The following is a 57,671-nucleotide window of genomic DNA, read 5'->3' as shown; positions in this document are numbered from 1 at the left end:
CCTGCAGCATGTTGTGGGTCACCATGATCACCGTGTAGCGCTCCTTCAGCTGGCCGATGAGCTCCTCGATCTTCGCCGTGGAAATGGGATCGAGGGCGCTTGTGGACTCGTCGAGCAGCAGCACCTCGGGCTGCACGGCCAGGGCACGAGCGATGCACAGGCGCTGCTGCTGGCCGCCGGACAGGCCGAGCGCGTTCTTCTTCAGACGATCCTTCAGCTCGTCCCAGATGGCGGCCGCGCGCAGCGATTCCTCTACGATGACGTCCAGGTCGGCCTTGGCACGCACCCCATGGCTGCGGGGGCCGAAGGCGACGTTGTCGTAGATGCTCATTGGAAACGGGTTGGGCTGCTGGAACACCATACCCACGCGACGGCGCAGGTCGGTGGCATCCAGGGTGCGGTAGGCGTCGGCGCCATCGAGGAGCACCGAGCCTTCCACGCGGCAGCCTTCCACCAAATCGTTCATGCGGTTCAGCGTCTTCAGCAGCGTGGATTTGCCGCAACCGGAGGGGCCGATGAGCGCCGTCACCTGGTTCTCCGGGAAGGTGAGGTTAACATCGCGCAGACCTTGGAAATCGCCGTAGAACAGGTTCAGATGCTCGACGGCCATCTTCGCAGGAGCGGGTGCGGCTCCTGGAACCTCAGCCACCGCGGTAACGCTCATCTCATTCGCGAGTTCCTTCAAAAAGCTCGTCATTTCTTGCTCACTTCCATCTTTGTCGCCACCAACCTCATGGCGGCGTTCAGTAAAAGAACGAGGACCAGCAGCACCACCGAGGTGGCGTAGGCCTCGTTCACATGCAGGCCCTCGCAGGCCAGGGTGTACATGTGCACGGCCAGGGTGCGGCAGGAGTCGAAGAGGGCGAAAATGCCCTGGCCGGCGAAGTCGGGGATTTGGGCCACGGTGCCGGCGGTGAACAACAGGGCCGCCACCTCGCCCACGCAGCGGCCGAGAGCCAAAATGACGCCGCCCAAAATGCCGGGCACCGCCGAGGGCAGCACGCAGCGGGCCACCGTGCGCAGCCGCCCGGCGCCGAGTCCGAAGCCGCCCTCGCGGTAGGAATCGGGCACCGCCATGAGTGCCTCCTCGGTGGTGCGCATGATGACCGGCAGCACCATGATGGCCAGGGTGCAGGCGCCGGACAGAAGCGAGAGGCCCCAGCCGCAGGCCGTCACGAAGAACAGCATGCCGAACAAGCCGTAGATGATGGAGGGAATGCCCTGCAGCGTCTCGGCGGTCACGCGCACCAGGCGCACGAAGCGGCTGCCGCGGCGGGCGTACTCCACCAGATAGATAGCCGCACCAACGCCCACGGGCACCGCCATCGCCAAAGCCAGCAGCGCCATGATGACCGTCGAGGCGAGCGCCGGCAGAAGCGACACGTTCTCGGAGGTGTATTCCCACTGGAACAGATCGGGGGTAAGCGCGGGCACGCCTCGCACCAGGATGTAGCCCACCACGAACAGCAGCACGGCGGCGGTTACCGCTGCGGCGGCATAGGTGAGCCAGCGCAGCAAGGCCGACACCGCCCGCCGGTGCCGCGCCGTGCGGGCGATGCACACCTCAAGGGCATCCTCTTCGGCGAACCAGGAGGGCGCAAGATCGACGGCGCCCAGGGCGCCCAGCACCGGCGAGCAGGCGACCGGCGAGAACCGCGGACGGCGGGGGCGCGGGTTGAAGGCGATGCTCATCGCGCTTCACCTCTCTTCCGAATAACGCTGAGCAGCATCGTGGTCAGCAGGACGAACACGAACAGGACGACGCCGGTGGCGATAAGGGCCTCGCGATGCAAGTCGGCGGCATAGCCCATCTCCAGCACGATGTTGGCCGTCATGGTGCGCACGCCGGACAGCAGCGAGTCGGGGATGATGGGCATGTTCCCAGCCACCATGACCACGGCCATGGTCTCGCCGATGGCGCGGCCCAGCCCCAGCACGATGGCGGCCATGATGCCGGAGGCGGCCGCCGGGACCACCACCTTGAACACCGCGTGCTCGTGGTCGACGCCGAGGGCCAGGGCACCCTCGTAGTAGCGAGCAGGTACGGCATCTAAGGCGCTTTGGGCCACGGTGATGATGGTGGGCAGAATCATGATGCCCAGAATAAGACTGGCCGCCAGCACCGAAAGCCCCGTACCCGGGCCGAGCAGGCGCACGAAGGGCACGATAATGACCAGGCCGAAGAAGCCGTAGACCACCGACGGAATACCGGCCAGAAGCTCCACGCCGCTGCGCAGGAAGGAGCCCACACGGCCCCGGGCGAACCGCGAGAGGTACACCGCCGTGAGCAGGCCGCCCGGCACGCCTACGACGATGGCGCCGGCCGTGACGTACAGGCTGCCCACGATCATGGGGAAGATGCCGAACAGATCGTTGGCCGGACGCCAGGTCATTCCGAAGAGGAATTCCGGCAGACCGATTTTCGCCATGGCCGGCACACCGTTGACCAGCAGGAACAGGCAGATCAGCGCCACGGCGGCGATGGAGAGGGCCGCCGCTGTGGCGAACAGGACCCGGGCGACGCCCTCGCGAAGGGCATGCGGGCGCTTGGGGGCGCGGACAGGTGCGGGGGTGCCGGAGGCCGCGCCGCCGGGGGCTCCGGCCGCAGGGGCGCCGGGGGCGCCGGGACCGCCAGCGGCACCCGCCGACAGCTCGCTCAACAGAGAGAACAACATGGTCAGACTCGCTTGGGCGCTAAGCGACGTCGGCCCAGTTGGTGACCGCGCCGGTGTAGATGTCGCACACCTGCTGAGATGTCAGCTTGTCGACGCTCGACTGCGGGGCCACAATGACCGCGATGCCGTCCAGGGCGATGGCCGTGCTTTGAACGCCCGCGCCCGTCTCGGAATCCTTCAGCTCACGGGAGGCCATGCCGATGTCGCAGGTGCCATCGACGGCCATGTTCACGCCCGTGGTGGAGTCGGACTGCTGCACCTCTACCGTCACCTGAGGGTTAGCCGCCTGGAAGGCCTCGGCCAGCTTCTCCATGACCGGCGTGACCGACGAAGATCCAGCCACGACCACTTTCCCACTGGCGCCGTTGGAAGCGAAGGGGGCGGCCGCATCGTCGATGGCGATGTAGTTGTTGTCGCTCACCACGGCCTGACCGTCGGCGCTCATGATGAACGCGAAGAAATCGGCGGCCGGGGCGGACAGATCCCCCTTGGTCACCACGTTGAAGGGCCGGGCGATGGCGTAGGAACCGTCCTTCACAGCCGCAGCCGAAGGCGCAACGCCGTCGATGGACACCGCCTTCACCGTATCGTCCAGCGAGCCAAGCGAGATGTAGCCGATGGCATTGGGGTCGCCGGCCACCGACGTCATCATGACGGCCGTGGAGTTGGTGATGGCGGCCGTGGATGTGGTCATGTCCACCTTGTCGCCGTTGGCGTCTGCCTGCTCGATGCCGAGCAGCTCCACGAAGGCGCCGCGGGTGCCGGAGCCGTCCTCGCGGGAGTACACCGAGATGGGGCCGCTGGCAGATGCGCCGCTGTCGCCAGCGTCGGTGCCGCCCAAGCCGCCCGCCCCCGTCGCGCCGCCGGCCGAGCCGCCCGCGCAACCCGCAAGCGCCAGCGCCAGCGCGCCGCACAGGGCCGCTGCTCCAACAAGCGCCGCCATCCGCCGCAACCGCCGCGGCAAACGAGAAGATACCGAAGATGCTTTCATGACGTCGTTCCTTTCACGTGCGCGGGCCGGTGCCGAACCTTCGCGCATCCGCTCCCCGTAGGGGTGACCTCAGTCGCCCCTGGATTCCGACAAAACCGGCACCGGGGTTCGAATGGGCTACAGGTTCACAAACCACCGCCCGCAAGGGCCATTCAACTCGCGGAAGCGACCCACAAGGGAACAGCCGCTTCCGTGCATCCATGATGGCCCCGCTTCGTAAAAGAACCGAGCAGCACTCGTAAAGAGTCCCCGCCAGTTTCGAAAAGATTGGGTAAAACCTCAGTACCAGGCGCCGCGCATTCCCCTATCTCCCCGAGCAAATGCCAGTTGGAGGCCGAAATGGTCGACAAGCCCGCGGCGCCTCTGCCATTACGGGCCTGAAGTGGCAGAAAAATGCCAGTTGAGGGCAGAAATGCGCACTAGGCGAAAAGCGGATCGACCATTTCGGGGTGGAAGTGGCATTCACTCACGATTTTTCGACAACGGGCGACGCGGATGCGGTCGGCGCGGGGAACAAAACGGGGCTTTCTCGCGTCATTTTTGTGGTTCGGAGAGAGTAGGCTTTTCTCGCCAGATGTCGCCTTTGAGGTTCATCGGGTTTTATAATACAATTTAGTATTACATAAGGAAGACGCCTATGGACGAGATACGCATCCACCCCCATGCCCTCAGGCACGGCTTGTCGAGGGAAGAAGTCACGTACGCTTGGCTCAACTTCGCTCGAAAGCGGCCAAGAGGCGACGATTGCTGGGTTGCAATCGGCTTTACCGGCGCTGGACGCGAGATCGAGATGGTTGGCATGGTCCTGGCTGACGGGGCAACGTTGGTCATCCACGCGCTCTCGCCGGCAACAAAACGAATGAAGCGCGAGCTCAGGCTGGAAAGGAAGTAAACGATGGAGTACACCCTCAGAAGCGGCAAGGTAGTCACCGACGAGCAGATAGAGGCCATGGCCGAGGCCATCGAGGCGGGCTCGCTGCCCGGGCAATGGTCGGGCGAGGTGGTGGTCGGCCGGCCGCGGCTGGCCGATGAGCCCCTGGACGTAATCAGCTTCAAAGTGCCTCACTCGGCCGCTCTCGCCATCAAGCGCGCAGCCGAGCAGGAGGGCGAGTCGCGCTCGGCCTTCTTGCGCAAGGCGGCGCTGGACAGAGCCGAAAGCGTCCTGGCCGCCAGCTAGAGCTGGGGAGTACGGAGGCGGCGCCGACCGGATTGCCGCGATTGCCGCCGATCCAGTTCCGCTCGGCACGAACGACGCCTCCCCTATCTGCGAGGCGCGTTCCAACTAAAAGCACGCGGTTGAGCTCGCACACATGCTCGTAACCTTTCTTTTTTAAGAGAGGCCAGAAGATAGTGCAGCTTCCTACCTTTTCTCCGAAAGGACGTCGAGCAGGGCGGCGGGGACTTCGGGAGCGAGGCAGTGCAGGAAGGTCTCTACGGGGTAGGCGAAACCCGTTTCGGCGCGGTAGGCCATAAGGGCCAGAAGGCCGCCCGTCGCATATTCGAAGACGATACGGGATGTCGGGTCATCGGTATTTGAGGAAAGGCTTACGCCCAGATCGGGCAGCACGTCTTCCAAAAGACGGCGCTTCACCCGCTTTTGCGCGAGCGCCGCATTGGGGCCGTTCAGCACCGCGCACAGCGTATCGATGCCCTGAGCGTTGCGTTGCACCAGATCGGGAATGTTTGGAGTGGCGGGACTAAGGGAGAAAGCACCCTGTCGGATGAGCGAGAGCAGCGCCCGGGGAATCTCCACGGGCACCACCGCATCAAGGGCCGCCTCGGCCAACTGCTCGGTATCGGCAAAATAGTAGTAGAACGTGCTGCGATTGCACCCCACCTCCTTGATGAGGGACGTAACCGTCACGGCGCTCGCAGGCTCGCGGATCAGTCGATCGGCCATGGCGACAATCAAGCGTTCGCGCACATCTTGGGTTGTTGCGTCTTTCCGAGGGCGTCCCATCACGGCCTCCTTCTTGCGAGCGGTAATCCGACAGAGCGCCGCTCTTTACTGGTTTTTCCCGACAGACTGTTGGATTACTATCATAGCTGAAATCTCATGCGCGAAAGGAGTTCAGCAGTGAACGCATGCACCCCAGCCATCGCCATCGACCGCGTCCAATTCTGCTACGGGCGCCCCGGGCCGCGACGACGCGATACTCTCCTCGCGCTGAAAGACATCTCGCTTTCCGTGGCGGCGGGCGATATCCTCTGCCTTTTAGGGCCTTCGGGCTGCGGCAAGACGACGCTCGTGAACCTCATCATGGGCGTGGATGTACCCACCTCCGGCACCGTGCGCGTACTAGGCGAAGGGGCCCCTTCCGCACGGCGCGAGCACGCATCGGGTTTATGCCCCAGGACGACGCGCTCTACGAGGACGTGACCGCCGAGGAAAACCTTCGCTTCTTCGCGGCGCTCTACGGCGTGAAGGGCGAGCACCTCGCCCGCCGCATGGACGAGCTGTTCGCCTTCGTGCGTCTTCAGAGACATCGCAAGAAGCTCGTTCATGACTACTCCGGCGGCATGAAGCGGCGGCTCTCGCTGGCGGTGGCCCTAGTGCACGAACCTGCCGTGCTCGTGCTGGACGAGCCCACCGTGGGGCTCGATCCGGAGCATCGCCGCTACATTTGGAATCATCTGGAAGCGCTGGCCGCCCAAGGGTGCGCCATCGTAGTGACCACTCATGTCATGGACGAAGCCGAGCGCTGCGCCCGCATTGCCATGATTCGCGAGGGACGGCTGATCGCCGATGCCTCGCCGGCGGATATCCTGGCCCGCACGGGCACGAACACCTTGGAAGACGCCTTCCTGGCATTAGAAGAGTCGGAGTCGCCGGATACGGCAGCGGAGCCGAACGTCTCGCCGTCTCTTGGCGAAAAGGAGGCGTGCCATGACTAGCGTGTTCGCCATTGTTCGCCGCATTCTCACGCAGTTCGCACTGGATAAACGCACGCTGGCGCTGCTGTTTGTAGCGCCTCTCGTGGTGTTGTGGTTGCTGTCGGTTATTCTTGGCGCCGACACGGTAGGCCCTAAAATCGCCACCGTGGACTTACCTGCTGAGTTTCAAACGCAGTTCGGGCAGACCGATGCGCGCATAACCGAGGCCAATGCCGACGAGGCAAGCGCGCTGCTCGCCGCCAACGACGTGGCAGCCGTGCTTTCCATGGAAGGCGAGCACATGCTGAAGGTAGAGCTGGAAGGCACCGATTCTACGAAGTCGGCGGCCGTGCTCGCCGCGTGCGCCGAAGCCTTGGGCGAGTTGCGCGGCAAGGCGGCTGAGGAAATGGAAGCAGCCGTTGTCGACAAACGAGCAGAAGTAGAAGACACCATCGAAGAGGCGAGCCAGCAACGCGAAGAGGCCCGAACGGCACTCACGGGCGTGATGGTCTCGATGCCTGCCGAAGCCCGCTCCGGCCTAGCCGAGGCGTTGGGAGGCCTCTTCGACGACGATGCGGCTGAAGCGCTTTCCGCCGAAGACTTCTCGATGAATGTGAGCGACTACCTGCCCATAGAGGACATGGAAACCGTTTATCTCCACGGCAATGAGGACTGGCGGATGTTCGACTTCTACGGACCGGTGTTCATCGGCATCTTCCTGTTCGTGTTCACCTTCATTACCAGCGGCATGTCGCTCGTCACCGAGCGCATGGGTGGCACCATGACGCGCTTTCTCGCCACGCCGGTGAACGCAGGGCAGATTCTCGGCGGCTACACGCTGGCCTTCGGGCTTCTGGCCTGCGTGCAATCGGCCATCATCTTGTGGGTGGCGCTCACGTTCATCGGATTTCCCAACGAAGGCAATCTGGGACTCGTGGTATTCACCTGCGTCTCCATGGCTATGGTATCGGTAGCGCTCGGTCTTCTGGTATCGGGGCTGGCCGCTACGCCGTTCCAGGTTATCCAGCTCATTTTGCTGTTCGTCGTGCCGCAAATTCTGCTGTGCGGGCTATTCGACCTTTCCGGTGCGCCCGACTGGCTCGCAGCCTTGAGCGCCTTCATGCCCGTGACCTATGGCGTGGATGCCCTGCGAGCCGTCATGCTGCGCGGCGCCGACCTTGCCGCCGTAGGGTTCGACCTGGCCGTGCTGTGGGGATTCCTCGCCCTGTTCTTCGCCCTAGCCGCCGCCAGCTTCCGCAAGAAACGTGTCCGAACAACATGCTGAAGATCCTTCCGTTGTGCCATCTTCGCAAATGCCATTTTCCGATTTTCCCGAGACAATGCCAGTTGAGGGCAGAAATGGTCGACAGGCGCGGGACGCCTCTGCCATTGCGGGCCTGAAGTGGCAGAAAAATGCCAGTTGAGGGCAGAAATGCGCAGTGACCCCCAAACGGGTCGACCATTTCGGGGTGGAAGTGGCATTTACTATGCGAAAAGACAAAAAGAGGGCCGTCGTTGGGACGGCCCTCGGGGCGTTCGAATACTTAGAAGCTCGGGCGCTTGAGTGCTCGGGTGCTTGGGACGCGACGCTCTACTCGGACGGCGTTCTACTCGGCTGCCGGCACGTCGTGCTTTACGCGGTCGTGCTCTTCGGCGCGCTTGGCGTCGTTGAAGCGATCGAGCGTGCCTACCAGGTAGCCGGTGATGCGGCGGATGCGCTCGAAGGGCTGGTTGTGAGCGTCCTCGGTGCGACCGCACTTGGGGCAGACGTCCTCGATAATGCCGTTGTAGCCGCACACCGGGTCGCGGTCGACCGGGTGGTTCACCGAGCCGTAGCCCATGCCGCAGTCCTTCATGTAGCGGATGACGCTTTCGAAGGCCTCCAGGTTGTCGGACGGGTCGCCGTCGAGCTCGATGTAGCTGATGTGGCCGCCGTTGGTGAGCGCGTGGTAGGGCGCTTCCAGGGCAATCTTGTCGAAGGCGGAGATGTCGAAGTACACCGGCACGTGGAAGCCGTTGGTGTAGTAGTCGCGATCGGTCACGCCGGGGATGACGCCGTAGCGCTCGCGGTCGATGCGCACGAAGCGGCCGGACAGGCCCTCGGCCGGCGTGGCGATGAGCGTGTAGTTCATGCCGCGCTCCTTCGAGATGCGGTCGCAGTAGCTGCGCATGTGGCCCACGATCTCCAGGCCCAGGCGCTGGGCCTCGGCGGACTGGCCGTGATGCTGGCCGGTGAGGGCCACCAGGCACTCGGCCAGACCGATGAAGCCGGTGGTCAGCGTGCCGTGCTTGAGCACCTCGCGCTGCTCGTCGGTGGGCGAGAGCTTTTCGGAATCGATCCACACGCCCTGGCCCATGAGGAACGGCGCGTTGTACACGTGCTTGCGAGCCTGAATCTCGAAGCGCTCGTCCAGCTGACCGGTCACGAGCTGCAGCTTGGAGTCGAGCAGGTCGAAGAACAGGTCGATGTCGCCCTTGGCGCGGATGGCCAGACGGGGCAGGTTGATGGACGTGAACGACAGGTTGCCGCGGCCGGGCGTCACCTCGCGATCGGGGTCGTACACGTTGCCCATGACGCGGGTGCGGCAGCCCATGTAGGCGATCTCGGTTTCCGGCGTGCCCTTGTAGTACTGGGCGTTGAACGGGGCATCCAGGAAGGAGAAGTTCGGGAACAGGCGCTTGGCCGAGCAGTGCATGGCCAGCTTGAACAGATCGTAGTTCGGATCCTCCGGATTGTAGTTCACGCCTTCCTTCACGCGGAAGATCTGCACGGGGAAGATGGGCGTCTCGCCGGAGCCCAGGCCCTCTTCCGTGGCCAGCAGCATGTTCTTGATGACCATGCGGCCCTCGGGAGACGTGTCCATGCCGTAGTTCACCGAGCTGAACGGCGTCTGCGCGCCGGCGCGGGAATGCATGGTGTTCAAGTTGTGCACCAGCGCCTCCATGGCCTGGAAGGTCTGGCGGTCGGTGTCGCGGGAGGCGTTCTTCTCGGCGTAGGCCACCACGCGCTCGGCCGTAGCGGCATCCACGCCGCCCTCAACGAGCCCGGCCACCACGGCGGCGCGGAACTCCGGATCCATCTCGAGGCTGGCAACCGTGCCGGTCTCGCTTTCCACACGGGCAAGCAGGCTCTCGGCAAAGGTGCGGTCGTCGGCGATGTCGGTCAGCAGGTCGACGGCCTCGGCCACGTGCTTCTTGAACAGGCGGCGGTACGTCTTGCCCACGCCCACGGCCAGGCCGTAATCGAAGTCGCACACCGACTGACCGCCATGCTGATCGTTCTGGTTCGACTGAATGGCGATGCAGGCAAGCGCGGCGTAGCTGGAGATGTCGTTGGGCTCGCGCAGCACGCCGTGACCGGTGGAGAAGCCGCCCTTGAAGAGCTTCCGCAGCTCAATCTGGCAGCAGGTGGTGGTCAGGGTGTAGAAGTCCATGTCGTGAATGTGGATATCGCCCTCGCGGTGTGCCTTGGCGTAGCGCGGGTCGATGACGCACATCTCGTAGAACTGCTTGGCAGATTCAGAGCCGTACTTCAGCATGGTACCCATGGCGGTATCGGCGTCGATGTTAGCGTTCTCGCGCTTCATGTCGGAATCGGCGGCCTTGGAGAAGGTGATGTCCTTCAGCGTTTGGATGAGGCGGGAGTTCACGTCGCGCACGCGGCTGCGCTCGGCGCGATAGAGGATGTAGGCCTTGGCGGTCTGCACGAAGCCGGACTCGATGAGGGTCTCCTCGACCAAGTCCTGCACGCCTTCCACGGTGGGCGTGCCCTCGATGGCGCCGCTCTCAAGCTTCTCGACGACGGTGGCGGCGATCTTCTCGGCGGTGTCGCGCCCCTGCATGGCCGCACAAGCCTGGAACGATTTCTCCACCGCATCAGCGATCTTTTCCGGATGGAATTCCGCCGTGCGCCCGTCGCGCTTGATGATGGTCTTGACCATAACTTCCTACATCCTTTCTTCGACGCGGCTGTCGCGTCGTATTCGCACCGCTTCTCGCGGCCTTGCCAACCACAACATGCAGAAGCGCGGCAATGTTTTCCCTACCGCTGCCCTTCGCGATTACCAAGGGGGTAGACCCTCTTTTCGCTTTTGTTTTCCAACAGGCTTTCCACAGGTTATTCACCATCGGAACCACAATATATTGTGTTTTGCAGTTCCAAGGGCGGATACATATAGTACTCGCGAAAGTGTTCGGGTGCAATCGAACAAGATGTGTTTTTCGGCACCAGAAAAGAACAGAATTAATTTCGATGTGTGGTCGATGAGCCGCTTGAAAGTTGTCAACGATGTAGGCTCGCGCGAGAACCGACTACGGCTGAAACGCGACTTGCAGGCGGTTGGGGCGCGACTTATGGGCAGTTGGGGCGCGACCGATCGAGTAAACCGTACTTCACGCGGACGCGGGCGAGTTGGTCGAGCAGGGGGTTCGCCACGACCAGCAGCGTGAGAGCCGTGGCCGCCCCATGAATGGCGTTCACCGGCAGGCCGGCGAGGTACACCACCGCGGCCAGCTCCGGCGTGGGGGCTGTGGAAAGATAGAAGAACGTGGACGTATCCAGAATGGGACCCACGAGCCCCACAATAAGCACGAACCCCACGGTTGCCAGCGCAATACGACGCGGCCAGGAAAGGTTCGCTCGCGGGAACACACGGGCGTCGGCAAGCAGCCCTGCCACGAGCCCCGCCACTCCAAAGGCGAGCATCTGCCAGGGCGTCCAGGGCCCCTGGCCGAAGATGAAGTTGCTGGCAAGCGCCGCCACCGAACCCACGAGGAACCCGGTTTGGGGGCCGGCGGCGAGCCCTGCGATCATAATGACGGCGGCCATGGGCTTGAAATGCGGCACCCAGATGAACGCCGCGCGGGCCGCCACGGCGAGCGCCGTCAGCACGGCCACCACGGCAATTTCGCGCGCCGTGGGACGTCGCCCTTCGAAGGAGACGAAGAAGGGCACGATAGCGTACAGCACGATGAGCGTGCCGGAGAGGTAGTAGCCGTTGCCGGGGACGGCCATACCCGCGACTGCGGTCAGCGGCGCGAGCACCAACGCCGCAAGAATCGTCAGGATCGTCTTGACTCGGGCGCGACGGCGCTCGCGGAAGGCCTCGGCGGAGCGGGCTCCTTCGGTCAGCTTCGGCATAGCTCCACCACCTCCTCCACGGTAACCACATTTTCGAAGAAGCCCCGGCTTATGCGATTGGCTGCTGTGGTATAGAAGCTGTTCGAAGCGAAGAACTGCCGGGGCGGATTGGTCGTCACCACGTTTCCGTCGAAGAACAGGGCGCACCAATCAGCATAGCTGGCGCAGAATTCCACATCGTGGGATACCATAAGCACCGTCGTTCCCCGGGCGGTCAGACTTCGCAGCAACCTGGCGAGTTTGTCTTTGAAGAAGGCGTCGAGCCCCTTGGTCGGCTCATCGAGTAGCAGCAGCCGCGGCTCGCAGAGCAGCACCTTGGCCAGCGCCGCCCGCTGCACCTCGCCGCCGGACAGGTCGAAAGGATGGGCGTCGAGCAGCGGCGCAATGTCCGTCAGTGTCGCCACTTCCCCCACCGCCGCCGCGCGCTGCTCCGCCGCGAGACCGCGCCCGTCCAGCATCTCTTCCAAATCTCCCCGGACAGTCTTCTTCACCATAAGGCTCAGCGGATCTTGCGGAAGCAGAGCCACTCCGCCGCGGAACAGCTCGGCCTTCTTCCACTCCTTCAGCCGTCGCCCGAGCACGGTGATCTTCCCGCGATAGGGCCGCGCAACGCCGCAGATAGCGCGCAGCATCGTCGACTTCCCCGTGCCGTTGCCGCCCACTACCGCGAACAACGACCCTTCCGGCACAGTCAACGTCGTCCCCCGCAGCACATCGGCGCCATCGCGCTCGTAGCGAAACCAAACATCCCGCAGCTCCACCGCCACCCGCGCAGACGCCGAGTCGCAAGCCTCCCCCGCCGGAAGCGCCCACCGACGAGGCGGATGGACGGCTACCTCACGAGCCAACCAAGCCCGCCCCTCCCGCACCGTAAGAGGAACTTCAACCTGCAAAGCCACTCCCTCTTCAACTATGGAAGAGTAGAGCCGCCGCAGTGGGGAGGGGGTCCGCGCGCAGTTCATTGAAGTGCATACGGAAACGTCAGCGACCCTCGAAGAGCCCTGCACTTCAATGCTGTCTGAGCACGGCGCCCCCTCCCCACTGCGGCGGCCCGGCCGATCGCACGGCGCCCCCTCCCCGTCGGCGCAACCCGGTCGATCGCACGGCGCCCCTTCCCCACTGCGACGACCCAGCCGACCTTCCACACCCCAAGCGATCCGCGCCGCCGCCGGCAGCGCCAATGCCATGGGGCTGACCGCCCGATGCAGCTGGCCCGCAACAGCCCGCGGCTCCCCGTCGGCGACGACGCGCCCCTCCTCCAGCACCACCACGCGGTCGGCCAGCCCATACACCTCTTCCAGCCGATGCTCGCTCATAACCACCGTCGTCCCTAGCTCGCGATTGATCCGGTGTACCGTAGCCAGAAAGTCGCTGGCGGCAATGGGATCCAGCTGACTCGTGGGCTCGTCCAGCACCAGTACATCGGGCCGGGCCGCCATGACCGACGCTAGGTTCAGCAGCTGCTTCTGGCCGCCCGAAAGCTCGCCCACGTTCTTATGGAACCAGTGCTGGATGCCGAAGTAGCTGGCCATCTCCGCCACGCGCAAGCGCATGGTGCGCTCGTCGCAGCCGAGGCTTTCCAAGACGAAGGCCAGCTCGTGCCACACTTTGTCGGTCACGATCTGCGCATCGGGGTCTTGCATGACGAATCCGATGCGGGCCACTTGCTCGCGCTCGGGCACGTCGGCGAGAGGCACGCCATCGAACAGCACCTGTCCGCTTTGGTGCCCATGGGGAGCGAGCGCCGACTTGAACTGGCGCAAGAGCGTTGTCTTCCCGCAGCCGCTCTGACCGCATACCAGCACAAACTGGCCCGGCTCGATGGCCACAGAAACATCGCGAAGGGCATCGCGGGGCGCCTCCGGGTAGCGAAACGTCAGCTCTTCGAAAGCGAATAACGCCACAACGCCCTCCCTCCGCAATTGATAACCGCAGGAATAGCCAGAAAAGCGCCATAGCAAACGGCCCCCATAAGCACGGCCACTCCCGCAGAGGGCCATACGATTGTCGGGAAGTACGTGACCGCGAACCCTCCCTGCACGAGCGCAACCACCGCCCCAGCGACAAGCGCGCCCATCGCCACGACCAGCACCGTATCGCGCGCCTCCCAGCGGAAGAGCGCGAAGTGAGTGCGCCCCGACAGCCCGAAGCCACGAGCCGTCATGGAATCGGCGGCCACCACGGCACTTTCTAAAGCGTCGGCCGACAGCGACAAGAGGACACTGCCCCCGTCGCGCACGCGCGCCGCCACGGAGGCGCCTTCCGCCGGGCCTTTCCCAATGCAAGCCCGTGCCGTCATGAGGGCGTCGGCTTTGCGGCGGTAACTTGGCACGAGGCGCAGCACCATGGTGAGCACCAGCGACAGCGCCGGAATAGCGCGGCCGAACAGGTAAGTAAACTTGTCCGAAGTCATGACCAGGTGAAAGGAGGCGAACCACAGCATCATGGCCACGAGCATAAGCCCCGTGGAGGCGCCCAAAGCCAGCGCTTCTAACGTGTAAGGACGGCCACCCCACCAGCGGAGGAGCACCGTGGCGCCCTGCGTGTTGAACAGCGGCGCCGACAGCGTCACCACAAGCAGCACCGCCGTGAGTCCCGCGATGAAGCGCCAAGCCTCACGGCCACGAAACGTCAGATAACAGGCCGCCGCAAGAAGAACGGACATCACCTGACAAATGGGGTTCGCAAGCACCATGGAAAGCACGATAGCCCCCGCGAAGAAGCCGAGCGTCACCGCGGGATGCAGAGACGCAAAGGCGCAACGGCCTTGGTATGGCAGGGTGCTCATGGGCAACGCGGCTTCTCGGCGAGAACGTTACAGGACCGGCGCCACATCGAGGCCCGCAACGGTGGCGGCCAGCACCCCGGTGTAAGCCGGGGTCGCCTGACCGGCGGCGCGCAGGAACTGGACGCCAGCCGCGCGCAGCTCAAGGGCCGCGGGCATCATGGTGTCGGGGCTGTAGTAGGGGTTCTCGGTCGTGGGGCCCTGTTGCTTGGCGTCGCGTTGGAACACCTGCAGCGTGGCCATGAGACATAAATCCGCTCCGCGCGCCTCCAGTGTCTCGCGGGCCGCATCGGCCAAACCGCGCGCCTGATCAGGGGTGGCCAGCGTGGAGAAGCCGGCCACCGCCGCGCCGTATTCCGCCATCACTTCCACGGCCTCGCGCCAGGTGCCCCGGCCGCTCGCCAAGCCGCCGTCACCCTGCACATCCACCGAAGCAATGATGGGGGCATCAGTCACCTTGCGCAGGCCCATGAGCGCACACTTCAGATCATCGGCCGTCGTGAACCCGTTCAAAAAGAACGCATCAAAGGTGCGGCCATCGAAGAATTGCGCCGCACGAGCGTACTGGTCGCGATTTTCCACAAGCGACGCCTTGGAGTCGGGATCCAGCGGCAAACCGCAGGGGGCGATTTCCACAAGCGTGTGCTGAGGCTTGAACTCCGCCATGACCGCAAGAGCCGCCTCAGCCAGCGCTTCGCCTTTGCCCTCGGCACCAACGGCCACCAAGCGAGCCGACGTGAAATCGGCCACGGGGGTGACCATACACTGCGGGCCGGCCACCGTTTCCATGCGGTAAGCTTCTTCGATGGTTTCCGGCTCCACCAAAAGCGCGAGCGCCTGATCGCACACCGACTCGATGCCGGCCCGACGCAGGGCCTCCTGAATCGGCGACGAAACGACGAGCATGTCCTTGCCAAAGCGCAGCGCGAGATCGGCCATGAGGAGTTCCTTTCCACGAATTTGCTGCCTTCCATGATACAAGATTGCTTGAGGGATAAACCTTTTTCGACATGAACCCCTTCCAAATGATCTTTTGCGACCGCCGTGCATCCTGCGTCCTAGAGGGTGACAAAATCAAACAACCAGGGGGGTGACATTCTTATTCGTCCATAACACCGCCGTGCATCCTGCGCATCGTTTCGTACATCCAGAAGGCGTTTTCCGATGCCGAGGGCCCTGCATCAACGAAGGAAGATAAAAGGTTCGGAAAGGAGGGAGACGGGCAATCTGAAACTTTCTTATTGAATGTGAAGAAAATTCTCAGAGGGCGAACGGGCTTCTGACGCAGGTAAACGGGCTCTGACAAGGGGTTATATGCTACTCACCGCCGAAATGATGCCGTTCTTCGTGGAAAATGAAGCACATTATGGTGACCAAAACAAGTCTTGACCTATAATTCGTTTCAGCGATTTGGAAGTTCCCCTGCTTCCATCGCTCTGCTTCAATCCCCTTGAAAGCAGAATGCGGCACTCGATGCCGCTACCCCCTCCTCCGAGGCGGCGAGGCACCCCCCCTTGCCGCCTCACTTCTTTTTTGGCGCTGCCCTTGAAACAAGCGCCGTGCTCGCGACGATGAGCAACCTGCCAACCCTGTTGGCACAAGCCGGTGGAACTGGATCGGAGTTCCGCCGGCTTTTTTTGTAGGCATCAGTTTTCTGCGTCTGCTGAATTCTGGAAATAGATGCGAGTTTCGAGCAGCCGAACCGGGCAAATCTCACAGTGACCGCCCAAATCCGGAAGTAGATGAGAGTTTCGAGCATCATTTCGCACCGCACGCGCTGATTTTGTCCAAATCGCGCCCGAAACTCGCATCTATTTCCGAAGCCTTCCCTCGTTACGCCCGAAACTCGCATCTATTTCCGAAATTCTCCTTCGCTATGCTCGAAACTCACATCTATTTCTATCGAGAGGCAAAATCCGGCAAACATATCCTAAGCCGCAAACAAAATACGCCAGCTCTGCCACAAAGACATGAGCTGGCGCTCGGTTCAAACCTATCGACTCAGGCAGAGCCGCGGTCAAACTATTCCGTAGCATCCTCCGCATCAACCACGGCCACAGCCTCTTCAGCAGCCTCGGCGAGGTCGGCGGCCTCGGCAACTTCGGCACCCTCTTCGGCGTCATCTTCGTCGCGGTAGCGCTCGTCGATCTCGTCGTCGGTGTAGGCGACCGGCTCTTTCAGGGCCGCCATGAAGTTCGGGGCCTCGCCGATGTAGGCGGCCTCGGATTCGAAGGTATAAGCGCCCTCGTCATCGACCTCATACAGGTAGGCGATGGCGTAACCCTCATCGGCACCCGGCACGCCGCCCTCAGCAATGAGCGCATCCTTCACGCCATCGTCGGTTTCAATGTAGCCGTCGTAGCAGAAGGCGTAGCAGTCGGCCCCGCGAGCGCCACGCACGTTCTTCTCGGCCGCCTCGAAGCACTCCTCGGCGGAATCGCCCGGGTGCGACTCGATGAACAGATTGTCCTTCACGACGAGCGTGGTGAAGGGGATGACGTCCTCGCCGCCCTCGATCTTCTCTTTGGCCTCGTCCAGGGCGAAGACGAGCACGCGTTCCAGCTCGTCGGGAATCTCCGGCACCTCGGTGCTCGCGTTCTCAATGTTGCGATCGGCCACGGAGGGCCTCCTTTCCTTCAGGTTCACAGGCGGCGCAACCTCCTGCGCGTCGGCCTGCATCACGGGGCGCCTCCTTCGACGCTTCGTTGCTTGCCCGTAGTGTAAAGCAACGGCATCGCAACTCAAGCCACAACACGGCGACAAACGGGCAGCGCGGGCAACCGCTTCGGTGAGGCTTCGCCCCTTGCCGCAGAGCAAGAACGAAGTTCGGCGGGGGCAAGCGGCGACCGGAGCGCGTCACTTTATCGTCAGACGCAGCACCCGTTTCAGCATAGCGACAATCCCCCGCTGTCCGTGGCGCAGAGAACTTGATGTGGGAAACTTTTCTCATTACAAGCAAGGTCAGCAAACGGGCAGAGAAAGGCGCAAGCGGGCGCATATGCTGAAGCGAATGCGGACATACCTGGGAGTGATCTTCGCCATCTTCGCGCGGGATGTGAAACGGGTGCTGCGCAACCCCGTGGCGCTCGTCATCGCCTTGGGCATGATCGTCATGCCGTCGGCTTACGCCTGGTACGTGGTAGCGGCCAACTGGGACCCCTACAGCAACACGGCCGATGTGCTGGTGGCCGTGGCCAACGAGGATGCGGGGGCCGACAGCCCTGAGACGGGGCATTTGGACGTGGGCGCACAGGTGGTGGCCCAGTTGCACGACAACCACGAGATGGGCTGGGAATTCACCGACGCCGAGGCGGCCATAAATGGCGTCTACGAGGGACGCTACTGGGCGGCACTCGTCATCCCGAAGGATTTCAGCGAAGACTTCGCCAGCGTGTTCACCGGCGACTTCACCCAGCCGACCATCGACTACTACGTGAACGAGAAGCCCTCCTCCATCGCGCCCAAGGTGACCGACGCGGCGGCCAACGCCGTCGAGGCGGCCGTCAACGAGAACTTCGTGAAGACGGTGTCGGAGAAGGTGGTGGAAACGACCCAGAAGGTGGGGGCCGAGGCGGAAGAGAAGGCCGACGCCGCCGAGGGCAGCCTCACCGCCGGCGTTCGCAGCGCCAAGGAGACCGTGGGCGAAACCCGCGCGACCCTGGAAGGACTCGTCGGCACCGTGGACGACACGCGGACGTCCGTCGCTCGCGCCGACGATACTCTGGCGGGGCTTCAAGACGATGTGCCACATCTGCTGGAGGCCATCGGGCAATCGAAGGAACTGCTCGCGAAGGCGCGGAGCACCGTGAACGAGTACGGAACGGCGCTTTCCAAGAACGCCACCGACGGAGCGTTGCAATTGTCGAGCGCCGCTGCGCAGGCCCAGCGCGCCTTGGGCACTGTGAGCGGCGATGTCGCAGCGGCCGAGGCGGCCACCAATACGGCCCTCGCCACGGCCGAGGGGCTGCTGGCCGACAACAAGACGCTCGTGAGCGACCTCACCGCCCAGGCCGGAGCGGCCGGCGCTGATCCGGCCATCGCGCAAGCTCTCTCCGAAGCCCGGGCCGCCAACGAGCGGCTGACGACCACCACCGACGCCCTGCGCACGGCCTCAGACGACCTGGCTTCCACGGCCGACTCCCTGGAAACCGAGGCGAGCGCGCTGGATACGGCGGCGCAATCAGCCTCTGAAACTATTCGCGCCACCGCGGCCACCTTCCAGGACAGCGTGCTGCCAGACATCACGACCAGCCTGGATTCCCTGGTGGAAGCCTGCGGCACCTTGGAAGGGGCCCTGCGCGGGCTCACTCCCTCGCTCGCCGAGGCGCGGGCCATTTTGGGGCAGCTCAGCGACACGCTGACCTCTTCCGAGACCTCGCTTTCCACCACGTCCGATTCCCTGGGCACCATGGAGACGAACCTGGAGCAGTCGCTCACCGGCCTGACCGCGCTGCAGAACTCCGCCACCGTGAAGGACTTGGCGGAATACCTGAAGGCCGACCCGGGAAAGATCGGCGCCTTCATGGCCGCGCCCGTGGCCCTGGACACGCAACTGGTGTATCCCGTGAAGAACTACGGCAGCGGTGTTGCCCCCTTCTTCACGAACCTGGCCCTGTGGGTGGCCGGCTTCATCCTCATGGCCATGGTGAAGCTGCGCGTCGATCCGGAGGGGCTGCCGAAGTTCACCGCCGTGCAGGCCTACTTCGGACGCTGGCTGTTCTACGTGGTGTGCGGGCTGGCCATGGGGCTCGTCTGCTGCGTGGGCGATTTGGCCCTCGGGATTCAGTGCGAAAGTCCGGCGGCCTTCATCGGCGCGGGGCTGCTCACGGTGTTCGTGGACGTGAACCTCATGTTCGCGCTGGCCTACGCATTTAGGCACATCGGGAAGGCCATCGCGGTCATTCTGCTCATCGTGCAGATTCCCGGCTCCTCGGGCATGTTCCCCATCGAGATGATGCCGGACTTTTTCCAGGTCATTCACCCGCTTCTGCCCTTCACCTATTCCATCGACGCCATGCGCGAGGCCATCGGCGGCTTTTACGCGATGGATTACCTGCACGACATGTTGCTGCTGGGACTTTTGTTCGTGCCCCTGGGGTTCGCCATCGGGCTGGGCATCGGGCGCTGCGATTTCAATTTGAACCTCATGTTCGACGAGAAGCTGGGAGCAACCGACCTGCTTCTGGCCGAGCCGGTCACGGCCAGCGCCAAAGCCGCGGGGCAGACGCCCGCCCGATACCGCACGCGCACGCTCGTCCGCGCGCTGCTGAACATCGACGCCTTCCGCCAGGCTCTCATCGCCCGAGCCGAGCGTTTCCACCGCGCCTACCCGGTGCTGCGGCGCATCGGCTGGGTGGCGCTTGTCGCGCAGCCGCTTGTCACCTTCGCCATTATGGTGCTGGTGCATGCCGACGTGGATGCGCGCGTCATGATGCTCATGGCCATGGTGGTGGGGGTCATCGTGGTGGACACGTATCTCATCGTGATTTCATACCTGGACACCAACCTCGCGCACCAGCTCGCCCTGGCGAACCTGAGCACCGAGGAACTGCAGAAGCGCGCCAGCGGGCAAATCGGTGGTGATTCGGCGTGAGGGTGATTTGGGACATTTTCATCGGTGATGTGCGGAGCCTCTTCCGGAACGTCATTGCTGCCATCGTGGTGATGGGGCTCGCGCTCGTGCCGCCCATGTACGCCTGGTTCACGACGCTCGGCTTCTGGGATCCCTACAGCAACACCGGCAGCATCAAGGTGGCCGTGGCCTCGGAAGATGCCGGCTATACCTCCAACCTCATCCCGACGCCCATCAATGCCGGCGAGCAGATCATCGGCAAACTGCGGGCCAACGATCAGTTCGCGTGGCAGTTCGTCAGCGCTGACGAGGCCGCGCGCGGCGTGCGCTCTGGCGAGTATTACGCGACGCTCGTCATCCCGAAGGAGTTCTCGCGCGACCTCATGACCGTGTTTACCGACGACATCACCGAGCCGAAGATCATCTACTACGACAACGAGAAGGAGAACGCCATCGCCCAGCGTGTGACGGCGACAGGCGCGAGCACCCTGCAGGAGACCATCGACGAGACGTTCACGGAAACCGTGGCATCGGTGGCCCTGGGCACCACGAGCAGCCTCACCTCGTTCATGAGCGGGGAGGGCATTCTCACCTACGCGCAGACGCTGGGGTCGCGCCTTGGCGAGGCCGTGGGCGAAGTGGGTGCGGCGGCTGACCAGGCCCAGGCCTACGCCGACCTCATGAGCTCCACCACCTCGCTCGTAGATGCGACGGCAAGCATTCTAAAGGAGGCAGGGAAGGCACCGGATGCCACGGCGCCTTTGGTGAGCGAAACGCGCGACGGGCTGACGAGCGCCCAGGACGGGCTTTCCGCCGCGAGCACCGCAGCCGAGAAGGCGCTCACAACTGCCGACGCCAGCTACGACGCTGTGGCCCGCGCCGCCGATGAGGCCTTCGCCGCCATGAAAGACGACCCAGCTGCGGCCCAGGACGTCCTGGCCGCCTGCCGCTCGGACGTGCAGGGGCTCGCCCAGGCCTACCAGACCATGCGCGACACCCTGGCCGGACCCGACCCGGACAGCCCGGCCGTCGGCGCCCTTGACCGCATCATCACCCAACTGGGCACGCTAGAGGTGAACCTCGCCACCGCCGAGAGCGCCATCGGAAGCGACGCAGCATCCATCGATGAGGCGCACACCAAGGTGACCGACAGCATCAACCAGGCGCGGGCCGGCTTGAACGATTCGGAAAGCACCTACAACGACCAGCTGAAGGGCGAGCTGGCGTCGCTGTCCGACAGCCTGCAGAAGGTGGGCGCCGACACCGAAACCCTGGCCAACTCGCTGAAGGACACGGCGGACAGCCTGGGCGACGCCACCGATTCCTTGGCCGCGAACCTCGCCGGCGCCGAGGCGTCGCTGCGCAAGACCGCCGAAACGCTGCGCACGGCGGAAAGCCAGCTCGCCCAGGCCCGCGACGACCTGCGGCACGCCCTGGACACCGGCGATATCGACGAGGTGCGCCGCATCATCGGCGACAACCCGGCCGCCATCGCCCAATTCCTCGCCGCGCCGACGCACCTCGAGCGCCACGCGGTGTACCCCATGGCCGACAACGGCAGCGCCATGAGCCCCTTCTACACCTCCCTCGCCCTGTGGATCGGCGCCATCTTCATGGTGGCTCTCATGAGCGTGTCCGTCTCCCCCGCGCGCCAGGCCGCCCTGACACGAAAGTTCGGGCGCGCGCCGCGGGCGGCCGAGCTGTACCTCGGTCGCTACGGGGTGTTCTGCCTGCTGGGACTCGCCCAAGCGCTCATCGTGGGACTCGGCAACGTGTTCTTCCTCGGCGTGGAATGCGAGCACTTCTGGCTGTATCTGGCGGCGTGCTGTTTGGCATCGGTGGTGTTCACGAACCTGGTATACACGCTGACGGTGTCCTTCGGCAACATCGGGAAGGCGCTCGCCATCATCGGTCTCGTGCTGCAGCTGGCCGGCGCCGGCGGCCTCATGCCGGTGCAGATGCTGTCGGCTCCGCTGTTCCAGGAGATTTACCCGTGGCTGCCCTTCGCCCATTCCATGCCGGCGCTGGAAGGAGCCATGGCCGGCATCTACGGCGACCAGTACCTTGTGCAGATGGGCCTGCTCGCGGCCATCCTGGTGCCGAGCCTCATTCTCGGCCTCGTCCTGCGGCGCCCCGTCATCCGGCTGAACCGGTGGGTGCTCGCCAAGCTGGACGAGACGAAGTTCCTCTAGCGCCTCGCCGCGTACAGGCACCTGTCGATGGTCTTAAGCTCGCCAAGCTAGATGAGACGAGCCTCGCCGCGCTTTCGTCAAATGGCCAAAAAATACGCGCTGACTGCTTTTCGGAGGGCTCTTTTTCTCCTTTCGCTTTCCTCCGCGCTCGCACGTTCGCTACAACGGGATTCTGACCTGGTAAAACTTGACACGCGGGAAGCGACGCCTTCAAAATCGCGGACCGATACTGCAGCTGTCGCGGGTTTTTTGGCCAAAAAGCGTCAGGCACGCCCCTTTATATACAGTTCACGCATGGTTTTTGGCCAACAGCGGCTTAATCATGAGACGCTTGTGCAGTTTGCAGACGCTTGTGCAGTTTGCGCGCCGTTTTTGGCCAGTAACGACCTAGCGAGGGGCACCCGTGCAGTCTGCACACGGTTTTTGACCGCTTTTCCTCTCGCGTAGCAGCTTCATTCCAGCGGGACGAGGGCGCGGGGGAGGATGTTGTGGGCACAGGCGATGGTCATGCCGTAGTTGGTGAAGGGGGCCTGCTGGGCGCGGGCGCGCTGGAGGCGCGAGGCCATGTCGCGGGCGTTCAAGGTGCAGCCGCCGCAGTGGACGATGGCGGCATAGGGGGAAAGATCGTCGGGGAAGTCGCGGCCGGAGGTGAAGGCGAACTGCGGGTCTGCGCCGCTGATGACGCGGATGAGCCGGGGCAGCTTCACCGTGCCGATGTCCTCGCAGGTACGGTGGTGGGTGCAGCCCTCGGCGATGAGCACGGTGTCCTCGTCGGTGAGGCTTTCCAGGGCGCGTACCGCTTCTAGTTGAGCGGCCAAGTCGCCCTTGTAGCGGGCCATGAGGATGGAAAACGATGTGAGCGGCACATCCGCCGGCAAAAGGGCGTCCACCTCGCCGAAGGCCTGGGAGTCGGTCACCACCAGGCGCGGCGGTCGGGCGAGGGCGGCCAGCAGGTCGGGCAGGCCTTCCACGCCGGTGGCGCAGGGGAAGGCGCCGGCGTCCAGCGCGTCGCGCATGACCTGTTGCTGGGGCAGAATGATGCGACCCTTGGGCGCGGCAGAATCCAGCGGGATGACAAGCACCACCACGTCACCGGGCGTAAGCAGGTCGCCCACGAGCCGCCGCTCCTCCACTGCACCAGTGGCCAGGGTGGCAAGCGCGCGCTTCAGGTCGCTCAGCCCCTCCCCCGTCAGCGCCGACACGCGCACGCGGGCGGCCCGTGCGGAAGCGCCATCGTTTTCGGCGGAGGCCGTGGCGTTGTGGTCAGCGCCTTCCGAGAGGGGCTCGCTATCCGAAGCGTCCGTCCCCGGGCGCGGCGAAGGCAGCGACGACTCCGCAGCGCCGGCTCGCCCGCTTTCCGCAAGCAAATCGGCCTTATTCTCCGCAATCACATAGGGAATGCGGCGCGTTTGGAAGGCGGCGAGGAGTTTCTCGTCGAAAGGGGTGAGGCTGCGTGTGGCATCTACCACGAGCACAGCCACGTCGGCCTCGTTCAGGGCGGCCTCGGCCCGCTGGACGCGCAGGTCGCCTACGTCGCCGGCGTCGTCGATACCTGGAGTGTCAACAATGAGCACGGGACCGGCCGGCGCCAGTTCCATGGCTTTGCGCACCGGGTCGGTGGTGGTGCCGGCCACATCGGACACTACGGAGACGGTCTGGTTCGTCAGCGCGTTCACCAGGCTGGACTTGCCGGCGTTGCGCACGCCGAAAAAGACGATGTGGGCGCGCTCGCCGGAAGGGGTATCGTTCAGAGACATGCGGACTCCTCCTAGAACCGGAAGTCGCGCTCGCCGGTGCGGACGCGGGCGAGGTAGTCGGCGGCCAGGGCGCGGCGGCGGTCGTCGGGAACGCGGGCGAGCTCGGTGTCGATCATCTTCCACCCCTTCTCCGCCACCGCGGGGCTGGCGTAGTCGCACAGGTACTCTCCCAGCGTGAGCAGGGCGTTCGGCTGGCAGAAGTCCTGGATCTGGCCGCTCTTGCAGAACTCCATAAAGCGGTCGCCGGTGCGGCCGGCGCGGTAGCAGGCAGTGCAGAAGCTGGGGAGGTGGCCCTCGTCCATGAGCCAGCCGATGACCTCGTCCAGGGTGCGCGTATCGGACACGTCGAACTGCTCGGTGTCGTGGGGCCGCGTCTCTTCCCCGTAGCCGCCCACGCTCGTGCGGCTGCCGCCGGAGATCTGCGAGACGCCCAGCTGAAGCGCCGCCGCGCGCACCGCCTGCGACTCGCGGGTGGAGATGATCATACCCGTATAGGGCACGGCGATGCGAATGAGCGCGATGATCTTCTCGAACATCTCGTCGGGAATGCCGTTGTCGAAAGCGTCGGGGTCGATGTCGCTCGCCGGCTTCACCCGCGGCACCGAGATGGTGTGCGGGCCCACGCCGAACACCGCTTCCAAATGCTCCGCGTGCATGAGCAGGCCGGCGAACTCGTAGGCGTAGCCCTCCAAGCCGAACAGCACGCCGAGCCCCACGTCGTCGATGCCGGCGGCCATGGCGCGGTCGTGGGCCTCGGTGTGCCAGGCGTAGTCGGCCTTGGGGCCCGAGGGGTGCAGCTCCTCGTAGCGGGCGCGGTGGTAGGTCTCCTGGAACAGGATGTAGGTGCCGATTTCCGCGGCCTTCAGCTGGCGGTAGGCGTCTTCCGTGGTGGCAGCGATGTTTGCGTTCACGCGGCGGATGGCGCCGTTTTTGTGCTTGGTGCCGTAGATGGTCTCAAGGCTCTCCAGAATGTAGCTCAAGGGGTTATGGATCGGATCTTCCCCCGCCTCGATGGCCAGGCGCTTGTGGCCCATGTCCTGCAGGGCGACGACCTCGGCGCGGATCTCCTCCTGCGTGAGCTTGCGACGCGGGATGTCGCGGTTCTTCGCGTGGTAGGGGCAGTACAGGCACCCGTTCACGCAGTAGTTAGAAAGGTACAGCGGAGCAAACAGCACGATACGGTTGCCGTAGTAGGCCTGCTTGATGTCGCGGGCCAGCTGGCGGATCTCGGCGTTCACCTCCGGATCCTCGCAGGCCAGAAGCACCGAGGCCTCGCGATGGGTGAGCGTCGTGCCGTGGTCGTGGGCCGGCGTCAGGTTCGCCCGGGCCTTCTCCAGAATGGAACGAGCCAGGGCCGCATCGTTCTTGTGCGCCTCGGCGTAAGCCAGGGTGTCGAAGATTTCCTCGTGGTTGATGAACTCGTCGGCCCGGGGCGAGCGCACGTTGTAGCTGCTCATGAGGGGTTCACTTTCGTTGAAGGGACAGGGGGGAAGGTCGAAGGAAAGGAAGCGGCGGAAGACGAACCAGGCGCGGTAGCGGCGGCGGCAGAAACCGGGCGCGACGCTGCTGCCAGTACCACAGCGCCCCGAGCGGGCGAGACAACCGATGCCGCAGCAGGACCTACAACCGAAGCCCAGGCTGCAGCGGGATCGCCGCGGTCTTCCACAAGGCGGCGCCCCAAGGGCTCAAGCCGCGCCGCCAGGTCGGCCCATTTGCGGGCCGCATCGGCCGACGAGCGGGGCTTGCCGTCGTAGAGCGCATAATCGCCCTGGCGCTCGGGCGGCGACAAGTTCGGCATCACGACGTTGGCGCCAGCGAGGATGCCCTTCTCGCGGCTGCGGGGATCCAGCGCTTCCAGGGCCGTGGTAGCCGGCAGCAGCACCGTCGGATGCGCCAGACGCACGAGGGACAGCAGGTAGCAGGTAAGCTCCACCGTGCCGGGTGCCTCGGCGGCAAAGGGGGTGTCGCGATGGGGCACAAACGGCCCGATGCCGCACATTTCGGGGCGAAACTCCTGGATGAACGCGAGGTCGGCCGCCAGGTGCTCCGTCGTCTGGAAGGGGGAGCCCACCATGAAGCCGGCGCCCACGGCGAACCCGGCCTCTCGCAAGTCGGACAGGCACGCCATGCGGCGCTGAAGCGTCATGGCCGCCGGGTGCAGCTGCCGGTAATGGGCGGCCGTGGCCGTCTCATGGCGCAGCAGGTAGCGGTCGGCCCCGGCGGCGCGCAGGTGCCGGTAGCTTTCCCGCGAGCGCTCCCCCACCGACAGCGTGACGGCGCAGCCCGGATAGGCCGCCTTCAGGTCCGCCACCACGCCGGCCAGCCATTCGTCGGTGGCCGCCGGATCTTCCCCGCCCTGCAGCACGAAGGTGCGGAAGCCTGCCTGCCAGCCCGCATCGGCACAGGCCAGAATTTGCTCGGGAGCCAGGCGGTAGCGCTCGCAGGCGCGGTTGCTGCGCCGGATGCCGCAGTAGTAGCAGTCGTTCTTGCAGACGTTCGTGAACTCGATGAGCCCGCGCGCGAACACCGCGTCTCCGTAAGCGGCCTCGCACGTCTCCCGAGCACGACCAGCCAGCTCATCAGCCAGCGCCGAGGTCCGGGCATCGATAAGCGCCGCGTACTCGTCCAGGGAAAGAGTATGCTCGCTCACAAGCTTCGCGACCAATGTTGCTATCAAATCTGCCAGCTCTCCTGGTCGGTGTGCAGCCACTCGTGGGCCGTATGCGACAGCGGCTCGCCGATCCAATCGGCGTACAGCTTCGCGATGTCGGGGTTCTCGTGGGAGTAGCGCAGCTTGTCCGCGGCGTCGAGCCGGTTCAGCACGCCGGCCCGCGCCTGGGCCAGTTCGCTGTTGAACTGGATGGGCTGGCCGCCACCACCCACGCATCCGCCCGGGCATGCCATGATTTCTACGAAGTCGAAGGCGGCCTCCCCGGATTCCAACGCGTCCAGCAGCTTCGACGTATTCTCCAGGCCGCTGGCCACAGCGATGCGCACCGTGGCGTCGCCAATGGCAAGCTCGCGGGACATCCAAGGCGTCTCCGGCGTGGCGGCCGTGGTATCGCAGGCGCTGAAATCGGGGTTCTCGCCGGTGATGAGGAAGGCTGCCGAGCGTAGGGCCGCCTCCATGACGCCGCCGGTGCGTCCGAAAATGGTGGCCGCGCCGGTGGAAAGCCCCAGCGGGTTGTCGAAGGGCGCCTCGGAAAGCGCTGTGCAGTCGACGCCCACCAGGCGCAGCAGGCGGCCGAATTCGCGCACCGTGAGCACGGCGTCCACGTCGGGCGCGGCCTCGGCCGCCAGCTCGGGCGCGACCGGCGCGTCGGGCACCAGGCCCGCGTCACTCGCGCCAGCCCCCCGGGTCGCGCCGACCACCGTGGAAAGCTCCGGCACGTCGCACTCGTACTTCTTCGCCACGCAGGGCATAACGGACACGACAAACAGCCGCTTGCCAGCCTCGTCGGCCTCGGCGGCGAGCGTGTTCTTAACCACGGCACCCATCATCTGGTGCGGCGACTTGGCGCTGGAAAGCTGGGCCGTGAACTGCGGGTAGTGCTGCTTCACGAAGCGCACCCAGCCGGGACAGCAGCTCGTGAACATGGGGCGCGGCGCGTCGGAGCCGAGGAATTCCACGAACTCGCTGCCCTCTTCCATAATGGTGAGGTCGGCGGCGAAGTCGGTGTCGAAGACGCGATCGAAGCCCACGGCGTGCAGGGCCGCGGCCAAGCGTCCCGGCGTCGCCTCCTCGCGGGAAAGCCCCAGGCCCTCGCCCCAGGCCGTGCGCACGGCCGGCGCCACCTGCACGACGGTTTCCACCGCCGGATCCAGGATGGCCTCCATGATGAGGCTCACGTCGTCGCGAGCCACAAGCGCCCCGGTGGGGCAATGGGTGATGCACTGGCCGCACAGGGCGCACCCGGCCTCGGCGATGGGCAGGTTGTCGCGTACGATGATCTTCGTGGACGGCCCCACCCCCGTGAAGTCCCACACCGCGCAGTGCTGCACCTTCTCGCAGATGGCCACGCAGCGCATGCACTTGATGCACTTGCTGCTGTCGCGCTGCAGCGGGAAATCGGCGTCCCAAGGCGCCGGCTCGGGCAGCGGGCCCGGGGCGTCTGCCAGGTTGAAGGTGCTCGCAAGGTCGCGCAGGGCGCAGGTGTCCTGGCGCACGCAGGTGGCGCAGAGCGCGCGGTGATCATCCATGATGGCCTGCAGATTCGCCCGTCGGGCCACTGCTACCTGCGGCGTGTCGGTGCGCACCACCATGCCCTCGCGCACGGCGGTGTTGCAGGAGGCCGCAAGCCCCTCGCCTTCCACGTCCACCAAACACACGCGGCACGAGCCGATGCAGTTCAAGTCCTTCAGGTAGCACAGCGTGGGGATTTGCACGCCGGCCGCCGTGGCCGCTTCCAGCACCGTGGTGCCCTCGGGGGCTTCCACGGCGCGACCGTTCAGCGTAATGGCTACCATGCTTCCAGCCCCCTTCCGGTCAGCGCGCCTATGCCGTACACGTCGCAGCGCAGGCACCGGCCGCACTCCTGAGCGGCCTCCTCGGCGCTCACCGGTTCTTCCACGTACTTGAAATCGCACTTGCGCTCCCGTGCCGGGCGCTCGGCCACCTGCACGCGCCCGTAGGCGGTGCGGTCGTTGGGGTGCGCCGACGGCACGGTGGCGCCGCAATCCAGCTGATGGCGGAAGCCCAGCATCTCGTCGATGTTGGCCGCCGCCGTCTTGCCTGCGGCGATAGCCATGATGACGGTCTTGGGACCCCACTGGCAGTCGCCGCCCACGAAGACGGCGTCGAAGCCGGGCGCTTGCAGGCACGCGTCGGCGCACAGGTAGGTGCGGTCATGCTGCATGCCGAACTCCTCGAAGGGGGCACATTCGATAGCCTGGCCCACGGCGATGATGACGAGGTCGGCGGCCAGACGCACCTCAGGCTTGTCGGCCGGCACTGGGGCCGGGCGGCCGCCGCGCACCGCGCCGATGCGCTGGGGCTGGCAGATGAGCGCCGTCGCGTTCCCCTCTGCGTTCGCCTCGATGCGGGCCGGCGCCTGCAGGCAGCGCATTTCCACGCCCTCCATCATGGCCGCCTCCACCTCGGAGGGCAGCGCGGTCATGTCCTCCAGGCGGCGTCGATAGGCCACGGTGACCGAGGCGGCACCGGCGCGCACGGCGGTGCGAGCGCAGTCCATGGCCACATTGCCGCCGCCAATGACCACCACATTCTTGCCCGTGAAGTCGGGATACTGCTCGTCGCCGATGGCCTCCAGCACGTCCACGGCGCTCATAACGCCGGCCGCATCGGCCCCTTCAATGGAAAGGGTCTTGCCGCCCTGGGCGCCCACGGCCACGTACACGGCGTCGAACTCGTCCACCAGCGTGCGCATCTCGTCCGTCTGAACGTCGCAGCCCGTACGCACCTCGATGTCGCCGGCACCCAGCACGGCGCGGATATCCTCGTCGAGCCGCTCGCGGGGCAGCCGATAAGCGGGAATGCCGTAGCGCATCATGCCGCCCAGGCGACTGCGACGTTCGAATACCGTCACCGAATGACCCATGAGCCCCAGGAAGTAGGCGCAGGTGAGCCCCGAGGGGCCGGCACCCACCACCGCGACGCGTTTGCCCGTGGCGGGCAGCGGCGCGGGGGTTTCCACGGTATCGGCGGCCACCGTGTCCACAATGTACTTCTTTATGCCGCGGATATTCACCGGCGCGTCCACCATCGTGCGGCGACAACGCTCCTCGCAGGGGTGCTCGCACACAAGCGCGCAGGCCGTAGGGAAGGGATTGTCCTTGCGGATCATCTTCACCGCTTCGGCGATGCGGCCCTCCTCGGCCAGCGCGATGTAGGCCGGCACGTTCACATGGGCCGGGCACCGCGTGACGCAGGGCACCGTCTGACGCGTGCCGGGAGCGCAGGTGCCCGCATCCACGTGGCTGGCGAACTCCTCGGCGAAGGCGTCGAGTCCCGCCAACACCATCGCCCCCGCCTGCCAGCCCACGGCGCAATCGGCGGTGTCGCGCAGCAGCGTGGCCGCATCTCGGATCTCATCCACCGTCGCCGCCGTGGCGCGGAAGGCGGCCACATCGCCCAGCAGCGCCTCAATTTTCGGCATGCCCTGGGCGCACGGCGTGCACTTGCCGCAGGTTTGCGCGGCCGAGGCCTGCAACTGTCCCAGCATGAGCCCCACCGGACACTGGCCCGGCGGCATGGCTTCCACGCGTCGGGCGAAGGCCTCGACGAACTCCCCCGTCCGTGCATCGGCCCGCGCCGCCACCTCAACGGTCAAACGCCCCATAGCTCTCTCTTTCCTGTATTGACGCTAACAGACACACCATAACGCGTCTAGTATTTCCGATTGGTAACAAGCCCATGGGAAAAAGCACTACGGCGCAGAATTAACTCTAAACCACCTGAGAATACCTTCTAGAGCTCTGCCACGGTGCCGAGTCCGCGCCTCGCGGCGGCGTCCAGGGCGATCTTGGCACAGGCAATGTCAAGCAGCGCGGTGCCCGCCGAGTCGAAGACCGTGACGTCCTCGGCGCTCGTGCGGCCCGGCACCTTCCCCACCAGCACGTCTCCCAGCTCGCCGAGCACATGATCCAGGCCGAAGGCGCCCTCAGCCAGTCCGCGCTCGATCTCGCCGTTGCTCGCTCAGTTGGCCGTATCGTCGGAGTAGCCGTAGCCCACGCGAAAGCTCTTCGGCTCCTCGAAGCAGTCGCCCGGCGTGACGAAGGCACCGTTGAACTTCACCATATCGGTGCAGAAATCGTAGGAGGGGATGTCGTAGTCGTAGTAGACGAGCGCCGTCGTGCCGGCCTCGGGCGGAACGACGGACAGGTGCGGCTCCGATTCCACCCATTCCAAAAGCGTAACCAAATTCTCGCGCACGATACGGCGGCTGCGGTCGAGGATGGCGTCGGCATGGGCCAGCGCGTAGGCGCCCACGGCCTCGTCGAACAAGCCGCAGGAGATGAGGTTGTAGTCGCGATGGGACAGAAGGTCTCGGCGCAGCTGTTCGTCCTTGGTGACGCACCAGCCCAGACGGATGCCCGCCAGCGACCACACCTTGCTCATGGAGCTGGTGGTGACGCCCTTGTCGTAAAGGTCGACGACCGACTCGGCGTACTCGTCGGTCTGGTTCAAGTGGCGGTACACCTCGTCGCAGTGCAGCCACGCGTCGTTCTTGCGCGCCACCTCCACGATGGCCCGCAGCGTCTCGCCGTCGAGCAGGGCGCCCGTGGGATTGTCGGGATTGTTGATGCAGATGACCTTCGTCTCCGGCGTGCACAGGGCGTCCAGGGCCTCCACGTCCACGTGGTAGCCGTTCTCCTTCTCCAGATGCAGCACGTCCACCGCAGCGCCGCACATCTCGGGGATGGAGTAGAGCTGCTGGTAGGTGGGCATGACCGATACTACGTGATCGCCCGGGTTCACCAGCGTCGAGAGCACGAGCGCGTTGGCGCCGGCGGCCCCGTGGGTGGGGATGATGTGCTCGGGCGCCACGGTGCGGTACAGCTTGGCGATGCCGGAAAGCAGGTCGGGGCGACCCTCGATGTCGCCGTAGGTGAGGCGGCGCGCCGCGAAGGCGTCCAGAAACGCCTGCTTGTCGCCGCCGGTCAGCTCGAAGAGCTGGTCGAGGGACAGCGAGTACACGCACGTCTCGGCGACGTTGTGGGTGCACTTCGTCTCCCAGAGGTTCATCCACTGCTCGACTTCGAAATCCTTGATCTCCATGGGGGTTCTCCTTCTCGCTGATCCACGGTCTCCGCTAGGAACGTGAGTCCAGCATAAAAGGCGAACCCGAGGCAGGACATGGAGGCGGCCACAGGCTCTCAGGCGGCCCGTTGTGGGCGCCCACAACGGGGCTTGCGGCCGCCCACGGCGCAAACGAGCCGCGCCCTGTCGCACGCAGCGCTCTGCGAAAGCGAGGTGCCTAGAGGAAGATCATCGACAGGTAGGCGAACAGCTGCTTGTCCGTGGCGTCTTCCATCGCCAGCACCGCGCGAGCACGGTTGACGCGGTTGCGCACCGAATTGGGGTGCTGGCAGAGGCGCTCAGCCGCCGCGTTCGCGTCACCGCCGCAAGCCACGTAGACCCGCAGGCTCTCGACGAGATTGGAGCCTGCTTCAGCATCGGAGGCAGCGAGTCGATCAAGGCTCGCTGCGCAGGCGCGCTCGAGCAGCCAGCCGTTTTGTCGGGCAACACGGAAGGCATCTGGGCCCAGCATGTCCCACGAAACAGCAGAGTGGCCCATCCTTTTTGCCGCCTCGCCGCATCCGAGAGCCTCGACGATGGCCCCATCGGCCCAATCGGTGCCGAACACCTCGGAGAGCCCAGCCGCGCAATGCCCTCCAAAGCCGGCGATAAGCACCTCGATATCGCCTGCTTCCAGAGACTCGAAATCATCGGCGACGAGAAGGGCCAAAAGACGCTGCGCCGACGGCTCGCAGCAACGACGCGCTCTGACCGCCAGCTGAGAAATCCGAGACTCTTTCGGAGCCCCAACAGGGCGGAGAAAGGCTTTTGGACAACCTTCTCGCTACGGGGCCAGGCAGGTTATCGGGACGACGTAGACGCCGTCCGGTCGGCAATAGGCCGCTTGCTGGCCCGTGAGCACCATAAGGAACGAGGGAGCTCCCTCTTTGGAATCGTCAACACGCGAGGCGAGCTTCAACAAGTGGGCCGCGCCCTCTTCAACCTGCTTCTCGCCGAGCTTCACCTCGACGGCCCCCCAGCGACCATCGTCCAAGACGACGACGGCGTCGGCCTCGAGACCCGTCTTATCGCGATAGTGGTAGACGGTTCCCCGCAGCTTGGCCGCATACACGCGCAGATCACGCACGCACAGCGATTCGAAAAACAGCCCGAAGGTACTAAAGTCCAGCAAGAGCTTCCGCGGAGACGCGCCCAACAGGGCCGCCCCGATGCTCGGATCGCAGAAGTGCCGCGTCGGGCTGGTGCGCACGGCGGTCTTGGAGCGCAACGCCGGATTCCACGCCGGCAAGTCCTCGGTAACGTAGGTGCGCCGGAGCGCGTCGAGGTAATCGGCGACCGTGTTCTCCGAAGGTGGCTCTCCTCCCATATCCGCTGCGATGGTCGCCTGGCTCGCCTCGGTGGATATGTTGCGCGCATAGGAGCGCAGAATGGCCCGCAGCCACGTCGAGTTGCGCTTCTTGTCGTCCATCTCGTCGATGTCCGAGTCGAGCAGCTCGGCAACGTAATCCTTAGCCTGGTCGAGGGCGATCTCCGGATCGCTTTCCAGCACGGCCTCCGGCCAACCGCCACGGCAGAGCGCAAAGGCGATGTCCTCGATGGAGCGATCAGATATGGCGCCCACCTCGGCGGCACCATCGAAGAGCCCCGCTAGTGAGACCGCGCCCGTAGACTCGCGGGATTCGAAGAGCGACATGGGGCGCATATGCATACGGGATATCCGTCCCACGCCGGAATGCTTCGGTCTCTTCTTGGGCGTAGCCGAACCGGTGAGGATGAACCGGCCCTTGCCCTTCCCCTGGTCGACCGCGAAACGGACGGCATCCCACAGCTGCGGCGCCATCTGCCATTCGTCGATGAGGTGCGGCTCGGCGCCTTCCAAGAGCACCGACGGGCGCACTTCGGCCAAAGCGACCAGAGAGGGACCCTCGTCGGGATCTTGGAGGTACACAGCACTTTGCGCCTGCTGCTTGGCCGTCTCGGTCTTGCCGCACCATTTCGCGCCGACGATCTGAACGGCGCCGGAAGCCCGAAGCGCCCGCTGAAGCACAGCGTCGGCCACGCGCGGCCAATAGCCCTCCTGTCGCTCTTCGTCCTTCTCCACCATGGCGCGCCCCTTCCATCAATGATCGATCGGTGCGCCTACTATACCACGTCAGCGAGGTGATTGCGGAAGTTGGATCGTTTTCATTGCGGAAGTTGGATCATTTTTGTTGAGGAAGTTGGACTTTTGGGAGACATTTGTCGCACCGCGGACGTAACCCTTCTCCAGGTGGTAATTACCCACGTCGAGGATCTTGCCGAGCGCCTTGTGCCGTGCGAGGGAACAACAACGTCAACTCTGGCCGCAACGCCGCCAACGCTGCTGCGGTTTACCTAGCCGCATAGCGCGAGAACAAGGATAGTCGCCAAAACCGCCGGCTACTCTCGTCTAGTCGCTCTTCCCCATACAGGCCGCCACGTATCTCCCTCCCCTGCGTGGCAGCCTGAGCGTTGTCATTGTCCTGCGATCTCCTTGTGGAAATAGGCACCGAACGCGTACAGTGGCACGTTCTTAATCACTCCATCACGTGAGAAAGGGGCCAACGAAGTGCGCAAGGCCAGTACTGGGAGATGCTTTTTGACGAAAGCGGCAAGGCTTTTCGCCCTCAGATTGGTTCCAGCCTTCACCTCAATGGGCACGGGCTGCGGCACTCGCTCGTTTCCATCTACGATGAAATCGATTTCGGTGCGCGTCGACTGGTTCATGAAATAGTGCAGCTTGTTGCCCGTATCCACTTTGTTGCCCGCCTGGCCGCTCGCAAGCAGTTCTTGGGCAACGAGCTGCTCTGCAAGCGCCCCCTTGAATGAACTGAACAACGCCTCGCTATCGAGAATAGTTCGGGCACTCAAGTTGCACATTGCGCCAAGTAGACCCACATCGAGCACATAGACCTTGAACACTCCCTCGTCTTCATGAGACGCAAGAGGCGACTCGGGCACGCTCACACAACTCGAGGGACACACAAGCGAGGTGTCGGTCAGCCATTGCAGAGCATCTTCGTACTCCCGGGCTCTCGCCGACTCCCGTATCTTGGAAAACATAAACTTACGGTTTTCTTTGGCCAAGTTTGTCGGCACCGCCCGCCAGACACGACGAATCCGTTCTGCTAGCGCATCGTCGGCATACTTTGAGAAATCGGCGTTGTAGGAGCGCAAGAGCTCGCTGTGCACACGGCGCGCCTCCGCTGGATCCGACGTTTCTGCGAAGGAAAGCACCGCCTCCGGCATTCCCCCTACGAATAGATATTGTTTCAGCAGCTCGATCAACCGGTCGTGGAACGGGGCCATGGCATCCCAGTCAAGAGCAGACACCAATTCAGCCAACAATTCCTCACCAACACCGTCTAAAAACTCCCGGAAACTGAGAGGGTAGAGATCGAGAAAGCTCACTTTCCCCACAGGGAATGAAGCCCGCGCCTGCGGCTTATTTTCCGTTCGCTTCCCCCGCCGCAACGCAAGTCCGAGCGCCGATCCGCCCGCAACAACGGGAATATGGGGAGTTTGCTCGTTGAAGTACTTGAGCGATTGAATGGCGCGAGGGGATTCTTGTATCTCATCAAGAATGAGCAGAGTATGCTTGTCGATGCGGACGCCTGCTTCAGCTTGGAGTATGGGAAGGAGCCTGTTCGGCGACAACGATCCTTCGAAAGCGGCGATGAGCTGGGGATTGTCATCGAAGGTGATGTACGCCGTTTCCCTGAAGTACGCTCGCCCAAACTCCTTCATAAGCCACGTTTTCCCCACCTGCCGGGCTCCGCTCACGATGAGCGGCTTTCGTCGAGGAGATTCTTTCCAGCGCTTCATATCTTCGATGGCCTGGCGCTTCATGGCATCCTTTCAGGGTGATTCACGTTTTTGCATAGGTTATTTTTGCAAATCACCACGTTTTTGCATAGGAGAATTTTGTGATTCACCACGTTTTTATATAGGTAACGGTATCCCGACATCAGCAGCTGAAAAGTCAACCTCATTCCGAATCGAGAAACTTAGTGAAACTTAGAACTCCTTAGAAGAACTTAGTTAAACTTAGTGAAACTTAGAACTCCTTAGTTAAACTTAGTGAAACTTAGAACTCCTTAGTAAAACTTAGAAGGAGGCATTGTGGGCATCGAGGAGAATCCTTTCACCCCCAAGGAGTCGGCGTGCTCTTCACCGTCGACGAAGTCGATCCGACGCTCGACGAAATGGTTCAGCTTGCCGCCTTCTACCAGCACTTTGTTCGGGAGGGGCGCAAGGTAGCGCTCCTCATGGCGGGACTGCCGCACAACATCTCATCTTTGCTCAACAACAAGACCGTGTCGTTTCTCCGGCGCTCGAACCGCAGGGCGCTTGACCGCATTCCCGACGGCGAGGTTTCCGCAGCGCTCGTGCGCACGGCCCAAGCAGGCAACCGCAACGTTGACGCAGCGGCGCTGACTGCAGCGACGGAGTCCATCGGCGGCTTTCCTTTCATGCTCCAGCTTGTCGGGTACTACGCCTGGGACGAAAATCCCCGGGCTAGCACACTCGATTCGGCCGACTTCGCGCGCGGTATCGCCATCGCACAGCAGGAAATGACCTACCGTATTTTGGACGCCACCTTCGCCGAGCTCTCCCCCGGCGACCTTCGTTTCGCCGCAGCTATGCTGGAAGATGAAGGGGACAGCCGCATCGCCGATCTCGTCGAGCGGCTGGGGCGTTCCTCTTCCGTCGTGGCGCAGTACCGCAAGCGGCTTATCGACGCCGGCATCATTGGCAAACGCGCACGCGGCCTCGTGGGGTTCGACCTCCCTTACTTCCGCGACTACTTGCAGGAGAAGCTCGACAACGGAGAACTGCTGCTCGAGAATTAGGCTTCCGAACCCCGCCCCCTACAGCGCCAGCTTGTAGATGGCCTCGGCGTCTTCCAGGGTCAGCTTCTTGAAGGTGCCGAAGGGGATGCCCTTGTTCTGGGCCAGCGTCGGCAGCATCTTCGGGATGTCGGTCTCTTCCACGTCCAGCTCGGCAAGAGTGGTGGGCATCCCCAGGCTCGCGAAGAAGGAGCGCGTCTCGTCGATGGCCGAAAGCGCGTCGGCTTCCACGTCGCCGGTGGGCGTGAGGCCGAACACCGCCTGGCCGTAGAAGGCGAAGCGCGCCGGGTTCTCGGTGTGCACGTACTCCATCCAGGCAGGGAACATGACGGCGAGACCGGCGCCATGGGTGATGGCCGGATTCAGCGCCGACAGCTCGTGCTCCAAACCGTGGGTGGCCCAGTCCTCGTGGCGGCCCACTCCGGCGAGCCCCTGATGGCAGAGCATGCCGGCCCACATGATGTTGGCGCGGGCATCGTAGTTGTCGGGGTCGGCCAGCACGCGCGGCGCCTCGGCGCGGATGGTGTTCATGAGCGACAGGTTCAGATTGTCGGTCACAGGCACCGCGCCCAGGTCGTCGAAGAAGCGCTCCAGCAGGTGGCAGAACATGTCGGTAAGGCCAGCGGCTGTCTGGAAGGGCGGCAGGGTGAAAGTGAGCTCGGGGTTCATGAAGGCGAACTTCGGACGCTGGGCGTTGTTGGCGTACCCGGTCTTGCGGCCCAGCTCGTCGTTGGAGATGACCGTGTTCTTCGAGGCCTCGCTGCCGGCGGCGGGGATGGTGAGCACCACGGCGATGGGCAGCACGTCGTGGTCGGTAGCCTTGGTTTCGAAGAGTTCCCACACGTCGCCTTCCACGCAGGCGCCGTTGGCGATGGCCTTCGCTGAGTCGATGACCGAGCCGCCACCCACGGCGAGAACCCAATCGACGTTAGCCTCCTTGCAGAGGCGCACGCCCTCGCGCACCAGGGTGATCTCGGGGTTCGGGCGCACGCCGCCCAGCTCCAAATGCTCGATGCCCGCGGCGTCCAGCGAGGCACCCACGCGGTCGATGAGCCCGGAGGCCACGGCGCTCCCGCCGCCGAAGTGCACGAGCACCCGCTTGGCCCCGGCCGCCGCCAGCTTCTCGCCCACCTGCTCTTCAGCTCCGCGTCCGAAGACGAAATGCGTGGGGGAAACGAATTCGAAGTTTTCCATGGGAGTCCTTTCTGCTTTTCGACCGGGCGACACCTTATCGCCATCGCCGCACCATCGCCGTTGGGCGCGTTCTCTAATCATGCTCTGTGTCGATGCTAGGGCATCGCTGACAAACAGGCAACTGTCAGACCACGGAAAATGTCTCGCAATCTTCGCAAACAGGGCAGCTTGTCACAGGATCGCACCCGGGCCATCGCATTGGTCAGGGAGGCTAATCCCCGTGGGCGCGGGTTATGAGGTCGGCCATTTCCGTGGCGGTTTTGGTGGCTATGTTGGCCTGGGCAGCCAGGCGCTTGTCATGGGTCACCAGATAGTTTGCCTTGCTCAGCTCGCAGCAAGCAAGCACCGAGGCGTCTTCGTAATCCGAGGTGATATCGCGATAGTGGCGAGCTAGCCACGCCGTACGATCGTCCATGGGAACCGATATCGCAAGATCGGTCATGTGGTCGACGCACCCCCACGCGAAGTTGTTTATAGCACGGGCCGTGCACTCGTCGACAGTGCCACCGTTCTCACATACTTGCTGCTTCAAAAACTTCCCAATGGTGTAAAAAACTTCATTGACAGCATCCGCTGGTGTTCCCAAATTGGCGTTGTGTTTCTCCGCAACGCGAATAAAGCGAGCAGCTTCTTCATGAAGGGGCCGCTCGTGAAGATAGAAATCGAGCCAAATGTTTTTGTCTACAACAATAGCATTCTCCGCAACCGTCACCAGAGCCCCCTTTCAGCCAGTCTTTCGGTCTTCGCCTCGTAGAAAAGATTGTCCCAATATTCATCCGAGAACTCCTGAGGCGAGGCAGCTGGTGGAATACCTAGGGCCTCGCGTTGCGCCTGAAGCGATGCCAGGAAATCATCGATCGCTCGGGCGCGTTTCTCGCCCTCGCTCATGGCGTCGGCTTCCTCCGTCTCGGGGCCGATGACCGCCTGCAAGGCCGCTTCGGACTCGTCGTCATAGCGCGCCGCCACCTCGTAAAGCCGCCGCATGGCCTCCGACGGCGTGCACCCGAACCGGGCAAAGCGCTCGTCCCCGCGCCGCTTCAATTCGGCATCGATACGGAAGTTCATCTGCATGTTCGGCATAGCAACCCCTTTCAGAATTGCTAGCAGTATATCATAACTCATGACCTTCTATCCATAGTAGGTCGAGAGTCCCCGACAAACCTTCCCTCCGCAGCTCCCGGTTTTTATTTGCTTCGCTGGACCTGAGACGTGAAAACATGGGGCTCGGCGAGGCTGTGCTAACATGGAAGAAGCTGAGGTACTGTGCGCTTTCACCATCGAGAACCGCCGCGTTGAGGTGGGCGACCCTGTAGAGGTCCTTCCCCGCGTGCGCATCGCCGGCGAATACACCCAGGAAGGCTTCGAATACCTCGTAGAACCCAACGGCGGCGAGCAGTAAAGGCGAGACTAGCGAAGAGGCTTCTGGGCGACGCCCGCCGTTTCCACAAGCGCTCTGCCAAGATCGCCAGTTTGGTATCCTCCGACGCTGCTTGCTGTCGCTTAATCCCGCTCGCCGGGCTGGCGAACGCGAATTTCCTGCTCCTTCACGGAGACGCGGGAATGGGGCGGCACCGAGAAGGTCACGAACGTGGAGCCCGCGATAACCGAGCCCTCGCCGATGACCGTCTCGCCGCCCAGCACACTGGCGTTGGAGTAGATGGTGACGTTGTCCTCGATGGTGGGGTGGCGCTTCACGCCGGCCAGGCGCTGGCCGCCGCGGGTGGAAAGAGCGCCCAGCGTAACGCCCTGGTACAGCTTCACGTGGTCACCGATAGTGGTAGTCTCACCGATGACAACGCCAGTACCGTGGTCGATGAAGAAGTACTCGCCGATATGAGCGCCAGCACCGATATCGATACCCGTGGAAGAGTGGGCGATTTCGGTCATCACGCGCGGGATGATGGGCACGCCCAAGTCGTAGAGCACGTGCGCAATGCGATACACGTAGATGGCGTACAGACCCGGGTAGGTGAAGATGACCTCCTCCTTCGAGCCGGCCGCCGGGTCGCCGTCATAGAGCGCCTGCACATCGGTGAGCAACGTGCGCTGAATTTCGGGCAGGGCGTCGAAGAACTTCGTGCAGATATCAGCCGTCTGCTCGCAAATGGAGTCACTCGTGCAACCGCCGCACAAGTGATTGCCGCTACCGACGAGGTCGTCACGATCATCGGAGGTGTAGGTGAGCGCCAAAATGAGCTGCTGGCGCAGCACCGATTCAATGTCGATAAGCGTCTGACCGATGAAGTAGCTGGGGCTCGTGGAAGGCGACAGCATCTCCGGCCCGAAATAGCCGGGGAACAGCACGCGGCGCAACTCGGTGATGAGTCCCTTGATAGCCGTGCGGCTGGGGAAGCGGCGGCCGGGCTTGGTGAAGAAGATCTCGTCCGCCTCGTAGTTCTTCTCGATGGCCGCGACGATGCGCTCTAGGTTGTCTCCGAACATGGGGCCTCCTCGAAATCGATTCTGTGCTCTACACAGTGTAATGAATAATTGAAGGCCTGAGTCAACAAATTGTAAGCAAAACGCCCTGCGGAGGAAGCCGCAGGGCGCCAAAGGGAGGGGACTATTGATGGTGCAAGGCTATGCTTGTGCGTATGCTGCGGCATTGCGACCCACAATAGCAGAAAACGCGTAGCAGGCACCCGCGCCGCCACCAGAAGCAATATAGCTCGGTCCAGCCCAGTTCATGTAAAACATGTCGTTACCACCGCCGTAAACTCCCTTGAGAGGATTTCCCATTCCGTCAAGCACTCGCCCTTGCTCGTCCACTTTCACGCAATTACAGTCGGTGCCAGACATCCCGTTAATACCCGTGGCCATATAGAACGGAGGCTTTAGCTCGCGCATACTGTCAACAGGCCTGCCAAATTTATCTTTACCAGCCGCCACTCCTGCGTTATAGTCAGCCACCTCACCAGCTACGGTGTCTGGGTCCAGGTATAGAGCCTCAGCAAGCTCCTCCACTGTGTCGGCCTTCAGTATCCAACCGTCTTCAATGGCTTTTGCGAGAGACTCCTTCGTTCCCGTTTTCATGAGAGTGAAATTAGGATCATCCACTTCCGCCTGATCGAAGAGCTGATAATTCGGAGATGTCAGTAAATCTCCCCCTATCTGCGTATAGGGCATCGTCTCCGGCCGATTCCTCCTCCCCTGGTCATCGAGCATGATCAGGGAATGAGCCTGGTTTTTCCAGAAAGTCTGGTAGTCATTGCTCTGGAACGTGTCGCCCGAGTTCGGTTCCATCGTCACCGACGGCACAATTTTCTTGAAAGGGCAGAATGCCGCTCCTTGATCGAGAAGCATACGGTATCCATCGCCTGTAGCCGTTTCATGCCCAATAACACCCCAGCCTACAGTCTCGGGGTTATACATCGCACGCATATGTTGACTAGCAGTGTAGCCTCCCGTAGCTACTACAACGGCTTTAGCGCCAATTCTTTTGCGGCCCTCGGCAGTCTTCACTTCCACGCCACAAACACTGTAGTTGTCATCGAAAATCAGGGCCGTCGCTTCCGTGTCTGTCATGATTTTTGCATCCGTTTGGTCAATGCGCTTCGTAACCTCATTTACAAAGGCTCCGCCCGAACAGCGATTTCCGTCAGCGTCCAGAATGTAGTGTCCACGAGCGATAGGGGCATCGGCCATACCGCACAGCTCTGTGCGCACATCAACGCCGGCGGCCACGAGACTGTTTATGAAGGCTTGCTCCTCTTTCAAAATGGCCTCTACCAGAACCGGATCTCCATTTCCCCTGGAGCAGCGGATCCAATCGGCTACCGCCGACTCTATAGTGTCCTCCTGCCCTGTACGCTCGTCCTTGTCCCCCGCAGCCTTCATCGCGTCAGTAGCAGGTGCGAACACGATGCCCGAATTAATGGCCCAGTTGCCGCCAAGCATCGAAAGCTTTTCGATGCCAATAACTGTCACTCCGGCCTCAGCAGCCGATAAAACAGCGCCCAGGCCGCCGCCGAGTCCGACGACTACCACATCGGCAGAATCATCCCAGCCCGTCTCGGACAAGGGATCGCGACCGACTCCGGACTCGTCTTTCGCCGTAGGAGAGCAGGCCGCCAATGTGCCCAGTCCCATAATGGCTGCCGCGGCCATACTTCCTTTGACAAACCCTCGCCGATCGAATGTGCCTTCTTTGTTCAATGTGCTCATGATCCTTTCCCTCCTATGACCTCTCGTGCGGAATTGCCCGAGATAGCCGTATTATCGATTCTCTTTGGCTTATTTTCAGTGTATTGCTTTCACCCCTTCTTGAAACACCTTCACGTGCTGTTCCGTTTTCTGCACCAAGTGATGCGCAGACAACATCGAACATTGCGAAGCTCCTCTACGTAACTTGATATACTTTGGGGGAACGGCGGGAGGGATGCCTATGGACATTCAGCTTATGCGCGAATTCATTGCGCTTGTGAACCTGAAGAGCTATCGAAAGGTGGCGCAGCAGTTCCATATCGCGCCATCAACGCTCAGTCGCCACATTAAAGCCATAGGGAAGGAGCTTGGGCACCCCCTCTTTGAAAACTTGCGTGCCTATCAATTGACCGATGAGGGACAGGTTGTTTTTGAGCGATTCGGAATACTTGTCGGCGAATATGACGGCTTGCTCCAAGCGCTTGCTGCACAAGGGCCCCACTATGTTCGTATCGCCTATTGCTTCGAAGACCGTGCCATATCCCATTACGTGCGGGCGGCAAAAGAAAAGTTCGAGAGAGCCCATCGCCGTACTCGCGTCAAAATAATCTCTCCGCAAGACAAAACTATTTCTGCATGCTTGGAAAGCGGAGAGGCGGACCTCTCTGTTATGTATGCCCCACCCGCTGCTAACGCTCGCCGTTTCAAGACCCAGCTTCTTATTCCAGAGCCCCTTTTAGCTGCCGTGCCCAAGGGCACACTCGAGCATAGAGAAGGACCCCTTCCTCTCGAGGCTCTGGAGGGGCGGACGTTCTACTACTCAGCGCACCCAGGGTACTTGGATTATAGCCACCATATCCTGGATTGCATCGAAAGCAGCGATGTCAGCATGTCCTTTCGAGCCGTGGCGTCGGACAACATCGACGAAATGTATTCTTGCGACGGGCCCGATCGCGTTTGGTTTTTCACGCAATCAAGCTTTTCGCCCCGAAATCGCCCTTTGTTCGAGCGTGCTTACGAAACAAGCGATCTGTTTGAAGTGGATCCTAAAGATCTCAATGGCAATCGGTATATCGTTTCTCTTTCCGACAGAACCAACGAAGTCGCCCTTCGCTTTGCAGCCGATCTCCTTGAAATATCGACAAGGCATCCTGATGAAGATGCCGGCTGATCGACACTTCCTCGTTGCCATCGAGCAGCTACTTGAAAACAGCTACTATCGAAATCGAAGATACTAGATGCCCGAACGACGCCGAACCGCACCTCTGAGCACCTGGGTCTTTCACCCATGGAAGCTGGCCTCGTGGCTTCCCGAACGCAAGCAGCCCCGTTGCCCTCGCTCGCCGGGGCTGCTTGAATTTAACACTCCTCGCAGGCCTCTTCCACGCACTCGTGCTGGCCGGAGGGGCCCTCACCGCAGTAGACGGCGCGCTCCGGATGGTCGGCCAAATAGGCGGCCATGGAGTACTGGGTGATGTCGCTGCGGTTGATGATGCCCACGATGTGGCCCGCTTCCAGCACCGGCACCTTCTTCAGGTGGTTCTCGGACAGAACACGGCACACATCGGTCAGGTTCGCGTGCACGCTCACGCAGATGGGGCTGGCAGCGCCAATTTCGCTGGCGCGCATCTGCATGACCTTCGCCAGCTTCTCGTCGTAGCCCTCGTCGTCGTTCACGGTGCTGTTGATCAGCACGATGGGATCGGTGAACGAGTTGCTGCGCGGGCTCAGCCGCTTCAGGATGTCGCCATCGGAAATGAAGCCCACCGGCTCGCCCGACTCGTCCACGATGGGCGCCGCCGAGATGTTCTTCTCCACGAACAGGCGCATGGCCTCTTCCACCGTAGCCTCCCGGCTCAGCGAGTACACGTCGGTCTTCATGATGGACGTGAGCAGCGACTTGCGGGTGCCCTCCTCGTCCACCGCAGCCTCCTCGCCGGGCTTGTCCTTCACAAGGGCGATAGTCATGACCAGGCCGACGAGGCAGAGCACCGTGCACACGAGGAAGGCGGCGTTGATGCCCAGCATGGTGCCCTCGGTGGCGCCGAGGCCCGGCGAGGCGATGTTCTGCACCTGGGTGCTCACGGCGATGATGATGGCGGTGCCGAGCGAGCCTGCCACCTGGCGCAGCGTGTTGTTCACGGAGGTGCCGTGGTTCATGACCTTGTTGTCCAGGGCGTTCATGCCCCAGGTGGTGATGGGCATGTTCACCAGCGACATCGAGAACATGCGCACCGTGTACACGATGGTGATGTAAATGATGCTGGACGTGAGGTTCAGAATGGCGAAGGCGAAGGTGGTGAGCGTCAGCAAACTCATGCCCACGATGGCCATGCGGCGTGGGCCGTGGCGGTCGAACCACTTGCCGGCGAGCGGATTCATGATGCCCATAAGGATAGCGCCGGGCATGAGCACGAGGCCCGACACCGTGGCCGACAGCCCATGGAGCGACTGCACGTAAATGGGCATGAGGATGCCGGCGGCCAGAAGCGCACCCTGCACGAGCATGCCGATGATGGTGCCCACGAGGAAGCGGCGGTTCTTCAGCACGTCGACGCGCAGCATCGGACGCGGCAGACGCGTCTGGCGGATGAAGAACCACACAACGCCGACGATGCCGAGCGCGGTGGTGAGCAGCGGCACCAACGTGAAGCCGGCCGAGCCCAGGGCCGAGAAACCGTAGAGCATAAGCCCGAAGCCCAAGGTGGAAAGGGCCAGCGACAGCGGATCGAGCACCGAGTCGCCCTTGTTCGCCGGCGCCTTGTTGTCCACAAGGAACAGCGACGGAACGATAATAACGATGGACAGGGCGAAGATGAGGTAGAACAGAATGTGCCAGTCGGCCTGGTCGATGACGAAGCCCGCCACCGTGGGGCCGATGGCCGGCGCGAAGGCGATAACCAAGCCGAAGATGCCCATGGCCGAGCCGCGGCGATCAACCGGGAACACCAGCATGAGCACGGTCATGGTCACCGGCATGAGGATGCCGGCGCCGGCGGCCTGCACGAGACGGCCTCCCAGAAGCACCGGGAAGTTGAGGCCCACGGCCGCCAACAGCGTGCCCACGGCAAACAAGCTCATCGAGAACACGAACAGCTTCCGCGTGGAGAACCGATCCTGCAGAAACGCCGTGATGGGGATCATGATGGCGTTCACCAGCGTGAACCCGGTGGTCAGCCATTGGGCCGTGGACTGATCGACATTCATCTCGGTCATGATGGACGGCAGTGCCGGCGTCACCAGCGTCTGGTTCAGCACCGTCACAAAGGCGCCCAGCACGAGCACTACCAGCATCATCCATTGTTTGCGCGTTAGCTTCATACACAACACCTCACTCGCTTCTCGCCCCGCTCTCGCTTGTTTTTCCTAGTATGAGCGTCGCCGGCACCTTCTGCGGTATCAGTTCGGCGACTGTTTGGGAAAATCATCTATGGATTCGCTCATGTTATCTCCCGCACCTCTATAATGCGGAACAGAGTTTTTGCCCTGAAAGGATGATTGATCGGTATGCAAACCGCTATATGCCTGTTGCTCGTGGTGTTCTTCTTGCTGATGAACGCGTTCTTCGTCATCGCGGAATTCGCGCTGGTGCGCGTGCGCAAGAGCCAGATTGACATGGCCGTCGCCGAGAAGCGCCGCGGCGCCGAGGCCGCCCGCGACGTAACCACGCACATCAACGCCTACCTGTCGGCCTGCCAGCTCGGCATCACGCTGGCATCGCTGGCCATCGGCTGGTTGGGCGAGCCGGCCGTCTCCGCCGTTCTGGAAGCACCGCTTCTGGCCTGGGGCTTCCCCGAGGCGACGGTGTACCCCATCTGCGTGGCCGTGGGCTTCTTCATCGTGACCACCCTGCACGTAGTGGTCGGCGAGCTCATCCCGAAGTCCTTCGCCATCTTCGCCACCGAGAAGTACGCCCTGCACACCGCCGGTCCCTTGCGCGTGTTCTACCGCGTCACCTACCCAATCATGGTCATCTTCAACGGCATCACCAACGGAGTCATGCGCCTGTTCGGCCACGACCCGGCCGACGAGCACGAGGTGTACACCGGCGAGGAGATCAAGCTGCTCATTGACGAGTCCACGGAAAGCGGCCTCATCGATCCGGAGCAGAACGAGTTCGTCGACAACATCTTCGATCTGGGCGACAAAGACGCCGAGGGGATCATGACCCCGCGCACCGACGTCATCTGTCTGGATTTGGAAGACACGCTGGAAGAGAACTGGGACATCGTGCGCCAGTATAAGTACACGCGCTACCCGGTGTGCGACGGCTCGAAGGACCGCATCGTCGGCTTCGTGCACACCAAGGACCTCGTGGACGTGCCCAAGGACGCGCCCATGAGCGATTGGAAGATTCGCGAGCTGCCGCCCGTGCCCGAGGGCGCGCCCATCGCGAAGCTGCTGCAGGCCATGCAGGAGGGTCGCACCGAGATGTGCGTTGTCGTGGATGAGCACGGCGGCACGGCGGGCATCGTCACCATGAGCGACATCATGGAGCAGATCGTCGGCCGCATCGACGACGAGTACGTGCACGACACCGACGATGACATTGAGGAACTGCCCGACGGTACTTACCAGATCAACGGCACCCTCGCCATTGATGACCTGGTGGAACTGCTCGGCTTCGAGCCCGAAGAAGCCAACGATGTGGAAACCGCCGGCGGCCTTCTGCTGTCGCTGTTCGACCGCATTCCCAAGGAGGGCGACGTGGCGGTGCTGGAAGATCGCGGCACGAAGGTGACGTTCACCGTGCTCGCCATGGATCGCCTCCGCATCGACCGCATCTGCATGGCCATCGACCGTCCCGACGAGGAATAACGGGCGGCCCCGAGAGCTTCGTATCCGGGCGGTCTTCGGGCCGCCCTTCGACCGAGCGACGGCCTCATGTATAATGTCCCCATATGATCGAGGGCCACAACAAGAAGGGACATACCGTTGCAGCGCAATCATGGGCGGTGGCTCGGCAGAAATCTCCTGATAGCTGTGGCGGGTATCTCCGCCCTTCTGGCGGCCCAGTCATTTGAGGCGCCCTGCGAGATTTCCTGGCATCTTCCCCTGGGACAAGGCAGCGTGCCGGCGACCATTGTAGACGTAGCCGTCGCCTCCCTCGTTTCTTGCGCTTTGATCATCGCGGGCAACCGAGGGAGACGCGCGCTTGCGAGTGTTCCCCTCGCCATAGCAAGCGCCTCGTGCTGCCTAATGGGCCTGGCCGTGCAAGGCACGGGAGAGCCCCTCTCCATTTTTGGACTCATCCTCATGTCTGCCGGGGGAACCGTTCTTCTCTTCTGCTGGCTGGCGGCAGTCTGCGCCCAGCGCGATATCGGCATTGTCGAGCTGATGATAGAGATCGAGGTGCTCGCATCGGCGGCGGCGATTCTCCCCTCGCTTCTGTCTGCGTCATGGTGCCAAGCCCTCGCCGGCATGAGCGTGGCAGCCTCTGCGGTGGCACTTTGCCTCATCCAGCGCCCCGCGCCTTCCGCATCGGAGACCGAGCGGTCTTTTACCCTCGAGCCGTCTTCGCTGGCTAAAATCCTCTGCAGCTTCTTTGTTATCGGACTGGTGGTGGGATCCTTACAGTACTCGGTCTTCCTGCAGCAGGCAGAAGGCGAGATGTTCCCCGTCATCATTACCGCCATATCGCTCGCACTCGTGCTCTGGCTCTTTAACCGCGGCCGGGACTTCAACCTGTCGGTGTGGACGAAAGTGGTTGCAACCCTTTCGCTGGTCGCTCTTATCTTAGTGCTGTTCTCATCGACTCTCACCTACCTTGCCTACGTGTTGGCCGGCATCGCATACTCTCTTTTGGAATGCGGCGCCCTCTACATGGGATTACTCCTGGGGAGGCTGTATCCTGGTACTCGTGTGAGAATCTTAGCCACTGCCTGGTGTGTGGGGACTTTAGGATCCCTCCCCCTGCTAGCTTCCGTTTTTTTCGGACTCCACATCGCAAGCAGGGTCGCCATGCTCTTCATGGCCCTTCTGCTCGTCGTGGCATCCATTTGGATTCTGGAGGATCGAGCCGTGTCGCTGCTGTTGTCCGCAAGCGGCGGCGCGAAGCTCACCTCGCTCTCGGGTCGTCCCCTTGAATCATTCGGCGACAGCATGGGCCTGACTGCTCGCGAACGCGATGTGTTCAATCTCTATATCGTCGGACGAAGCGCCCCCTACATTGCAGAGAAGCTCGTAATCAGCGAGAGCACGGTGAAATCTCACCTGCAGCACATCTACACCAAATGCGACGTCCATTCGCGCCAGGAGCTTATCTCTCTCGTTGAAGCTGTTCGAGAAAATTAGAGTTCTCCCTGTTCAAAAGGTATTCATACGTTTCGTAGGAGAAGAGTTTTCCCTTATTTCATACGTTTCTCCTGTTTCGCCGCCTCCGAAAATGCGGTGATATGGGCACTATCTTGCCGTACAACGGAAGAGGAGGAAATTATGGCAATGGAGGAAAAGAGCGCGGGGGCAATGACCCGGCGCGGGTTTCTAACGGCCCTGGGCCTGGCGGGCGCTTCAGCGGCCGGCGCGGGCCTTGTTGGCTGCGCGCCAAAACAGCCAACCGAGGCAGCTGGCGACGACCAGACCGCCCTCGCTGACACTGGCACCCTGGTGGAAACCGACATCCCCGAGGAAAAAATCCTCGAGACCGTCGATTGCGACGTGTGCGTGGTCGGCCTGGGCGTGGCGGGTGTGGGAGCCCTGCGTTCTGCTGCTGAAGGAGGACTCAAGGTAGTCGGCGTCGAGAAGGGCAGCAAGCCCAGTGCTCGCTCGAACATGTTCGCCGCCTTCGGCACCGAGAAGACGCGCTCCATCGGAATCGAGGACATCAGCCCCACCGAGGTGGCCAACGAGCTCATGACGCAAATGTCGCATCGCGCAGACTATCGCATAACCACGAAGTGGCTGAAGAACTGCGGAGAGGCTTTCGAGTGGTACACCTCCGCATATGACGGCCTATTGTGGCTCGGCATGGAAGACGAGCTTCCCGAAGATCCTAGCCAGTTGTTCGTCTGCGCCGATACGCTCACGAGCGGCATCTACCGTTTCGGAATCGACCACGAGCGCCTCTTCGCCGGATGCTGCTGCATCAGCGGCGGCGACGAGACCCATACGCCCGTTTTGCAGGCTAATGTGGATGCGGCTTTGGCCACGGGCAACGCGCAAGTGCAGTTCTACTCTCCGGCTGTGAAGCTCGAGGCGACCGACGGGCAGGTAACTGCCGTGATCTGCCGCAATGATGAGGGCGAGGGCTACACGCGCTATCGTGTCTCCAAGGGCGTGGTGCTCGCCACGGGCGGCTATTCGCACAACGAGAAAATGCTGGGGCAGTATGCTCCGTGGATTCTGAAGAACCAGGACAAATTCCTGTTCTCATACGAGGTGACGGATCACGACGGCAACCCCGCCGATACCGGCGACGGCCAGCAGATGGGCATGGACGTCGGCGGCCACCTGGACGTGGGGCCCCATGCGGTAATGGCTCACATCCTTCAGTTCGGCCAGGAGTTCTTCCTGCAAGTCAACGAGCATGGCGAGCGTTTCACCAACGAGGATCTCAGCATGACCAATATCGCCAAGGTCATGCAGAACCAACCGGGCAGCAAGGTTTTCCAAATCATAGACAGCCACTGGCCCGAGCAATACCCGATGCTTGAGATGGTCATGCAGAACATCCGCAGCTACGGCGACGGCGAGGGTTTTTCTGCCCAAGCCGACACGCTTGAAGAGCTCGCCTCCCAGCTGGAGCTCAGCGCGGATGCCACCCAGAACCTGTCCGCCGCGGTCGCTCGCTACAATGAGCTGTGCGAGAAGGGCGTCGACGAGGACTTCGGCAAAGCTGCGGAGAAGATGTTCCCTGTGGTGGACCCGCCGTTCTATGCAATCACCTACGATATGCTCAAGCACACTTCAGTGGAAGACGTAAGCTGCATGCGCCTGCTCGTAACCATGGGCGGCCTTGTGACCGACGACAACGCGCGCGTGCTGGACGATGACTCGAACCCCATCCCCGGTCTGTTTGCCGTCGGCAACGTGCAAGGCGGCCGTTTTGTGGAAGACTACCCCTTCACCTTGTCTGGGGCCAGCCACGCCGCCGCTCTCACCTATGGGTACCTGACAGGCAAGTATCTCGCTGAACAGGCGTAAGTTCCGCACATCCGAATCTGGCGCACCTGCCTCCCTCCCCGATGCGCCGAATGGGGGCACTCCTGCCCCATAAGACGGAGAACCCTACAGCCCCAAGGGCAAAGGGTTCTCCGTCTGTCGTTCAGCGAGATATACGAGAGGTCCAAGACGACCCCTTGCGGTACCTGGGAGCCTTCTAGATTTCCTGGCCGATAAAGCGCTCGGCGTTGTGCCAGGTGATGGCTTCGAACTCTTCCTGGGTGAAAGGCATGGCGGCCAGCATGTTGTACTCGGTCACGGGGCTCCACATGGGGAAGTCGCTGCCGAACATCACGCGCTCGACGCCGTAGGCGCGCACCAGCTCCACGGTGCGGCGCGGGCCCAGAAACTCTAGGGCGCTGGACGTGTCCACGTAGCAGTTCTCGTCTTCCAAATACTCGAGGGCGTAATCGAACACCGACCAGCCGCCGAAGTGGGCCGCGTCCACCACCAGGTTCGGGAACGTGTGCAGGATGCGCTTCAGACGGCGCGGATGCGAGAAGTCGTAACGATAGTCGCCGGTGTGGATGACGATGGGCAGCCGGCCCTCGATGACCTCGTACAGGCGCATGAGCCGAGGGTCGTCCATGTTCACCTTCTGGGTGTCGGGATGGATCTTCACGCCCTTCAGTCCCAGATCAATGGCGCGGTTGATCTCACCTTCCACGTCTTCGAAATCTTGGTGCATAGTAGCGAAGCCAACGAAGTTGTCGTGGGCGCGGCACTGCTCGGCGATGAAGTCGTTGATGATCGGCACCTGCCCGGGCGTCGTGGCCACGGAATGCACCAGGTGATGGGTGATGGGCGAGCCTTCGCACGCCGCGAGCATCGAGGACGCCGAAGCATTCTTTGCGTTCATGTCGACGCCGTAGAAATCGCCCACGGCCGAGGAAGCCTTGCAGGCGATCTTGTCGGGATAAATGTGGGAATGGGCATCAATGACGGGCATAGCGGTTCCTTTTGACAAGCACGCTTTTTGCCTATTGTACGCAGTTCCTCCGTGAGATAAACGGACAATGGAGGCTCACTGGGGAATCCGAAGGTTTAACGGTTAGCCATCCTCGACGATGAGGTGCGTCTTGGATCATCCCTCGCAAGATCCGCCGAACCGTTGCGGCGAAAGCCTCCACACGAAAAAACCTCTTGAGACCGCAGCGCAGCTGCGCTATACTTCTAAGACGCTTCACGTTCGTGAGGCAGACGCTATGCGGAGAGATGTCCGAGCTGGCCGAAGGAGCACGATTGGAAATCGTGTATGCCCCAAAAGGGTATCTGGGGTTCGAATCCCCATCTCTCCGCCAGACTTATCCCGCGAGCCTCTTCCAGGCTCGCTTTGATATGGCGCCCCTTTAGGCGGCGCATCGCCCCTGCGGAGGGGTGGCAGAGTGGTTGAATGCGGCGGTCTCGAAAACCGTTTCACCGGTGCTCCCGGTGACGAGGGTTCGAATCCCTCCTCCTCCGCCATTTTCGGTTCCGATATACTCCCGTATCCAGGCCCCTTTCTCTCTGTTTACGCTGGCGCTGGTGTCGTCGCTAACGCAATCCGTAGCACGGAGCCCCTTTTTGCCGCAGCGCTGCCGCCAATACGACATTATTCCGCCTTGTGCTACGGAGTTTGCTTCTGCTAACTTTGACAACTTTCGAGTTTCCCCAGTTCAGCTGTTTGTGACTATTTGTTAACTCTAGATTACACCGTAGCACGACCGCCCTTTCTGTCGCTCACGTTGAATCCAGCTGCCAAAATGGCGCCCCGTGCTACAGGGGGGCCGAACCCAGCTGCCAAAATGGCGCCCCGTGCTACGGTTTGGAGGAAAACGCAAGGGGGAACCTCAACCATAGGATGCGCCGTACACAATTCATTGAAGCTCTTCGAAGGAAAATGCGGCGCAGCGCTAGCAGTCCACGACCTAGCAGTCCACGAGGCTGTAACGATCGCGAGTGCGCACCACTTCCAAGGGGACGCCGAACAGGCCGCTCATGGTCTCACTGGTGAGCAGCGCCTCCTTAGGGCCGTCAGCCACGATACGACCGTCGCGCACGAGCAGCAGCCGCTGAATTTCCGGGGCAATGTCCTCGGGATAATGGGTAACCAGCAGCACCGGGCGGCCGGCGCGGGCGAGAGCGCTCATCGTTTGCCGAACATAGTACATTCCTTCGGGGTCGAGTCCCGTGCAGGGTTCGTCGAAGATGAGGACGTCCGGGTCGTGCACGAGCGCCCGGGCGATGAGCACGCGCCGCGCCTGGCCCGTGGATAGCGTGAGAATATCCCGCTCGGCCAAGTCGCCGATGCCCAGCTCGCTCATGATTGCCCGGGCGCGAGCGCGCTGGCCGTCGGTTACCGTGCAGCGCTGGGGTATCCCCAGCGAGCCGAACAAGCCGCCGGCCACGATATCCTGGGCCGGCACATGCACGCGAATCTGATCCTGCATCGTGGACGACACCACGCCCAGCGCTCGCTTGATGTCGGCCAAGGTGACGCGCGCATCGCCCCGAAAAAGCACGGGCGCCTCATCGCGGTGCAGCGGGTGTATCTCGCGGGTAATGAGGCCGATGAAGGTCGACTTCCCCGAGCCGTTGGGTCCCAGCAGTGCCGCCGATTCTCCCTCGGCAAGGGAGAACTCATCCACCGCGAGAATCTCGCGGCCCGCGCGGCGCACATGGGCGTCGCGGATACGCAGCAGCGGCGACAGGTCCGTCATGGCTTTCTCCTCCAACAAGAAAGCGCCCGCACGGATGCGCGGGCGCTTCGTTCTTCTCTCATTCGCAAGGACGTCCTCGCAGCGGCGGGAGCGTCGCCTTACTCGGCAGCTCCCTCAGCCGGCTGGGCACCATCGGCGGCACCCTCGGTCGGCTGCTCGGCGGCGGCGTCATCGCCAGCAGGTGCGGCGCCCTCAGCATCGGCAGCAGCCTCATCGGCAGCGGCCGCGGCGGCATCTTCGGCACCTTCAGCGCCCTCGTCGACGCCCTCGGCTACGGGAGCCTCAGCGCCCTCGCCTTCGCCCTCGGCGGTTTCCTCATCCAGCACGATGGGGTTGCCATCGGCATCGACGGCCGTCACACCCGTGCCATCCGTGGAGGTCTCCGTCTTGGAGTAGTTCGCCATATCGACCCAGTAGGGCAGCCCCTCGGGCATGTCGTTGATCTGAACGTCGGCGGCGTTGCGCTGCTCCTCCAGCCACGAGTAGTACGCGTTGGACTGGTTGGAAGACTGCAGCATGGCGCGGATGGAGTCCTGGAACTCGGTCGGCAGCTGATCGAGGCTCGTCAGCTCCTCGGGGGCCTCGAACACATCGGTGCACTGAATGATGTGAATGCCATAGGTGCTGGTCACCAGCCCGCTCACGTCGCCCTTGTTCAGGTCGGCGAGCGCCGTGGTGTACTCGGTCACCAGGTTCGAAAGACGATCCCAACCCACATTGCCGCCCTCGGCAGCGGAAGCGGTGTCCTTGGAATAGGACTCGGCCGCCGTCGCGAAATCAAGCTCGCCCGCATTAATCTTGTCGAGCACTTCCTGGGCCTGAGCCTCATCGGAGGCCTCGAACAAGATGTGGGAAGACTTCTTCGCGCCGTCGTAAGAGCTCACGTAAGTCTTGGCGCTCTCAAGCACTTCCTCGTCGGTCGGCTCAGCAGCGCCCTCGCCCACCTTCTGCTGCAGCTGCTGAGACACCAGCGACAGCGAGATATTGTCACGGTACTCGTCCTCGGTCATGCCCACGGCCTCCAGCGCCTCTGCCCAAGCGGTATCGGAGTCATAGTGGCCACGCATGGTTTCCACGTACTGATCGACCTGGGCGGAATCCGCCGTGATTCCCTCGGAATCGGCGCCCTGCTTCACGAGCTCCTGATCGACATAAGAGTTCACTATCTCCTCGCGCACCGACTCGGGCGTGTAGTCGTTCTCGGCAAGCCACTTGCCCCATGCGTCCTCATCGGTAAGGCTCATCTGGGCGCGAATGTCCTGGATAGCCTGGGTAACCTTGTCCTCGGGAATCTCCACCCCGTTGACCGTGGCCGCGACACCGCCCGTATAGGTGGGCGTATCGCTGGTCTGCTCGGAGCACCCGACGATACCCAGGGCGCACACAGCCGCCAAACCAACGGAAGCAAGCGATTTCGCAAAAGACAGCTTCTTCATAAGCACCTTCCTCATAGGCAACGGGGACGGCCGAGGTTCAATTCACGATGGCGTTTTGAGACAGTCCCCGATAAGTTCAAAAGGCATTTTCCCACGCATGACGGCACGGTAACAACCGCCGCACAATTTGCCCACTTTTGATTCACGGTACGTCAATGAGAACGAGGAAGAAATCCCACTTCAAAGCTTATGAATTGGGTCATATTCGGATATTTTGATTCACGCAATTTCCCATACAGAAAGGGGGCGACCAAGGTCGCCCCCTACGGGTAGGTATGTGGCTCGGCCATAAGGTACGGGTTAGTTCTTCTTCGCCTTCTTGCGGTCGGTGGCGGAAAGCAGGCGCTTGCGCAGGCGCACGGACTGCGGAGTGACCTCCACCAGCTCGTCGTCCTCGATGTATTCCAGAGCCTCTTCCAAGGTGAAGGTGATGGGCGGCGTCAGCTGGATGGCCTTGTCGGCCGAGCTGGAACGCTGGTTGCCCAGGTTCTTCGTCTTCTCGACGTTCACCACCATGTCGCCTTCCTTGGCGGACTCGCCCACGATCATGCCCTCGTAGCAGTCGTCGCCCGGCGCCACGAACAGGCGCCCGCGCTCCTGCAGCGTGTCCAGCGCGTAGGCCACGGCCTTGCCGGTGGACATAGCGATCATGCCGCCGTTCTTGCGCCCGGCCATCTCGCCAGTGTAGGGGCCGTACTCCTTGAAGTGGTGGAACAGCATGGCCTCGCCGTGGGTGGCGTTCAGGATGCGCGTCTTCAGGCCCATGGTGCCGCGCGAGGGAATGGAGAAGGAGAGGTGCGTCATGGTCTCGTCGGAGGCCATGTGCTCCATGATGCCGCCGGCGGTGCCCATGACCTCGATGGCCTTGCCCGCGTACTCGTTGGGCACGTCCACCGTGGCCTCCTCGATGGGCTCGAGCTTCGTGCCGTCCTCAGCGGTCTTGTACACCACGCGGGGGCGTCCCACCTGGAACTCGAAGCCCTCGCGGCGCATGGTCTCCATGAGCACGGACAGGTGCAGCACGCCGCGGCCGGCCACCTCGATGCCGGATTTGTCCTCCAGCTCGTTGATGCGCATGGAGATGTTGCTCTCTTTCTCGCGCATGAGGCGTTCCTTCAGCTGGCGGCCACCGACGATTTCGCCCTCGCGACCCACCAAGGGGCTCGTGGACGCCTCGAAGACGACGGCCATGGTGGGCTCCTCCACGGCGATGGGGGCCATCTCGGTGACGGGGCTTTCCGGGTCGGTGATGATGTCGCCGATGTCGGCATCCTCGATGCCGATGACGGCCACGATATCGCCGGCATCAGCCGCGGTGACCTCGGCCTTGCCCAGGTTCTCGAAGGTATACACCTTGCGAATCTGCGCGCGGCGCTCGGCCCCGTCGGGCTTCACGACGAGCACCTGCTCCTTCTCGTGCAACGTGCCGGAGGACAGACGGCCCACGCCGATACGGCCCTCGTAGCTGGAGTGGTCCACGGTGCAGATCTGCAGAGCAACCGGGCCGTCGATGTCCACGTCGGGGGCGGGAATCTCGTCCAGAATGGTGTCGAGCAGCGGCACCATGTCCATGTTGCCGTCGTCGGGATCGAGGCGCGCGTAGCCGTTCACAGCCGAGGCGTACACCACGGGGAAGTCGAGCTGCTCGTCGCTGGCGCCCAGTTCCACCATGAGGTCGAAGACCTTGTCCACGGCACCCTCCGGATCGGCGTTGGGGCGGTCGATCTTGTTCACGACCACTACAATGCGCAGGCCGCGCTCGAGCGCGTGGGACAGCACGAAGCGGGTCTGGGGCTTAGGGCCCTCGTAGGCGTCCACGATGAGCAGGGCGCCGTCGGCCATGTTGAGCACGCGCTCAACCTCGCCGCCGAAATCGGCATGGCCCGGCGTGTCGATGACGTTGATCTTCACGTCCTTGTAGGTGATGGAGATGTTCTTGGAAAGGATGGTGATGCCGCGCTCGCGCTCCTGATCGTTGGAGTCGAGGACGCGCTCTTCCACCTGCTGGTTCTCGCGGAAAACGTGGGAGGCCCACAGAAGACGGTCTACGAGAGTGGTCTTGCCGTGGTCGACGTGGGCGATGATAGCGACGTTGCGGATGTTCTCTTGCTTCATGAATCTTCTTTCGGTTCGTTTTTGGGCGCAGAAATTATAGCGCTTTGCGGGGGCAATAGCGGGAAATGGCCGCAGACGGCACCGGGACGACAAACGGGCGCGGCAGAAGGGGTACGATGCGCACGGCCGGACGAGACGGCGGGAGCAACTACTCCTCGAGGAGAGCCTCGTACTCCTTGCGTTCCTCGGTGAGCTTCGCCAGATGCTCGTTCAGCGTGTTGAGGTTGCGCTGGGCGCCGAGAAACTGAATGATGCCCCACACCGTGGCGGTGCCGGCGACGGCGGCGATCATGCCGAGGATGCCGAAAGGCCGCCGGATGGTGAGCAGCGTGGCCACCGCGCCAATGGCCGCCATGGCCAGGCCGTTGCGGCGCTCGTCGGAGACGGTGTCGCGCTGGGCCACCAGCTGGGCGCGGGCGGCGGCGATGCCAGCAAGGCGCGCCTTAATCTCGGCCTCGGTGAGGTATTCCACTTCCACACCGTCTTCGACTTCGGTCCAGGCACGCGCGGCGCCGGATGAGGAGGATGCGCCGGACGAGCTGCCGGAGCGCGCACCGCGGCCGCCACGGCCGCCGCCTGCGCCCGAAGACAGCAGGTCGTAAGCCTCTTGCAGGCGCTTGAACTGCTCCGTGGCGCGGTTCTGCAGCTTCTCATTGCCCGCGAACTTGTCCGGGTGCAGAATCTGCACCGTCTCGCGATAGGCGATTTTGATGTCGTCGGCCGTGGCGTCGTCTTCCAGGCCGAGTATATGCAGGGCTTCAGTTCTGTTCATGGGCAAAGCCTAACATGATTTTACGGCCCATGCCAGCAGAACCGTTGTGATCACCAAAGGTACGAGATCGGCCGGATTGCCCGTGAGGTAGGTAGAGGGCAGCACGCCGCCTGTCAGCAAAAGGGGGCCCCAGAACAGCAGATCGAAAAGGCCGTGAACGATTACGGGGGCCATCAGGGAAAGCGCCCGCTGCGGGAAAGGACGCGAGCCGTAGGGACTACGAACGACGAGCAGCGCCATGACAGCCCCGAACAACGTCGACTGCGTCACCTTGAGAACGCCCTGGATCGCAGCAACACCAATGTCGGCTCCTGGCGCCATCAGCGATCCTTCAGGGAACAGGTGGGCCAATCCGAATATGAGGGAACTCGCCATTACCGCGAAACCGACGGGATCAACGACCGCGCGTAAGCCGGCGAACCGATGACGATGAGCGCGCGGCGCTCTTCTTGGGTATGCTTCATTCCGGCGACGCGCCCAAGACAGGCATGCCCACAACAACACGCCGCGGAAAAGCACCTCTTCCACCACCGCCGCCTCCCAAGCCTCGGCAAGCAATGCGCCACAGCGCGCCAGCT

At 62.9% G+C, this 57,671-nt stretch carries 44 protein-coding genes, 2 tRNA genes and 1 pseudogene (2 of these 47 cut by a window edge); 14 read left to right on the top strand and 33 right to left on the bottom strand.

The window, feature by feature from the left end; translation table 11 throughout:
- The 4 genes in view from pstB to GO707_RS01995 are tightly spaced (at most 29 nt apart) and all read right to left on the bottom strand, a layout consistent with a single transcriptional unit that may run on beyond the window.
- On the bottom strand, positions 1–664 hold the 5' portion of the coding sequence (gene pstB / locus GO707_RS02010; RefSeq protein WP_114548497.1) for a phosphate ABC transporter ATP-binding protein PstB. The gene continues 131 nt to the left of window position 1, outside the view; only the first 664 of its 795 coding nucleotides appear in the window; its start codon is at positions 662–664; the stop codon falls past the left edge of the window.
- 29 nt (positions 665–693) lie between these two features.
- Positions 694–1,692, bottom strand: coding sequence for a phosphate ABC transporter permease PstA (gene pstA / locus GO707_RS02005; RefSeq protein WP_157011853.1), 999 nt, complete (start codon positions 1,690–1,692; stop codon positions 694–696).
- A complete protein-coding gene (gene pstC / locus GO707_RS02000) occupies positions 1,689–2,675 on the bottom strand; it encodes a phosphate ABC transporter permease subunit PstC (protein ID WP_198160979.1) in 987 nt (328 codons plus the stop codon). Before pstC ends, pstA begins: the two co-directional genes overlap by 4 nt.
- A 19-nt stretch (positions 2,676–2,694) precedes the next feature.
- Positions 2,695–3,666, bottom strand: a complete 972-nt coding sequence (locus tag GO707_RS01995; RefSeq protein ID WP_114538908.1) for a substrate-binding domain-containing protein — start codon at positions 3,664–3,666, stop codon at positions 2,695–2,697.
- Between the two features lie 637 nt (positions 3,667–4,303).
- Here GO707_RS01995 and GO707_RS01990 point away from each other — a divergent pair.
- Together GO707_RS01990 and GO707_RS01985 are read left to right on the top strand one after the other, a co-directional pair.
- Complete coding sequence (locus GO707_RS01990; RefSeq protein ID WP_114538907.1) at positions 4,304–4,558, top strand: hypothetical protein; 255 nt, start codon at positions 4,304–4,306, stop codon at positions 4,556–4,558.
- Positions 4,559–4,561: 3 nt separating this feature from the next.
- Complete coding sequence (locus GO707_RS01985; protein ID WP_114538906.1) at positions 4,562–4,843, top strand: type II toxin -antitoxin system TacA 1-like antitoxin; 282 nt, start codon at positions 4,562–4,564, stop codon at positions 4,841–4,843.
- 183 nt (positions 4,844–5,026) lie between these two features.
- Here GO707_RS01985 and GO707_RS01980 read toward each other — a convergent pair whose 3' ends face one another.
- A complete protein-coding gene (locus tag GO707_RS01980; RefSeq protein WP_198160978.1) occupies positions 5,027–5,566 on the bottom strand; it encodes a TetR/AcrR family transcriptional regulator in 540 nt (179 codons plus the stop codon).
- Between the two features lie 156 nt (positions 5,567–5,722).
- Here GO707_RS01980 and GO707_RS12925 point away from each other — a divergent pair.
- Positions 5,723–6,561, top strand: a pseudogene (locus GO707_RS12925) (ABC transporter ATP-binding protein).
- Positions 6,554–7,825 (top strand): ABC transporter permease, encoded by a 1,272-nt coding sequence (locus tag GO707_RS01970; RefSeq protein ID WP_114538904.1) that lies wholly within the window; start codon positions 6,554–6,556, stop codon positions 7,823–7,825. Before GO707_RS12925 ends, GO707_RS01970 begins: the two are co-directional and overlap by 8 nt.
- Positions 7,826–8,147: 322 nt before the next feature.
- Here GO707_RS01970 and GO707_RS01965 read toward each other — a convergent pair whose 3' ends face one another.
- From GO707_RS01965 to GO707_RS01945, 6 genes are all read right to left on the bottom strand, one after another.
- Complete coding sequence (locus tag GO707_RS01965; protein WP_157011851.1) at positions 8,148–10,481, bottom strand: anaerobic ribonucleoside triphosphate reductase; 2,334 nt, start codon at positions 10,479–10,481, stop codon at positions 8,148–8,150.
- A gap of 410 nt (positions 10,482–10,891) precedes the next feature.
- The gene (locus GO707_RS01960) at positions 10,892–11,680 is read right to left on the bottom strand and encodes an ECF transporter S component (protein ID WP_157011849.1); all 789 of its coding nucleotides are present in this window, start codon (positions 11,678–11,680) and stop codon (positions 10,892–10,894) included.
- Positions 11,668–13,584: an ABC transporter ATP-binding protein gene (locus tag GO707_RS01955; protein WP_198160977.1), complete on the bottom strand. Its 1,917-nt coding sequence runs from the start codon at positions 13,582–13,584 to the stop codon at positions 11,668–11,670. The genes GO707_RS01960 and GO707_RS01955 overlap by 13 nt, the downstream gene beginning before the upstream one ends.
- A complete protein-coding gene (locus tag GO707_RS12005) occupies positions 13,557–14,468 on the bottom strand; it encodes an energy-coupling factor transporter transmembrane component T (RefSeq protein WP_198160976.1) in 912 nt (303 codons plus the stop codon). The genes GO707_RS01955 and GO707_RS12005 overlap by 28 nt, the downstream gene beginning before the upstream one ends.
- 27 nt (positions 14,469–14,495) lie before the next feature.
- Positions 14,496–15,404 carry a homocysteine S-methyltransferase family protein gene (locus tag GO707_RS01950; protein ID WP_114538900.1) on the bottom strand — a complete coding sequence of 303 codons (909 nt, stop codon included), beginning with the start codon at positions 15,402–15,404 and terminating at the stop codon, positions 14,496–14,498.
- Positions 15,405–16,487: 1,083 nt separating this feature from the next.
- A complete protein-coding gene (locus GO707_RS01945; RefSeq protein ID WP_114539001.1) occupies positions 16,488–17,084 on the bottom strand; it encodes a hypothetical protein in 597 nt (198 codons plus the stop codon).
- A gap of 379 nt (positions 17,085–17,463) precedes the next feature.
- On the opposite strand from GO707_RS01945, the gene GO707_RS01940 reads away from it, so the two are divergent.
- On the top strand, positions 17,464–20,058 hold the full coding sequence (locus GO707_RS01940; protein WP_157011845.1) for a YhgE/Pip domain-containing protein: 2,595 nt from the start codon (positions 17,464–17,466) through the stop codon (positions 20,056–20,058).
- Positions 20,055–22,229, top strand: coding sequence for a YhgE/Pip domain-containing protein (locus tag GO707_RS12670; protein WP_157011843.1), 2,175 nt, complete (start codon positions 20,055–20,057; stop codon positions 22,227–22,229). The genes GO707_RS01940 and GO707_RS12670 overlap by 4 nt, the downstream gene beginning before the upstream one ends.
- Before the next feature lie 452 nt (positions 22,230–22,681).
- Here the strand turns inward: GO707_RS12670 and hydF are convergent, their stop codons facing one another.
- The 10 genes from hydF to GO707_RS01885 form a co-directional block, all read right to left on the bottom strand.
- Entirely contained in the window at positions 22,682–23,986 is a 1,305-nt protein-coding gene (hydF, locus tag GO707_RS01930; protein WP_114538897.1) for a [FeFe] hydrogenase H-cluster maturation GTPase HydF, read from the bottom strand.
- An 11-nt stretch (positions 23,987–23,997) separates the two neighbouring features.
- On the bottom strand, positions 23,998–25,443 hold the full coding sequence (gene hydG / locus GO707_RS01925) for a [FeFe] hydrogenase H-cluster radical SAM maturase HydG (RefSeq protein WP_114538896.1): 1,446 nt from the start codon (positions 25,441–25,443) through the stop codon (positions 23,998–24,000).
- Complete coding sequence (gene hydE / locus GO707_RS01920) at positions 25,440–26,663, bottom strand: [FeFe] hydrogenase H-cluster radical SAM maturase HydE (protein WP_227069384.1); 1,224 nt, start codon at positions 26,661–26,663, stop codon at positions 25,440–25,442. The genes hydG and hydE overlap by 4 nt, the downstream gene beginning before the upstream one ends.
- A complete protein-coding gene (locus tag GO707_RS01915) occupies positions 26,660–28,453 on the bottom strand; it encodes a [FeFe] hydrogenase, group A (protein WP_157011841.1) in 1,794 nt (597 codons plus the stop codon). The genes hydE and GO707_RS01915 overlap by 4 nt, the downstream gene beginning before the upstream one ends.
- The gene (locus GO707_RS01910; RefSeq protein WP_157011839.1) at positions 28,447–30,285 is read right to left on the bottom strand and encodes an NAD(P)-binding protein; all 1,839 of its coding nucleotides are present in this window, start codon (positions 30,283–30,285) and stop codon (positions 28,447–28,449) included. The genes GO707_RS01915 and GO707_RS01910 overlap by 7 nt, the downstream gene beginning before the upstream one ends.
- 128 nt (positions 30,286–30,413) lie before the next feature.
- Entirely contained in the window at positions 30,414–30,626 is a 213-nt protein-coding gene (locus GO707_RS01905) for a hypothetical protein (protein ID WP_114538893.1), read from the bottom strand.
- A 15-nt stretch (positions 30,627–30,641) separates the two neighbouring features.
- Complete coding sequence (locus GO707_RS01900; RefSeq protein ID WP_114538892.1) at positions 30,642–31,724, bottom strand: aminotransferase class I/II-fold pyridoxal phosphate-dependent enzyme; 1,083 nt, start codon at positions 31,722–31,724, stop codon at positions 30,642–30,644.
- A gap of 199 nt (positions 31,725–31,923) precedes the next feature.
- On the bottom strand, positions 31,924–32,415 hold the full coding sequence (locus GO707_RS01895) for a helix-turn-helix domain-containing protein (protein ID WP_114538891.1): 492 nt from the start codon (positions 32,413–32,415) through the stop codon (positions 31,924–31,926).
- Positions 32,416–32,529: 114 nt separating this feature from the next.
- Positions 32,530–33,810: an ATP-binding protein gene (locus GO707_RS01890; protein ID WP_114538890.1), complete on the bottom strand. Its 1,281-nt coding sequence runs from the start codon at positions 33,808–33,810 to the stop codon at positions 32,530–32,532.
- A 389-nt stretch (positions 33,811–34,199) separates the two neighbouring features.
- Positions 34,200–35,573, bottom strand: a complete 1,374-nt coding sequence (locus tag GO707_RS01885; protein ID WP_157011835.1) for an ATP-binding protein — start codon at positions 35,571–35,573, stop codon at positions 34,200–34,202.
- 314 nt (positions 35,574–35,887) lie between these two features.
- Here GO707_RS01885 and GO707_RS01880 point away from each other — a divergent pair, with 314 nt between their 5' ends.
- On the top strand, positions 35,888–36,577 hold the full coding sequence (locus tag GO707_RS01880) for a winged helix-turn-helix domain-containing protein (protein ID WP_114538888.1): 690 nt from the start codon (positions 35,888–35,890) through the stop codon (positions 36,575–36,577).
- 18 nt (positions 36,578–36,595) lie between these two features.
- On the opposite strand, the gene GO707_RS01875 is transcribed toward GO707_RS01880, so the two are convergent.
- The 3 genes from GO707_RS01875 to GO707_RS01865 all read right to left on the bottom strand — a co-directional run bounded on the left by GO707_RS01875 (position 36,596) and on the right by GO707_RS01865 (position 38,848).
- Entirely contained in the window at positions 36,596–37,768 is a 1,173-nt protein-coding gene (locus GO707_RS01875; protein ID WP_157011833.1) for an iron-containing alcohol dehydrogenase, read from the bottom strand.
- A 211-nt stretch (positions 37,769–37,979) separates the two neighbouring features.
- Complete coding sequence (locus GO707_RS01870) at positions 37,980–38,480, bottom strand: type II toxin-antitoxin system VapC family toxin (protein WP_198160975.1); 501 nt, start codon at positions 38,478–38,480, stop codon at positions 37,980–37,982.
- The gene (locus tag GO707_RS01865; RefSeq protein ID WP_157011829.1) at positions 38,477–38,848 is read right to left on the bottom strand and encodes a hypothetical protein; all 372 of its coding nucleotides are present in this window, start codon (positions 38,846–38,848) and stop codon (positions 38,477–38,479) included. The genes GO707_RS01870 and GO707_RS01865 overlap by 4 nt, the downstream gene beginning before the upstream one ends.
- 163 nt (positions 38,849–39,011) lie before the next feature.
- On the opposite strand from GO707_RS01865, the gene GO707_RS01860 reads away from it, so the two are divergent.
- Positions 39,012–39,167, top strand: coding sequence for a polysaccharide deacetylase family protein (locus GO707_RS01860; protein ID WP_157011827.1), 156 nt, complete (start codon positions 39,012–39,014; stop codon positions 39,165–39,167).
- Between the two features lie 101 nt (positions 39,168–39,268).
- On the opposite strand, the gene GO707_RS01855 is transcribed toward GO707_RS01860, so the two are convergent.
- Both GO707_RS01855 and GO707_RS01850 read right to left on the bottom strand, forming a co-directional pair.
- Positions 39,269–40,210 (bottom strand): serine O-acetyltransferase, encoded by a 942-nt coding sequence (locus GO707_RS01855; protein WP_114538884.1) that lies wholly within the window; start codon positions 40,208–40,210, stop codon positions 39,269–39,271.
- Between the two features lie 138 nt (positions 40,211–40,348).
- Positions 40,349–41,932: an FAD-dependent oxidoreductase gene (locus GO707_RS01850; protein ID WP_114538883.1), complete on the bottom strand. Its 1,584-nt coding sequence runs from the start codon at positions 41,930–41,932 to the stop codon at positions 40,349–40,351.
- Between the two features lie 220 nt (positions 41,933–42,152).
- Between GO707_RS01850 and GO707_RS01845 the strand changes: the two genes are divergently transcribed.
- On the top strand, positions 42,153–43,082 hold the full coding sequence (locus tag GO707_RS01845) for a LysR family transcriptional regulator (protein WP_181869639.1): 930 nt from the start codon (positions 42,153–42,155) through the stop codon (positions 43,080–43,082).
- A gap of 188 nt (positions 43,083–43,270) precedes the next feature.
- Here the strand turns inward: GO707_RS01845 and GO707_RS01840 are convergent, their stop codons facing one another.
- Complete coding sequence (locus GO707_RS01840; protein WP_114538881.1) at positions 43,271–45,232, bottom strand: MDR family MFS transporter; 1,962 nt, start codon at positions 45,230–45,232, stop codon at positions 43,271–43,273.
- Between the two features lie 186 nt (positions 45,233–45,418).
- Between GO707_RS01840 and GO707_RS01835 the strand changes: the two genes are divergently transcribed.
- The 3 genes from GO707_RS01835 (at position 45,419) to GO707_RS01825 (ending at position 50,053) form a co-directional block, all read left to right on the top strand.
- Positions 45,419–46,729 carry a hemolysin family protein gene (locus tag GO707_RS01835; protein WP_114538880.1) on the top strand — a complete coding sequence of 437 codons (1,311 nt, stop codon included), beginning with the start codon at positions 45,419–45,421 and terminating at the stop codon, positions 46,727–46,729.
- Positions 46,730–47,122: 393 nt separating this feature from the next.
- On the top strand, positions 47,123–48,205 hold the full coding sequence (locus tag GO707_RS12665; RefSeq protein WP_198160974.1) for a helix-turn-helix transcriptional regulator: 1,083 nt from the start codon (positions 47,123–47,125) through the stop codon (positions 48,203–48,205).
- A 141-nt stretch (positions 48,206–48,346) separates the two neighbouring features.
- The gene (locus GO707_RS01825; RefSeq protein WP_114538878.1) at positions 48,347–50,053 is read left to right on the top strand and encodes an FAD-dependent oxidoreductase; all 1,707 of its coding nucleotides are present in this window, start codon (positions 48,347–48,349) and stop codon (positions 50,051–50,053) included.
- Positions 50,054–50,228: 175 nt separating this feature from the next.
- On the opposite strand, the gene GO707_RS01820 is transcribed toward GO707_RS01825, so the two are convergent.
- The gene (locus GO707_RS01820; RefSeq protein ID WP_157011825.1) at positions 50,229–51,020 is read right to left on the bottom strand and encodes an amidohydrolase family protein; all 792 of its coding nucleotides are present in this window, start codon (positions 51,018–51,020) and stop codon (positions 50,229–50,231) included.
- Positions 51,021–51,280: 260 nt separating this feature from the next.
- Between GO707_RS01820 and GO707_RS01815 the strand changes: the two genes are divergently transcribed.
- Both GO707_RS01815 and GO707_RS01810 read left to right on the top strand, forming a co-directional pair.
- A tRNA-Ser gene (locus GO707_RS01815) sits at positions 51,281–51,372 on the top strand.
- Positions 51,373–51,442: 70 nt separating this feature from the next.
- Positions 51,443–51,535, top strand: a tRNA-Ser gene (locus tag GO707_RS01810).
- Positions 51,536–51,978: 443 nt separating this feature from the next.
- Here GO707_RS01810 and GO707_RS01805 read toward each other — a convergent pair.
- From GO707_RS01805 to GO707_RS01785, 5 genes are all read right to left on the bottom strand, one after another.
- A complete protein-coding gene (locus tag GO707_RS01805) occupies positions 51,979–52,770 on the bottom strand; it encodes an ABC transporter ATP-binding protein (RefSeq protein ID WP_114538876.1) in 792 nt (263 codons plus the stop codon).
- Between the two features lie 98 nt (positions 52,771–52,868).
- Positions 52,869–54,206: a peptidylprolyl isomerase gene (locus GO707_RS01800; RefSeq protein WP_157011823.1), complete on the bottom strand. Its 1,338-nt coding sequence runs from the start codon at positions 54,204–54,206 to the stop codon at positions 52,869–52,871.
- A 300-nt stretch (positions 54,207–54,506) separates the two neighbouring features.
- A complete protein-coding gene (gene typA / locus GO707_RS01795; protein WP_114549720.1) occupies positions 54,507–56,321 on the bottom strand; it encodes a translational GTPase TypA in 1,815 nt (604 codons plus the stop codon).
- A 148-nt stretch (positions 56,322–56,469) separates the two neighbouring features.
- On the bottom strand, positions 56,470–57,093 hold the full coding sequence (locus GO707_RS01790) for a J domain-containing protein (protein ID WP_114538873.1): 624 nt from the start codon (positions 57,091–57,093) through the stop codon (positions 56,470–56,472).
- Between the two features lie 9 nt (positions 57,094–57,102).
- Positions 57,103–57,671, bottom strand: the 3' portion of a protein-coding gene (locus tag GO707_RS01785) for a CPBP family glutamic-type intramembrane protease (RefSeq protein ID WP_114538872.1). Its footprint extends 118 nt past the window's final position; 569 of the gene's 687 nt are visible here — the last part of the coding sequence; its start codon lies beyond the right edge, outside the window — the gene reads right to left on this strand; it ends in the stop codon at positions 57,103–57,105.

The organism is Adlercreutzia rubneri (assembly GCF_009755265.1).
Lineage (GTDB): Bacteria > Actinomycetota > Coriobacteriia > Coriobacteriales > Eggerthellaceae > Adlercreutzia > Adlercreutzia rubneri.
Note: the sequence above shows the minus strand (reverse complement) of the source record. Positions and strands in the feature narration are given on the sequence as shown.

What these genes read in the sequence shown, in the direction of transcription:
- GO707_RS01845 (WP_181869639.1), top strand. Translation starts at nt 42,153, where the DNA reads ATGGACATTCAGCTTATGCGCGAATTCATTGCGCTTGTGAACCTGAAG.
- hydG (WP_114538896.1), bottom strand. Translation starts at nt 25,443, where the DNA reads ATGAGCAGCTACAACGTGCGCTCGCCCCGGGCCGACGAGTTCATCAAC.
- GO707_RS01990 (WP_114538907.1), top strand. Translation starts at nt 4,304, where the DNA reads ATGGACGAGATACGCATCCACCCCCATGCCCTCAGGCACGGCTTGTCG.
- GO707_RS01805 (WP_114538876.1), bottom strand. Translation starts at nt 52,770, where the DNA reads ATGACGGACCTGTCGCCGCTGCTGCGTATCCGCGACGCCCATGTGCGC.
- GO707_RS01790 (WP_114538873.1), bottom strand. Translation starts at nt 57,093, where the DNA reads ATGAACAGAACTGAAGCCCTGCATATACTCGGCCTGGAAGACGACGCC.
- GO707_RS01850 (WP_114538883.1), bottom strand. Translation starts at nt 41,932, where the DNA reads ATGAGCACATTGAACAAAGAAGGCACATTCGATCGGCGAGGGTTTGTC.
- GO707_RS01995 (WP_114538908.1), bottom strand. Translation starts at nt 3,666, where the DNA reads ATGAAAGCATCTTCGGTATCTTCTCGTTTGCCGCGGCGGTTGCGGCGG.
- pstA (WP_157011853.1), bottom strand. Translation starts at nt 1,692, where the DNA reads ATGAGCATCGCCTTCAACCCGCGCCCCCGCCGTCCGCGGTTCTCGCCG.
- GO707_RS01865 (WP_157011829.1), bottom strand. Translation starts at nt 38,848, where the DNA reads ATGCCGAACATGCAGATGAACTTCCGTATCGATGCCGAATTGAAGCGG.
- pstC (WP_198160979.1), bottom strand. Translation starts at nt 2,675, where the DNA reads ATGTTGTTCTCTCTGTTGAGCGAGCTGTCGGCGGGTGCCGCTGGCGGT.
- GO707_RS01960 (WP_157011849.1), bottom strand. Translation starts at nt 11,680, where the DNA reads ATGCCGAAGCTGACCGAAGGAGCCCGCTCCGCCGAGGCCTTCCGCGAG.
- GO707_RS01860 (WP_157011827.1), top strand. Translation starts at nt 39,012, where the DNA reads ATGGAAGAAGCTGAGGTACTGTGCGCTTTCACCATCGAGAACCGCCGC.
- GO707_RS12005 (WP_198160976.1), bottom strand. Translation starts at nt 14,468, where the DNA reads ATGAGCACCCTGCCATACCAAGGCCGTTGCGCCTTTGCGTCTCTGCAT.
- typA (WP_114549720.1), bottom strand. Translation starts at nt 56,321, where the DNA reads ATGAAGCAAGAGAACATCCGCAACGTCGCTATCATCGCCCACGTCGAC.
- GO707_RS01980 (WP_198160978.1), bottom strand. Translation starts at nt 5,566, where the DNA reads ATGGCCGATCGACTGATCCGCGAGCCTGCGAGCGCCGTGACGGTTACG.
- GO707_RS01840 (WP_114538881.1), bottom strand. Translation starts at nt 45,232, where the DNA reads ATGAAGCTAACGCGCAAACAATGGATGATGCTGGTAGTGCTCGTGCTG.
- GO707_RS01885 (WP_157011835.1), bottom strand. Translation starts at nt 35,573, where the DNA reads ATGAAGCGCCAGGCCATCGAAGATATGAAGCGCTGGAAAGAATCTCCT.
- GO707_RS01910 (WP_157011839.1), bottom strand. Translation starts at nt 30,285, where the DNA reads ATGGGGCGTTTGACCGTTGAGGTGGCGGCGCGGGCCGATGCACGGACG.
- GO707_RS01965 (WP_157011851.1), bottom strand. Translation starts at nt 10,481, where the DNA reads ATGGTCAAGACCATCATCAAGCGCGACGGGCGCACGGCGGAATTCCAT.
- GO707_RS01875 (WP_157011833.1), bottom strand. Translation starts at nt 37,768, where the DNA reads ATGGAAAACTTCGAATTCGTTTCCCCCACGCATTTCGTCTTCGGACGC.
- GO707_RS01940 (WP_157011845.1), top strand. Translation starts at nt 17,464, where the DNA reads ATGCTGAAGCGAATGCGGACATACCTGGGAGTGATCTTCGCCATCTTC.
- GO707_RS01835 (WP_114538880.1), top strand. Translation starts at nt 45,419, where the DNA reads ATGCAAACCGCTATATGCCTGTTGCTCGTGGTGTTCTTCTTGCTGATG.
- GO707_RS01915 (WP_157011841.1), bottom strand. Translation starts at nt 28,453, where the DNA reads ATGGTAGCCATTACGCTGAACGGTCGCGCCGTGGAAGCCCCCGAGGGC.
- GO707_RS01820 (WP_157011825.1), bottom strand. Translation starts at nt 51,020, where the DNA reads ATGCCCGTCATTGATGCCCATTCCCACATTTATCCCGACAAGATCGCC.
- GO707_RS01970 (WP_114538904.1), top strand. Translation starts at nt 6,554, where the DNA reads ATGACTAGCGTGTTCGCCATTGTTCGCCGCATTCTCACGCAGTTCGCA.
- GO707_RS01900 (WP_114538892.1), bottom strand. Translation starts at nt 31,724, where the DNA reads ATGGAGATCAAGGATTTCGAAGTCGAGCAGTGGATGAACCTCTGGGAG.
- hydF (WP_114538897.1), bottom strand. Translation starts at nt 23,986, where the DNA reads ATGTCTCTGAACGATACCCCTTCCGGCGAGCGCGCCCACATCGTCTTT.
- GO707_RS01855 (WP_114538884.1), bottom strand. Translation starts at nt 40,210, where the DNA reads ATGTTCGGAGACAACCTAGAGCGCATCGTCGCGGCCATCGAGAAGAAC.
- GO707_RS01890 (WP_114538890.1), bottom strand. Translation starts at nt 33,810, where the DNA reads ATGGTGGAGAAGGACGAAGAGCGACAGGAGGGCTATTGGCCGCGCGTG.
- GO707_RS01825 (WP_114538878.1), top strand. Translation starts at nt 48,347, where the DNA reads ATGGCAATGGAGGAAAAGAGCGCGGGGGCAATGACCCGGCGCGGGTTT.
- GO707_RS01950 (WP_114538900.1), bottom strand. Translation starts at nt 15,404, where the DNA reads ATGGCCGATCTCGCGCTGCGCTTTGGCAAGGACATGCTCGTCGTTTCG.
- GO707_RS01800 (WP_157011823.1), bottom strand. Translation starts at nt 54,206, where the DNA reads ATGAAGAAGCTGTCTTTTGCGAAATCGCTTGCTTCCGTTGGTTTGGCG.
- GO707_RS01985 (WP_114538906.1), top strand. Translation starts at nt 4,562, where the DNA reads ATGGAGTACACCCTCAGAAGCGGCAAGGTAGTCACCGACGAGCAGATA.